Below are 57671 nucleotides of genomic sequence, written 5' to 3'. Positions count from 1 at the left end.
TATTCATCTTCAAAGTGTTCATCAAGCCAACGTTGCGAACTGTTAGTATGTTTTTTCTTTACTGGGGGTTTTGCCATATTTTTTTGCCATATTAAAAGTTTTTTCGACTATTAATAAAGATTATATCAAGTCTCATCAGTTATTTCCCCACCCAACGAAAATTAAAAAATTAGATTTGAACATAAATTGCAGGTAACTAATATTTCTATACTAGCTTAATGATAGTTAACCATAAGGTATTGAAATTGATTTCTAGTTATCAATTATCTGACTGTAAGAGAGGTACTTCATTAACAACTGAATTTTTTTATTCAATTAATTAATCATTCTCGCGCTAAATACAAGTAGCACATAGAATAATGATCGTTAACTAAACTTTTATTTGTTATAAGCTTACTAATGTTCTTTATCACTAGGAATAAATTGAATAGAATTGGTATTAAGTGTTAGATAAGGGTAAAATAGCGTTAATTCAAGTTAACGACTATCGAAATTTTTTAATGACTATAAATAAGAAACAAATACAATATTTAAGAGGTGTTGCACACCCACTAAAACCTGTTGTTTTACTTGGTAATAATGGCTTAACAGAAGCTGTTGTTGCTGAAATTGATTATGCGCTTAATCATCATGAATTAATTAAAGTGAAAATACCAACTGACGACAGAGATACAAAGGGCTTAATAGTTGACGCTATTTGTCGTGAAACTCAAGCGATAAAAGTACAAGTAATTGGTAAAACACTAATTATTTACCGTCAAAGTGACGAGAAAAAAATTCGCATACCTAAGCTTTAACTGCATATAAAATCAATAAACAAGTAAGTTTTTATTTGTTTATATAAAAAGACCGTAGGTTACAGGTAATTAACTTGTAACCTACGGTCTTTTTTTGTGTTCATTAAAACTTTATAACAATAACTTCAATAACTTACTGAGCTATCTTAGCCCATGTATCACGTAAGCCTACAGTACGGTTAAAAATAAGTTCATCTGTATTTTCAATCTTATTATCTAAACAAAAGTAACCTTGGCGCTCAAATTGAAAAGCTTGTTCAGGCTTCGCTAACTTTAATGAAGGCTCTACTTTAGCTTTTTCAACTTTAATCAATGATTCAGGGTTCATCACTTTATAAAAATCATCTTCAGCTGCAGGATTTGGAACAGTAAATAAACGGTCATATAAACGTACTGTCGCATCAAGTGATTTATCAGCGTCAACCCAATGAATAACACCTTTGGGCTTAGTACCATCAGTCGGATTTTTACCTAAAGTATCGTCAAGGTAATTACAGTAAACCGTCGTAACATTACCTGCTTCATCTTTATCACAACGTGTTGCCGTAACAACATAAGCACCACGTAAACGCACAGCTTTATCGAGTACTAAACGTTTATATTTTTTATTGGCCTCTTCTCTAAAGTCTTCTGCTTCAATATAGAGTTCACCACTAAATGGCACAATGCGTGTACCTTGGCTATCGTCACTTGGATGATTCTTTACGACAAGCTCTTCAGTTTTACCTTCAGGGTAGTTTTCTATCACTAATTTTATAGGATCAAGCACTGCCATAGCACGAGGAGCATTATCATTTAAATCTTCACGAATACATGCTTCTAAAACACTCATTTCAACTGTGTTTTCCATTTTAGTAACGCCAATTCGCTTAGCAAACTCTCTAAGTGAAGCAGGTGTATAACCTCGACGCCTAAAAGCAGCAATCGTTGGCATACGAGGATCATCCCAGCCATCAACAAGCTTTTCTTCCACTAAAGTATTTAACTTACGTTTACTCATTAATGTATATTCAAGGTTTAAGCGTGAAAATTCATATTGTTGAGGCTTTACTGGTACAGAAACATTATCAATAACCCAGTCATATAAACGTCGGTTATCTTGAAACTCTAACGTACATAAAGAGTGAGTCACACCTTCAATAGCATCGGATAAACAGTGTGTAAAATCATACATTGGATAAATACACCATTTATCACCAGTTTGATGATGATGAGCAAATCGTACACGATAAATAATAGGATCACGCATACACATAAAGCTTGATGTCATATCTATTTTAGCACGTAAAGAACACTCACCTTCTTTGAATTCACCGTTACGCATCTTGGCAAATAACGCTAAGTTTTCTTCAATAGACGTATCACGATACGGACTATTTTTACCTGGCTTGTTTAACGTACCACGATACTCACGCATTTCATCGCCATTTAAAAAACAAACAAACGCTAAGCCTTTGCTAATCAATTCAACCGCAAAATCATGTAATTGCTCAAAATAGTCTGATGAATAATGAACATCACCTGCCCATTCAAAACCTAACCATTGCACATCTTTTTGAATAGCGTGCACATAATCAATATCTTCTTTTTCCGGATTGGTGTCGTCGAAACGTAAGTTACACGCACCATTATAATCTTGAGCAATCCCAAAGCTTAAACAAATAGCTTTTGCATGACCAATATGCAAGAAACCATTTGGTTCTGGCGGAAAACGTGTTTGTATTGAACTATGTTTGCCACTAGCAAGATCAGCATCGATAATTTGACGAATAAAATTTGTTGGGCGGTTTTCAACTTCCGACATCCACAGAGCCTCTAAAGAAAATTAACGTAATTGATATTATTATATCAAGAGTTCTAATCAGCGAATAGCAAAAAGGCTCAACAGAGCCTTTAATTTATTTCACTGAAGTTATATATACTGATATTTATTTTTTCAAAATATCATCAACAGTACCTTGAGCTAAACCATGATAACCAGGGCGTGCTTTTTGATAAACCTTAAGCGCCCATGCTTTACCCTGTTCTGTTTGAGCTAATTCTTTATATAGTGGCACTATTAGCTTACGACGCCCGATAGCCACTAAATACTCAGACATTTCTGGATAAACAACATCGTAACCTGCTCTGATTGATAATAAAAACCAAGCATGTGCTATTTCAGCATTTTTACTCTGTGTTAAGTTAAAAGCTTTATCAATTGCAACCATACGTTCGATGTTAATATCTGTAGGCAAATTATTGATAAAGTGTAACCATTCATGCAATGTCCAATTTGTTGTAGGTAATTGGGTTAATGTTATACCTTCTGCTAGCCATTGTGATATTTGCTGATCAATCGTACTAAAAGCTGTTGAGGTAGGCTTAGGTACAAACGTAGGTAAACCTTGTCCATAAATCCATTCATTAACATCTTCATCGCTAACAATGTTTGGATATTTATGCGTTAAATTAGCTTTAAGATATTTAACAAAGTTATTCGTACCTAAGCTTTGAAATGCATGACTGTCAAAATATTCGAGTACGAAAGCATCAAAACGCTCACGACCAAACTTCTTCTCAAGATAAATTAAAAATAATTGTCCTTTAGTGTAAGGAACACCTGAAAAAGCATCATCAGGATCACGTCCCTTTAGATCGATATATAACTGAGTGTCACCAGCAGATAATTCAGCTATTTCATTATTCAAATTTTGAGCATCTAGCGATTGCTCCATAATAGCTCTGTTTTTACCAAACACAGCTTCCATAATGCGATTTTCAACATAACTGGTAAAACCTTCGTTTAACCATAAATCACGCCAGCTTTCATTGGTGACTAAATTACCAGACCATGAATGCGCTAGCTCATGTGCAATTAAGTTTACTAAACTTTTATCCCCTGCGATAACAGTTGGTGTGATAAAAGATAAACGTGGATTTTCCATACCACCAAAAGGAAAGCTTGGTGGTAATATTAATAAATCATAACGACCCCAACGATATTTTCCATACATTTTTTCAGCTTTATCAATCATCGCCTGAGTATCATCAAACTCAGCTACTGCCGCATCTAAAATATTAGATTCAGCATAAATACCAGTTTGATGGCTCATTGATTTAAAATGTAAATCACCGACACCAATGGCAATTAAATAAGCAGGAATTGCTTGTGGCATAGAAAAGAAGTAATCGCCATCTCGCTCAGTATCTGGTTCATTATTAGCACTCATTACTGCTAATAAATCTTTATCTGTTGTAATTCTAGCGGTGTAAGTAACACGAACACTTGGTGTATCTTGAATAGGAATCCAAGAGCGAGCATGAATTGCTTGATTCTGGCTAAATAAGAATGGTTGTTTCTTACCTGCAGTTTGCTCAGCAGATAACCATTGTAAACCAGACGCTTTTTCGGTTGAATTATAATAAACACGTAATTTTTTAGCTTTGAATTTTGTATCGATCGTCAGTTTTGAACCTAAAACAGAATCTCGTTCAGCAAGTGTATAATTTACCTTTTGCCATTCATCTTGAACATTTTGGGCAAGAACGTTATGAATAACCAGATCACGTGTATCTAAAATGATACTTTGTGGTGTATCACTAAGCCATTTTAATGATAGCTCAGCAAAGCCTGTTAATGCTTTTTCTTCGAAATTGACCGCTAGGTCTAAATAAAGGTGGGTTGTGATAACTTGATCATAATTTGAATAGGTATAAGCATCGTTTAATACTGGCTTATTATCCGCTGTTGCTAATTGCGATATAAATAATGTTGCTAACAACATAAACCGCTTAAAAATTTTCATTAAAATAATCCTAAAAAACTCACAAAAAAAATAGACTTGTAGATTACTTTGAATCAACAAGTCTATTCAACTATTTTGTATTATTAATATATTCAGCAAATTGAAAGAGTATAAAGAAATATTTACAATCGGCTTTTGTATAAATAGGTCGACTTTAAAGTTTTTGCATTTGAATGACTACACGACGGTTTTTACCACGTCCGAGTGTTGAGGCATTAGAAGATATATGACGTTTTTCACCATAACCTTTGGCCTCAATACGGCTTGCATCTATTCCATTTTTGACAAAATAATCACGTATTTTAAGCGCTCTACGTTCAGATAGTTTAAGGTTAGGCCAACGGGCACCATAACTATCTGAATACGCATCTACCAATACTAGTTCTAGTTTAGGATCTAAACTTAAATACTCTCTGATCATATCAACACGTCGTTGCGATGCTTTCGTAAATTGCTCACTATTTGATTGATAATTTAATACGGTAAAAGCGATGTCTTCAAAACTGTAATTTAATAAATTTCCGACACAAGCAACAAAATTTTTATATGCACCTTTAAAACGAGCGGTTGATAAGCCAACAGATATTTCATCGTCTTCACTATACCAATCATTATAATAAAAAGTTGGACTCATTCCTTGCTCTAACTCACTTAACATAGTCCAAGCAACCTTCTTAGGTAAACTAGGGTTGAATTGTTTCTGAAGCTTCATGTTCGCTAAAACTTTTCCGCCATAGCCAGGACGCCAGCTAGGTGACTCACTTCGTACTTGCGCAAGCGAATAGCTATCAGGTAGAAGCATCATATCAAGCTCAAATTCCATATTCAGTTTACGACTTGCTTTTGCTGAAAAACGTGCTTGTCCATAATTAGGAATTTGATGTGATAACGTACATTGTAAGCGAGAGTCATCAGCAAGTTGCCATTTTGAACTATTAAGATCAGCGCTGTATTGTCGAATATTAGCTTGCGCCTGTGTTACGAAAAACATGAAATACAAGGCGATAGAAGCTGTCATAAAAAATGATGAAGAGAAGAACAATTTATATGTATTTGGAGAGTATATTTTCATAATATTGATTACATAATTAATTAATGACATTAGTTATATCGTCTCAAACTAGAATTACTTTAACACTTTATCTCTATTTTTTCGTTATTTTAGTGTTTTATCACTAATTTATTATTTTTATACCTAATTAAATATTACTAAAAAACCAAACTAAATTCACATTTATATTATAAGCGACTCATAAATGTAATCAGGTAAGTATTACTATCGTGTTTACAATAATTTTCTGAGATAATTACTCATCCAAGTTTTCTCTTAAGCCAAATTTATAATATGTCAGATACTGTAGAAGTAAAAGAAGATAAAGAAATAAGTAAACCATTATTAGCACAACGATTTCGTGGTTATTTCCCTGTAGTTATTGATGTCGAAACAGGTGGCTTTAATGCCCAAACTGATGCCTTACTTGAAATTGCAGCCTCTGTATTATCATTAGATGAAGTTTCAGGTAAGTTATCAATTGATGAAACCATACAATTTAATGTTCATCCTTTTGAAGGGGCAAACCTAGAGCCTAAAGCACTTGAATTTACAGGGATTGATCCTACACACCCATTACGTGGTGCTGTTGACGAAGATGTGGCCTTAAAAACATTGTTTAAATTAGTCAGAAAAAAAATGAAGCTTGCAGGGTGCCAGCGCGCAATTATTGTGGCTCATAATGCAGCTTTTGATTTAGGGTTTTTAAATGCCGCAACAGCACGTTGTAACATTAAACGTAGTCCTTTCCATAGCTTTGTGAGTTTTGATACGACCACATTAGCCGGTCTAGCATTAGGTCAAACTGTACTAGCAAAAGCTTGTGAAGCTGCTGAAATTGATTTTAGCAATAGTGAGGCACATACCGCAATTTATGATACTGAGAAAACTGCCGAGCTATTTTGTCATATTGTTAATAAATGGCATGAATTAGGTGGCTGGCCTTTAGCTATACCAGCAGAGTAAATAGCAAATCATAAAAAAAGCTAGTGTCATAAACACTAGCTTTTTTATATGATTTTTAGTGACAATAATTAAAAAAAGTTGAAATAATTGTCAATTTAGTCGCTTAAAAACGATTAAAGTTTATCAGCGTTATCGGTAAGGTAAGCTGCAACACCATCTGGAGAAGCTGTCATACCTTTATCACCTTTATTCCAACCTGCAGGACATACTTCACCGTGCTCTTGGTGGAATTGTAATGCATCAACCATACGTAGCATTTCATCTACATCACGGCCAAGTGGCAAATCGTTGATTACTTGATGACGTACATTACCTTCTTCATCAATTAAGAATGAACCACGGAAAGCAACACCTGCTTCAGGATGTTCAACGTCATATGCTTTACAAATTTCATGTTTAGTATCTGCAACTAAAGTATATTGTACTGGACCAATACCACCTTCATTTACAGGTGTATTACGCCATGCATTATGAGAAAATTGTGAATCAATTGAAACACCAATAACTTCAACACCACGACTTTTGAATTCTTCCATACGGTGATCAAAAGCTAAAAGCTCTGACGGACATACAAAAGTAAAATCTAACGGGTAGAAAAACACAACAGCTTTTTTACCTTTAATTGCTTCACTTAACGTAAAAGTATCAACAATTTCACCACTACCTAACACTGCCGCTGCAGTAAAATCTGGTGCTGGACGACCAACTAATACACTCATTTTGTGCTCCTTTCTATTATTAATAATTAAGAATTTATATTGAAAATAATGAATAACAGCTCATTATCTTATCAATTTACTTCTTGATAAATTTATTCTGCGCTTGTTTCTTCAGAAGCATTTTTAGCTGATGCTTCCTTAATCAAAGTTTGCAACTCACCTTGTTGAAACATTTCCATAATAATATCACAACCGCCAACTAATTCACCTTCAACCCAAAGTTGTGGAAATGTAGGCCAGTCTGCATATTTTGGTAATTCAGCTCTGATATCAGGGTTTTGTAAAATATCAACATAGGCAAATTGTTCACCACATGAGATCAAGGCTTGAGATGCTTGTGAAGAAAAACCACAACTTGGAAGTTTTGGTGAGCCTTTCATATACAATAACACTGTATTCTCACTAATTTGTTCTTTAATACGTTCGATAGTTTCCATGATAACCCCTAAAATAATAACCTCTAAAAATAATACTCATTATACTGAGCTGAATTCTTAGTAAAACTGACACTAGAAATATAATGGAGACGAAGTTTCACTTTTCAATTCAATATAATAAATACTTGAAAATAAATTTATATACTTGAAAAATAGATAAAGAAACCTTATACACTCTATACACTAGTTATTCAAAATAGTATAAACTTAATACCTGAGTATTTTACTCAAGTTTTATTGGAAAATACACCCTTTATTCACGAATACACTGTAACTTTAAAACAAAGAACTTGGAGAGCACAATGGCTATTGAATTACCTGCATTACCTTACGAACAAGATGCCCTAGAACCACATATTTCTGCAGAAACTTTATCGTTTCATTATGGAAAACATCACAATACTTACGTAGTGAAATTAAATGGTTTAATTGAAGGCACTGAGTTTGCTAACAAATCATTAGAAGAAATAGTGAAAACTTCTTCAGCAGGCATTTTTAATAATGCAGCACAAATATGGAACCATACTTTTTACTGGAATAGTTTAAGCCCTAATGGCGGTGGTGAACCTACCGGTGCTTTAGCAGATGCTATTGTTGCTAGCTTTGGATCTTTTGCTGAATTTCAAGCAAAATTTACTGACAGTGCAATTAATAACTTCGGCTCAAGCTGGACATGGTTAGTTAAAAATGCAGATGGTAGCTTAGCGATTGTTAACACTTCTAATGCTGCAACACCATTAACAGACGAAGGTGTTACCCCATTACTTACTGTTGATTTATGGGAACATGCATACTATATCGATTACCGTAATCTTCGTCCTAAGTACATGGAAGGTTTTTACGCACTAGCTAATTGGGATTTTGCTAGCAAAAATTTCTCAGCGTAATAGCTATTAGCTGGAATTTTTAATAAAAAAACGAGCTAACTAAGCTCGTTTTTTTTAAACAACAGTACATTTAGACTATTAGGTTACAAGTAATTAAAAGGTTTTTAATACTTTCACTGATGCATCAACGCTCGCAGCATCAACATAACCAATAGCGCCGGCATTAGCAGCGATATGTTTTAATACCTCAGCATCTGACCCTAATTCTGTTGGTGGCTTACCTCGACCTGAGAAGATCAATTTAGACCAATAAGCCTTCATCTGACTTGAACTTTTATTTAATACTTTTTCTTCGAATTCACTGCGTACTGCACTACCTGAAACTGAATTAATCGGTTCAATGGATCCACCACTTGGAAATGCTTTCATTTTGCCCATAAAAATTCGCGCTATATCACTATCATCAATAATATCAGCGTTAGTTGAGTTAACAACAACCGCAACATCAGCTATAGAAGAGAAACTAAGAAAAAAAACAGATGTACATAATAAAAGTTTACTTTGAGTACTTTTTAAAAATTTCATTTTTCAACTCCTAAAATACAGTTACTAATGCTGTTCTAAACAAGCCTGAGTCACTATTACTATCGAGATCGTCGCTAAAAGAGGTATATTCAAATTTTAATGCCGCAGATTGGTGGAAATCCCAACGCAGACCTAATGTGATATAACTGGTGTCTTCATCTGTCGCGGTATCTAAACTTTCGGTACCATAAATCAAAGTTTGTAAGTCTACAGGTAAAGATTCAAATGCCGTGCCATCTGGTATACCTGGTATTTGATAGTTTAACGTAATAGGATCTTGGTCATCTTCATCAACCCCATAAGTTACATGTACCATCATATTATTAAATCGATAACCGGCCATCAAATAATAAGACTCTTGATCAGGTAAAGCTGTATCATCTAATGATAATGAAGAGTATTCACCTACTATAATAATTTGGTCAAAATCAAGTTGGAAACCAAGCTCAATAAACTCACTGGTATCTGATGCTATATCAATTTGACTAGCAATATGATTTTGGCCTAATCCATTCCAACCATCTACTAAAGGTTTAATAGCCAACAAATCAATATTCATTTCTGTTTGGAAATAAGCACCTCTAAGTGTTAGCCAATCACGTGTTAACGTTAACGAGGCACCTGCAAAATTTGTAAAATCAGCACTACTCTCATTATCGAACACTTCTATATCTGAATTATTACCACCATAAATAGCGTGTAGTGTTGTATCAAAATCACCAAGCTGCGTCGAATATATAGCGGCAATCCCATCGAAGGTATCAAAAGGTACGTCATAAACTCCTCTTGGCGGAGTAATCCAAGGGTAAGCATAAGACACATCTAAAAAATCAGAGTACATATAAAAAGGTATACGTTGACGACCAGCCAATATTTTCAAATTATCATTGACTTGATAACCAACATAAGCCCATTCAAATTTAGGATCCCAATCATCGGCACCTCGGGATAGTATTTGGGCGGTAATACTTAAACCTTCGCCTAAATCGCTTGATGCTTGTAAAGCAAATAGTGAATCAGGACTAAAATCGATTGAATCGTCATAGCCATATAAGCTTTCATCACTTGCTGTTGTAACACCAGCAACAATACTAGCAAAACCATTTAATGTGATTTCAGCATTGGCACTACCTGCTAATAAAATACCTGTTAGCGCAAGCGCTATTCTATTATGCTTCATTATAATATACCTATCATTATGTTGAGTTATGTTAAATCCGTTTACTGCTTTATTGAAACTACAGTTATTATTATTAAATATTACTTATTGTTCTTACTTTAAATAGCAATATAGCTAAAAATTAGACCTTAAATTGACGAGCTACAGACTCTAATGCTGAAGCCAAAATCGTTAGTTGCTCACTTACATCACCAATTTCACGTGATGCTTTAGAGGCTTCATCAGCACAAGATTGAATATCTTCAACATGACCAACCATCAATCCAGAAACTTGATGTTGCTCTTCTGTTGCAACAGCTATTGCTCCATTCATATCAGCGATAACATTAACTGTATCCGTTATAACAACTAAGCTATCACCGGCTTCAATAGCCGTTTTCACACTTTCTTCAACACTCGTGCGTGAGCTTTCCATCATAGTTACCGCTTTTTTAGCTGCACCTTGTAACTGCCCCAGCATTTGATTAATTTCTTCTGTAGATTCTTGTGTGCGTGATGCTAGATTTCTAACTTCATCTGCAACTACAGCAAAACCACGGCCTTGTTCACCTGCTCTTGCCGCTTCAATAGCAGCATTAAGTGCTAGCAAGTTGGTCTGGTCAGCAATACCACGTATGACTTCAAGCACAACATTTACCCTATCGGTATCTTCCTGTAATTGATTCACAGTTTCTGCTGCTTGCGTTACATTTTCGGCTAAAGTTCTAATACCTATTACCGTTTGCTCAACAACGTCCTTACCTTTTTCAGCTTCTATATTTGCATTTTTGGCTGCATCAGCTGCATCTGCTGCATTAGTCGTAATTTCAGCAACACTTTGGCTCATTTCTTCGACCGACTGTCTTGATTGAATAACACTGTCTGATTGGCGGTTAAACGAGCTGATGGTACTACTCGATAGTTGCGAAATTGTATTTGCGGTTTCAGCTAATGGTAAAGCGGTATCTACTACATTTTTAATAACACCTTGTAGTTTTTCAATAAAGCTATTGAACCATAGAACTAACTCACCTATTTCGTCTTTACTGTTAGTGGTAAGCCTAACAGTTAAATCTCCATTCTCTTGGGCAATACCTTTCATTGACTGAATAATATTTTGTAAACTTGAACTAATCGTTCTCGCAACAGGAATAGCAACAGCAAACAACGATAAGATAGTAATAGCGCCAACTATCATACCTGTGGTGGTATTTGACTCTGCCTTTTCATTAACAGACTCAAACGCTTGAGTAAAAGATTGATATCGCTCTGCGCGAAAGGTATTTAATTTATTTTGCAAATTAGTAAGCTTTTCGGACATTGCTTGACTTCGCTTCCCTAACGTAGAAAAGTCAGCAGAACCATCTACCATCTCACTTGAAAGTGCAAAAGCTAATTGATAATATTCATTAAAATCATTGAGTAACGAGCGTAAATAATTCGCATTCTCTGCATCTGACTGAATATTATTTTGAAGTTTATCACGAGTTTCTTGCGCATAAGTATTAGCAGCATCAAGTAAATCGGTTTCTCCCATAGTTGCAGCATTACCTAACGTTTCTTTCAACTTATCCAGCCTAACAAGGCTATATTCAGATGTTTGTAATAACTGATATTCGATACGATATGCCTTATCTAATTGTGTCACTATGTGAGACATAGCCATAAGTGTTATAGCTAAATACACACAGAACCCAATAGCCCCAACAAATGGAATTAAAAGTATTTTATAGCGAATCGATAATGTTTTAAATAAATCCATATTTGCCTTCTAGTTATTGTTAATCAACAATTTTTTTATACATAATAAAGTGAGTGTAGTAAAAAAATCATATTACGCAAATTTTAAAATCAAGAGTTTGAAGTAAACAACTCAAACGAATAATTAATGAGCAATCCATTGTTCTAATGCATGTTTATAGATAATAAAGACCTAATTTGAATAACTATATTAGTAATGGAAGGGGGGTGATTCTTTTATAATTTAAACTGTGTATTCATAATAAAAGCAAATAGTATAACTAAATTGTCTATTTGCTTAAATGTGTGTAAATAAAATGATTAATCTACAGTAAGCTCTTTAAGCACATCATCCTTTAATTCAGCCCAAAGTTTTCCAGATTCTATGCCGTACTTACGAACTTCAAAAATAGAATCATCAAAACGTCCTTCGTTCGCTAGTTCAATAAGCTTTTGGTAATAAGCCCTTGATATTTCACGTCCTGTTGGGTGCGCAAAATACAAACTACCAATGCGCGAATACAATCCTTTAAAACCATTTAATATTAGTAAATAAATAGAATTTTCTGAGGCTATTGCCAATTCTTTATTTAGTTGATAATCAAACTCAGCAAATGCTTCACCATTATCTTCAATATCAGTATAAGCACTCAACAATTCAATAGTCTTTTTAGGATTGTTTTTTATAGCACCACGAATATAAATAGCACTGATATTAGTACGAGCTGATAAGAGATTATCCACTAAATCAGGAACACCTTCTTGGTCAAGATGCGCTAGCGTTTCTAAAATATTTAAACTTGACGTGTCCCAAAAGTTATTCACTTTTGTTGGTTTTCCATGTTTAATAGTCAACCAACCATCTCTAGCCAAGCGCTGTAGTACTTCTCTAAGGGTTGTTCTAGTTACACCAATTAGCTCTGATAATTCACGCTCTGCTGGTAAAATTGAACCAGGAGGAAAACCACCATTCCAAATTGATTCAACAATATATTGCTCGGCAAATCCGGCAGGGCTTTGAGCTTTTATAACCATATTCGTAAACGACCTAAAAAAGATAAATTAATAAAACTGATTGTACCAGAAGATTGAATTGGTACAAGCGTAATAGAAAAGACTGGTCTAACCAAGCTCATGACATTATAAAAGATAAAGGTTAAGCAGCTAATTATTCTCTGTAATGTACCATTAAAGCACCAGAAACTTTACCAACAGTTAAATCTTTAATAAATTTATAATTTGCATCTTCAAAAAAAGTTCTAAACTTTCCTGATGTTGCATAAACTGCAACACCTTCACTATCACTATGCTCTTCAAGAACAGTATTTACTGCTGCCATTAGATAATGACCAAAGCCATGATGTTGATGCAAAGGGTGAATAGCAATAAAGGATAACATGTGAAATTTTTTTAATGGGATAGAGGCAAGGACAACTTTTTCTTTTTCTATCATCTGTTTAGTGCTTAAATATCCAGCACTTAGCAACATTTTTAAACGCCAATGCCAGAATCTTTCCGTACCTACACTATCATCTGGACTATTCAAACAAGCAACACCTACCATCGACTCGCCCAAATACAAACCTACCATGGGTTGCTTAGCTTGCCAGAAAGCGTTTAACTCTTCTCTGATTGATGCTCTTAATCTTTGCTCATAACCTTCTTTGTCACTGTTGAATATATCTAAAAAAACAGGGTCATCATGATAGGATTGAAAAAGGAGCGAAGCCGCTACTTTAAGGTTCTCTGCACTAAGGTAAGTTGCCTTTATATCAAGTTCACTATCTACCGAAACAGTCGCTGACATACAAGTTCTCCAATCCAACAATTATATTTATTTTTTTATCCTATATTCACCATACCAGTTTTTTTAATAATAGGTAAATAAAATTCAACTGTCATAATTATAGTGCAGGGTTATAAATATAAAATAACTTGGTATAACATCATGTCATACCAATATTATTTCATTTAATATACTGCTCGGTGTATTGCTATTTTTAATTATAGTAATTTTTTATATTCGTCACCGTTACCTGTTTGAGTTAATGTACCATCAACAAATTCTAAATAAGTACATTCATCCTTAGTCGTTAACCCATCTTTATGCTTGCGTTGACTTCTATAATATAAAACACGAATAGTTTTTTCATTGTAAGTGTAAGTTTCAGAAAAATCAGCAACACCTAACTTTTCTTGCATATCGACAACACTTGTACCGAGTTGAACTTGTGCTATAACTTTACGGTTTTTATAACTTCTGTCTTCACTATCCCCCATAATTGAATGATCTACTTGACCATCTTTTACTGAGATAACACAGCCAGTTAACGTTGTTGTTAACGGTAAAACAATAAGTAATGCCAACAATGATTTTTTCATATTTACTCCTAATAGAATTATACTTTCATGCGTAATAAAGCAAAAAACAAACCAACAACACAAAAAAACATAACCAACTGATTATATTAAATAAAATAGAACAACTAAAAATAACAACTGACATAAATAGTAACATTGGCTAAAATATAGTGAATATTACAAAGACAATTAATCAAAATGACAATAAATGATGAAATTTCAATCGTTGCTAATAAAATAGCAAATGAAGGCAATAAACCAAGCGTTGCACTAATTAAAACCAAGTTAAATAAAAAAGTTCCTTTACCTACCATAATATCAGTATTAAAAAATTGGCAGCATGAACCAAGCTTTATCTCGTTACCTGAAGAAAAGCATACTGATGTTGAATGTAAAACGGATAATCCACCAACAGAAAAAAGATCTTTTGAGAAAGACGTCCGTGATGAATTAACAAGTTTAAAAGAAGAAGTATTAGAATTAAAAGCCCTTATAAAACAACTACTTAAATAATTACTTAAGTGGTGAATTAATAACATGTGCTTTTAACCTTAATATTACTCATTATATTAAGGTCGCGCTATTACTATTGAGGCACTATAGGGGTCAGTGTGTTTATAAACTCAGCAAGTGAATCAGCTAGCTTTTTATGAGGCTTACATCCAACACGCTCAACCCACACTGTTCCAGTGTCATTTTCAACTGAGATGATCATATCTTCTTCATCCGTGACAGCAACAAAAACAGTTTCAGCTTGTTTCAACCTCTGCTTCATTAAAATATGGCCAATCAAGTTCTCTTGTAAGCGCTGAAAGTCATCCCGATTCCACGCAAATAACAAAGATAAATTACCTTCTTCACAGGTAGCATCAAGATTTTCACTGTATAAAGTCGTAAAGTATGTTTTGATATCTGGGTGCAAAGTCATTTCTAAAGCGGTTTCAACATTATCAAAGTTTAACTCTTGCACCTTTTCTATATTAACCGGTCGCCAATAGACTTCCCCCGAAGATAGCGCTTTGTATTCAGTGGACATGTCAGTGTATGCATCTTCACAAGGTGAAAGCCATTGCTCGTCTTGCTCTACTTTCGGAGGGTGAGAATAGGTGTTTTGATAATTTTTTACATACTGCTTAGAAAATTGTTGCAAAATGTCTACTAAATTGAGTTTAGTTTGATTTGATGATGTCATCTAATTCAGAGATCCTTTAAAATAGTCTATGAAGTTTCATATAAAATAAGAAAATTATGGCAACCTACCAAAATTCAAAAGAATTAAAAAATTTAACGCTTGGTAAAGCAACCGAATATTGTAGTGAATATAACCCAAATCTATTACAAGGTGTACCAAGAAGCTTAAATAGAGATGATTTATCACTTGTTTCAAATACATTACCTTTTATAGGTGAAGATGTTTGGTACGGATATGAATTATCTTGGTTAAATAATAAAGGCAAACCTATTGTCGCTGTCGCAGAATTTCGTTTTCCTTGCACAAGCCCGAATTTAGTCGAGTCAAAATCATTTAAATTATATTTGAATAGCTTTAACCAAAGTAAATTCTCTAGTTTTGACGAAGTTAAAAATATATTGATTAAAGATTTATCTGCAACCGCAGGTGCTCAAGCACTAGTAACTTTATTCCCAGTTGAGCAATGCCCTGCTCTGGCCATTAAAGTGAGTGATAAAGACGTTATTTGTATTGATGAAGCTGATATCACCGTAGATAATTATCAATATACAGCTGAGCTACTAAAATATGCGCAAACAGACATAACTTCAGAAGCCTCTTCTGCCAAAACAGAAAGCGAAAACCTTGTTAGCCATTTATTAAAGTCTAATTGTTTAATTACCAATCAACCTGATTGGGCAAGTGTTTATATTAGTTATGAAGGCGCTCCGATAGATCACAGTATTTTATTACAATACTTAATATCATTTCGTCAACATAATGAATTTCATGAACAATGTGTTGAACGAATATTTTGTGATTTACAAGAATATTGTCAATTATCAAAATTAACGGTATTTGCTCGTTATACTCGTCGTGGCGGATTAGATATAAACCCTTTTAGAAGCACACATATAGCTTGTGCTCCAACAGCAAGAACCTTAAGGCAGTAACACTCACAATATTAATTATCAGTGTTAAATTAAGTTTCTATTCCATGATCTGTTACATATTTTTATAAGGTTGCATATTGCCAGCTCCATTGAGGTAAATAAAAGGTAGCTTGATTGGTATTAAATCTGTCAAAATTAATATCAAAATTAACATAGCTATATTACGTTTGGCTAACCATTATATCGATCGCTACCTCATTAGCCTTTACCAATACTGTATAAAACGTAAGCTTGTTATCGATACTTTAAAAAGGTAATAATCAATAATAAAACCGTTCAAAATAACAGGGATATTTTAATAATTTTCAACTAAACTTCTTATAAAGTAGAAAGTAGTAAATAATATTATTGTAATTTAACGGCTTAATTTACGTTAAGCAAACGTGAATCTGATTAAGTCAGTATAGTCATGTGTTTACACATAATTTATAATAAATCTATTGATAATGTTGTTGTTACTGTAAATTATTAATAATTAAGGGCATAATCAAATTGCTTAGTAAAAAAAGATAAAATAGAAGGATTAACTAAGGATATGAATACTAAAACTGTTGCTGTTAATGAATCAAAAGTGTTACAAAAAAAACTTAATGCAGCAATAGCATCTAGAGCTTCACTTGAAGAAGACTTTAAAGCGCAATCTAGTATGCTAATAGAATTTATTAATAAACTATCTCAAGTATCCAAAGGCGTCGATATAAAATTAGATAATCGACTCGCTCAACTTCGAATATTGTTGACAAAATCAGCGCCAGTATCTGATATTGAATTAAAAATTAATGAAATATCAACGTTATTACAACAACAAACGACAACCAATAAAAAAAATATTTCTCAATTGCATACTCAGTTTAATAGCGCTGGACAGAGTTTACAAAAAGTACAGGGATTACCGAGTGACTTGCGGAGAAAATTACGAACCTTGTTACAAGAAAGTCAGTCAACCAAAGAAAGTATCACTCAATATGCTCCTCTTGTAAGTAAGCTTTTAGCTTTTTATAGTATTGCTCTACAATCAAAATCAAGTGTTTCATCATCAAATACCGCCAAAGAATTAACACAAGATATTAGCACTACAACAAACGCAACATCGGCTATTAATAGCGTGCTTATTGGTAAAATATCCAGTTGCTTAAGTAAATTACAGCTCTCTACTCAGTACAGTAAAGAATTATTGGAAATTAATAAAAATTTGCTAAAAGACACAACTCATGATGATGTGTTATTACGATTTATTGAAATATTTGATGTAATATTTGCCGATTTACAGCATGAACGAAATAGTGCAAAACACTTTTTAAATACCTTAAGTGAAACATTAACGACAGTACAGCATGCGGTAAAAGAAACACTTTCGACATGTAAGACCGCACAAGACACTAACCTTAAAATTAATCAAAAATTGCAAGGTCAATTATTAGATATGGCTGGCTCGGTCAAAACAGCACTTTCGTTAGAACAAGTTAAAGTTGATATCAATGGTAAGATAATTAGTATAGCAAAAACATTAGAGAAAAAAACAAAGCTAGAGCTACAAAACCAGGAAGAACTGGCTAGCCAATTAAGTAAAATGGTTAAAAAAGTAGAAGCTTTTGAAGAAAAAAGTAAAGAATATGAAAGTAAATTAGCCGAACAAAAGCGTAAAAGTATGCAAGATGCTTTAACCAAATTAAGTAATCGTGCCGCTTTTGATGAATATTTTACTCAAGCGATGGTTGCTTTCCATCATAAACCTTTTAATTTAGCACTTGCTGTTATCGATATAGATGACTTTAAAAGTATCAATGATAATTATGGCCACACAGCTGGTGATAAAACCTTGCAGGTTATCGCCAATACGATACAAAAGAAGGCTGATAAAGATGCCTTTATTGCACGTTATGGTGGAGAAGAGTTTGTATTGATTTATAAAAATCATAAAGAAGATGAATTAGTTAAAGAATTAAACTTTTTAAATAAGAATGTTTCCATTTTACCTTTCAAATTTAAAGATAATAAAGTAAGCATCACCTTATCTATAGGGGCTACCCATATATCTCAAGAGGATAATATACATACCGCATTTGAGCGCGCCGATGAAGCCATGTACAAAGCTAAAACCCAAGGTAAAAACCAAGTTATTTACGCTTAATTAAAAGCACAACTCATACAGTCTTGGTCGTTCCAAAGCCGAAGAGAAACAAAGGAATTTTACATGCATACTCAGCTTAACCCTGTCGGAAACATGAATATACTGTCGCAAGCAGAAGTGGATCAACTTCAACAGTCTTCAACTAGCGAACTTTACAATCTTTATCGAAGTTGCTCACTCGCAGTACTTAATGCGGGGAGTCATACCGATGATGCAGAAGTGATTTATCAGCAACATAAAGATTTTACGATAGAAGTACTCAGGCGTGAGCGAGGTGTTAAAATTGACCTTAAAAACCCACCTGCAAATGCCTTTGTTGATGGTAAAATAATTAGAGGTATTCGCGAACATTTATCTGCTGTTCTCCGTGATATTTTATATATACACAATCCTTACCAAAATATGCATTGTGCACCTGACTCTCTAACTGACGCGACTTTTGGTATATTGAGAAACGCCAATACTATTTTACCTGAGACCGAAGCTCGTTTAATTACTTGTTGGGGTGGTCATTCAATTAAAAATGATGAGTATAGATATACTAAATCTGTCGGCTATCAGCTAGGGTTGCGTGACTTTAATATTTGTACTGGTTGTGGGCCAGGTGCCATGAAAGGTCCAATGAAAGGTGCAACAATTGGCCATGCTAAGCAACGAAATAAAGCTGGTCGATATATTGGTTTAACAGAGCCAAGCATTATCGCAGCAGAGCCACCTAATGCTATCGTAAATGAACTTGTCATTATGCCAGATATAGAAAAACGTTTAGAAGCATTTGTACGAATGTCACATGGTCTCATTATTTTTCCAGGTGGCGCAGGAACCGCTGAAGAGCTCCTTTACATATTAGGTATTTTGTTAAATGAAGAAAATAAAAATCAAATATTACCTATTATCTTAACTGGCCCAGAAAGTGCCCGTGAATATTTTAAAGAAATTGATGAGTTCATCGGCGCTACATTAGGTAAAAAAGCACAAAACCTTTATCAAATAATTATTGATGATGCAGAAAAAGTAGCACAAGTTATGTCAATCAAATTAAAAGAAGTGCTTGCCTATCGCACAAAAACAGGAGATGCTTTTCACTTCAATTGGTCTTTAGTTATCGAGCATGATTTTCAACAACCATTTGAAGCAAATCATAAAAACATGTCTGAGTTGAATATTAGTCATGACTTACCTACTGCTGAGCTTGCTGCAAATTTACGTCGTGTATTTTCTGGTATTGTAGCCGGAAATGTAAAATCGGATGGTATAAAAGCGATTAGAGAGCATGGGCCTTTTCAAATATCAGGAGACAAAAAAATTATGACATTAATGGATAAATTGCTCTCTTCATTTGTTGACCAAGAACGAATGAAATTACCCGGCAGTAAATATATACCTTGTTATAAAGTATTAGAGGGGTAAACGTGTCAGCTCATTTAGTATTAATTGATGCCCTTAACTTAATCCGACGAATTTATGCCGTTCAAGAGCGCCCATTTGTCCAAAGTAAAAATCAACTTGATGGTGAATTAGCAGAAAAAACACAGCAACAAGTATTATTTAACACCCAACAAGCCTGTAACAAAGCATTGGAAAACATCTTGAGCTCTCATCAAGCTAGTCACGCGCTAGCGGTATTTGATAGTCAAAACCCTTGTTGGCGTTACAAGCTATACCCTGACTATAAAAAAGGCAGGAAGAAAATGTCTCGCCACTTAGCTGATGAGCTTCCCAATATCCAGGATGCCTTCCTTAACTTAGGTGTTGATTCATTACTGTCTGAAGAAGATGAAGCAGATGATCTGATCGCAACATTGGCAACTAAAATGGCATTACATGGACAAAATGCCACGATTGTTTCTACCGATAAAGGCTTTCTCCCATTATTAAGTCCGAACATTAATATTTATGATTATTTCAATCGTCGTTACTTAGACGAAACCTATGTTAAAGAAAAGTTTGATATAAAACCAACACAGTTAGTTGATCTTTGGACATTAACAGGTGATAACACAAATAAGATCCCTGGCGTTGCAGGTATTGGTCAAATTACCGCGGCTAACTTACTCAATGAATATAGCTCCCTTAATGCCATTCTGACCAGTAATGATCTTAAACCCTCTATCAAAGAGAAACTCGATGCAAGTGAAGAACAAATTACATTAAGTAGAAAGTTACTCACACTTAAACGAAGTATTCCCCTAGGCTTTAACCTTAAAGATATTAGGTTAAAAAAAACTAACCCCGAATATGGCAATAAACTAAATAAACAAGAAGCACTTTAAACTAAATCAATAACTAGTTATCATTTCAATAACAATTTATAAAAAAATAATAAGACAAGAGGCACAATGAATAAAAAGGTTATTACTCGTATATTTCTTGCATTAGCCGCATACGGAATTTTCGTTTTACTCGTTGTTTCATTTTATGATGATAGTCCTGATAAAATGCAATGGGAAGACAGGGAAGCTTATAACAAACAATTTATAGCAAAATTACAACTTGAACAGTTCACTTTTGAGCAAGCAATAGAACAACTTGGTAGCCCAGATATTACCGAAGCTAAAAAAGTTGCAGCAGATAAATTTCAAGTAATGTTTTATCGTACACAGCATGTAAAGTCTGATGGCATTACCACGCAAGATGAGTGTACTTTCTTATTATTTGTCAACGGCGCCCTTAAAGAAATTGGTTTAGGAGATAATTATCCTAAAAACTGGGGAATTATTGAAAGTTATCAATAGTTTTTATCGTTTTTTTGAAATATTAACACTGTGTTTAATTAAATTTTTTAATAAAAACATAATCTAATATATTCATCCAATATGCTATAATAAATCGTTAAATGTAGACTAACGTAAACTTGATACACTCTGGATTACCTTTTAGAGTCGTTTTATTTAGCTCTATATATGACCACTTTACTGGTCATTCATCGCATGAATATTGCAAATAGAAATATCGAATACGTATCACAAATACTTACATGATATAAAGCACACCATAGACGTATTAATTAGATAATTATCTCTAGTTAATACGTTATGAACAATAAATAACATTATTTATTAAATACTTAAAGCTTAGTATCTCCCTTTTATCACAAGGCAAAAAAAATGACCAAACGAACTATTACAGTAATCCCTGGCGACGGGATTGGCCCAAGCATTATAGAAGCAACAATTAAAGTTTTAGATAAAGCTGGTTGTGACTTTACCTATGAATTTGCCGATGCGGGCCTAACTGCATTAGAAAACCATGGCGAATTGGTGCCACAAGAAACCATGGATCTTATCGAAAAAAACAAAATAACATTAAAGGGTCCATTAACTACACCAGTTGGTGAAGGATTTACTTCAATTAATGTTACTTTACGTAAACAATTTAAGCTTTACGCAAACTTACGTCCAGTTTTGTCTTTTAAAGGCACAAAAGCACGTTATGAAAACATTGATATTTTAACTGTACGTGAAAATACTCAAGGTATGTATTCTGGTGCAGGTCAAACGGTTTCTGAAGATGGAACACAAGCAGAAGCTATGAGTATCGTTACTCGTGACGGTGCTGAAAAAATCTTAACCTTCGCTTATGAAACAGCTCGCAAAGAAGGTCGTAAAAAAGTAACAGCGGTACATAAAGCTAACATTTTAAAGTCAACATCAGGACTATTTTTAAAAGTAGCTCGTGAAGTAGCAGCACGCTACCCTGACATTGAATCAACTGAAATGATAGTTGATAACTGTTGTATGCAGTTAGTAATGAATCCAGAACAATTTGACGTTATTGTTACTACTAACCTGTTCGGTGATATATTATCTGATCTATGTGCTGGTTTAGTTGGTGGTTTAGGTATGGCTCCTGGTGCAAACATTGGTGAAGATTGTGCAATCTTTGAAGCTGTTCATGGTAGTGCTCCGGATATTGCAGGTAAAAACCTAGCTAACCCAACGTCTGTTATTTTAGCTGCATTACAAATGCTTGAATATTTAGAAATGAGCGATAAAGCAGAAAAAATCAGAAACGCGTTAACTGATGTTATTGCTACTGGCGATCGTACTACACGTGATTTAGGTGGTACGCATGGTACAACTGATTTCACTGAAGCTTTATTAGAAAGACTATAGATAAAAGCTTAAAGTAAAAATAAGTTGCGAGTATATATTACTCGCAACTTTCAACTAGATTACTAGATTAGTCTTGCATGCACCGTGACTTCTTCACGATCATAATACAAATGTTTTGCATATAATTCATACTTCACTTGATGCTTAGCAAACGCATCTTTAATTGTTTGTAAATCTTCATTTACTTGCTGGTAACGACCTTTCATAGGTAACTTCAAATTAAACATAACTTCTTTACAATGACCATCTAATAGCCATTCACTCATTAATTTAGCAACCTTTTGTGGTTTCTCAATCATATCACAAACAAGCCAATAAACATTTTTCTTCATTGGAAGGTATTTAAAACCATCCATCATTTTATGCTTTACTTGCCCTGTTTCCATTAATGATTCAGCCATAGGACCATTATCAATAGCAGTAACCATCATGCCTCGACGCACAAGTTGGTAGGTCCATCCTCCAGGCGCAGAGCCTAAATCAACAGCATTCATTCCTGAAGTTAAACGAGTATCCCATTCTTCTCGCGGAATGAAGTATAGAAAGGCCTCATCAAGTTTTAAGGTCGAGCGACTAGGGGCTTGGCTTGGAAATTTAAGACGCGGAATTCCCATAACATGCGGCGAACTATTATCTGCCAATGAAAACCCTAAAATAACTTCTTGGCCAGATAAAAACAAAGCATGTAATACCGCACCGCCTTCCTCTGCTTTAAAGTCAGTTTTTTTATTCGTTAATATCTTTGCTTTACGAAGTCCTTGTCGTAATGGTACCGCCAATTTCCGACAAAATTTACTTAATTCTTTACCATCATTCGTGTCTGGCATTTCCATGCGCAGATCATCATACTGCCATTCATTTCCTAATGACTCAACAATAGCTTCAACGCGATTATAATCCGGTAAGTCAATCTTTTCAGTTAAGGTCACAAACCATTGACGTGTAAAAATAAGACGTTTAAGTGGCAATTTTTTTAATAAAGCTTCACCATGCTCTGATACTTGTAGATGAAAAAAGACTAAGCCTTGATTCTTTTTTAACTCTAAATAGCCATACATTTCATTCCATGCGGCTTTTTCTTGAATTTCAGCGCCACACTCTTTTTCAAAGCCTGGTCGACAATATAATACGATAGAAGTCATAAGTTGTTTTTACCTTCAATTGACAAGAGTAACCAAGCAACTGCCAATGATATTCCGCCAAATGGCGTTAGTTTACCAATAATGGGAAAACTGAAAAATGTTTTAATATAAATGCCACCGCTAAAAAACATAATACCAATCACAAAACCGGCACAAGCAGCTAACAATATATTAGAGGGTTTTCTAATGGGTAAGTTAGTTATAGCCCAAATTAATGCTGCTAAAAGAGCTAAAGTGTGAAATAACTGATATTGTAATGCTGTTTTTAATGTTGATTGCACGTTAACAGATAACGCCTGTCCTGCGTGAGCAAGCCAAGCGCCGAATAGTACAGAAAAGCAGCCACTAACGCCAACAAAAATCATTAAATATTTTATTATACTCGTCTTATGATGTCCTATTTGCGCCTCTTTATTCATTTTGGGTATTTTCCTGAATAAACTGTTTGATAATGTTAACTGAACTTTGCATATGTTGAGCGTGGGTAAATCCTGATTTCACTCTTGGTTTTAAACTATGATCGCCGTCGTTTAAGAAAACGCACTGACACAAGTTAGATAACTCATAATTCATAATTTCATCTTCAGAGCCTAAGGCATCACGTTCACCTTGTACTATTAGCACTTTTTTTTGTGTCTCTTTTAATGGCTCCAATCGCAATTTTTCAGTATTTTTAGCTGGATGAAACGGATAGCCTAAACAAAAGACACCTTGTATTTTATGTAAAATATCATCATCACTTGCTAAGGTTGCTGCAACACGAGAACCCATTGATTTACCGCCAATAAATAAAGGTAACGGTTTAACGCTCTTAGTTGTAGTGACTAAGTCATTAATAACGTCTTTATAACACTCAATTAGCTTTGGCATTCTATCAGGCGGATAACGCTTTCCAAGCGCAATACGTTTATCCATAAAAGGAAAATTGAATCTTAATACATTAATGTTAACCTGATTAAATAAATCAGTTATTTGCTGCATAAAATCATGATGCATATCTGCGCCAGCACCATGAGCAAATATAATTTGTGCGATAGGATTATCAACATTATTTTCTAGCTTACTTATCATTGTCGCCTGTTACTCCGGTGGATAAAATTTTTCACTAAGTAAAATTGAGTTGAATACCTTACGTAATTTGACCATTTTTAACTTGCTCTTGCTCTGATTCAACCATATCAAGTAACCAATCCCTAAACGCTTCTATTTTACCTATATCTTTTTGAGATTCACGACAGACAACAAAATATGAATTTTTACTAACTAATACATCATTAAAGGGACAAATTAAGCGCCCAGAATCAATATCCGGTTTCGCTAATACACTATAGGCTAATGCTACACCTTGACCATATAAAGCAGCTTGAACTACCATAGCAGAGTGACTAAAAATAGGACCATGATTCACATTAGTTCCCTTAACACCTACTTGCTTAAACCAACGCTTCCAATCTCTACGCGACGTATCATGCAATAAGGTATGATGTTGTAAGTCATCTAACGATAATAATGGCGGTTTACCACTCGCCGCCCCTTCTTGCAGTAGTAAAGGAGAACAAACAGGAATTAAATACTCAGTATGTAATTTATCGGCATGAATATTCGGCCAACGACCGCGACCATAATAAATAGCGACATCAACATCTTCAGTGAGTGAGTTTTCAGCTTGATCTACCGCTTTTATTCGCACATCAATATCGGGGTGTAAGGCGTTAAAAGCACTAAGACGTGGCACAAGCCATTGTATGGCAAAACTTGCTTGTGAACTAACCGTAATAGCCCCTTTAGCACCACGAGCAAGTAACCTTTCAGTTGCATCATAGAGTGAATTAAAAATATCTTTTATATCTAAATAATATGACTGCCCTTCTTCCGTCAATAATAAAGAACGATTTTTTCGCATAAACAATTTAATACCTAAATGCTCTTCCAGTGCTTTGATCTGGTGGCTTACAGCTGCTTGAGTAACAAACAACTCCTCTGCTGCTCGCGTGAAACTTAACTGCCTAGCCGATGCTTCAAATGCACGCAATGCGTTTAATGGTGGTAATCTACTAGCCAAGTTACACCTGATTCCATATTAATATAAAAGTGAATTTACACATAAATTATTTAGAACACAGCATACCAACTATTCATTAGTTTTTCTAATGAATAACATGATTATTTGTCGTTTTAAATTCTATGCTTTTTTAAGTATTATAGCGCCAATAGATGAAGGACATCATCTCAAGGTTCTAACAAAAAGTGTGAGCAGTGCTATTTTATCTCTGCTTGCATATTGCGAAAAAGAGCAAGCGCGAGGAAAGTCCTAATAAATCTATCAGCCGAAAAGATGGCACCAACGAAAAATTTATTATTAGGTCAAATAGGAATAAGACATGAAAAGTATTAACATATATAAACTAGCTATTGTAGCTACATCAGCCGTAATGGTTTATTTTGCTTCTGGATTAGCATCAATTGCCCAAGCCTCTGACTTAATTAAAGCAGAGCCGATTAAACAAGAAAGCTTGATTAACCAAGCACAAGCTAACTTAGCCGTAACATTTTCAACTATTACTATCACCCCTAGCACTATACAAGATAATGCTAGTGAGATGATAGCGAAAGAAAGAGTTGTTGCGAATCAAAGCGAAGTAATAACGCTAAGCAAAAACAATATTATGAGTGAGTAAGTACGACTTACTGATAAAATAACCGATAAATGCTCGCACATTTAAATAAAAAAGGGCGTAATACGCATTGTATTACGCCCTTTCTTTATCTGCTAACTTATTGAGTAGGTTAATACCAATCTCGCTAACGATATGATCATTGCTACTTGTTAAAGTCAGCAACATGTAGGAGTCAGTCGCTCAAAGTGTTGGTAGGACACAATGAAGTATTAACAGATTACTGTGAGCACAAAGGTTTGAAGCGACGAACCAATATTAATTACTGTAATAAGCTTTTGGCGTAGCAACTTCTAAAAACTAAATCCTGAACACTTACAGTGCATTAGTCGACGAAAGTGTTCTCTGTTGGGGCAAAGCCTACCTTTTTCTTTTGTGATTGCAGCTCTAAAAATGTCTCTTGTATAACTCTGGCATCCCAGCTTGCACGGTGTCGACCTGCGCCAATTTTCTCACGAACCATTGCTTTGGTTTTGTCCCAACTCAAGAAGTCTTCCTCTTTTAGTACCATTTCCAATGCACTTACTCTGAAAGTAATATCTTCTCGACCAGCTTGAAATAAAGTACGTATCCAGGGGTAGTCGACAGTCCAACCGTCAGAGTAAAGTGTTTCCCCTTTTAGTAGCGCGTTCAAGCTCTGGCACACTTCTTTGGGGCTTTTTCCATTTGTAATTAGTTTGTCTCTACTCAGGCCGTGAAGAGCTTCAGCTTCAGGATCCCAATGTAGCCATGTAGGATCTGGGGCTATCAGTGAACAGTATCGCTCACCATTAGGTAAGGCTATGCCTATTTCGACGGGATAACTTAAAGAACCGAATCCAGAGGCTTCAACATCAACAATAATTGGTACGTATGGTTTCATCTGTCTGATTCCTGTTTGATATAGCATAAAAATAAAAAAGCTAAAATCGTGCCATTATTGGATTTAATGGTTTTAGGTTATCAATTTCATTATAACTTTAATTTTTTAACCTAAATTTAAGGGAAGTCGTTTAGCCAATTTACAATAATAAGACTTTCTCGTAATGAAAAAATAATTTAACCTAAGCATATAAATTACTAGTAAATTTTTTATCTTATGAGCCTTTTTTTATCTCTTGCGTTATCAACCCTTCCCCCTTTATCTGAACCCGTTACCAATAATGCTGTTGCCAAAGTTACCTCACAAAACCACACCTATTTTTTAAGCTTTATGGGATTAAGTAAAAATAAACAATATAACGATGTACACAATAAAGTATGGGCACTAAGAATAGGTGATGAACAATGGCAAGCAAAAGCTAACGTGCCTTCAAGTTTAACAATAAAAGGACGTTTAGCGAGCACTGCTGTTGGGTTAGGAGAATATGCCTACATATTTGGTGGCTATACCGTAGCGAGCGATCACAATGAAGTTTCAAGCCCTGATGTTTATAAATACGACGTAATAAAAAACACATATACACAGCTAGCAAGTATGCCTGTTCCAGTAGATGATAGCGTAGCACTAAGCTATAAAGCTCGTTACATATATTTAATTAGTGGCTGGCATAATGATGGGAACGTAAATTTAGTACAAATTTATGATATTCAAACCAATACATGGCAACAAGCTTCGCCATTTTTAGGTGAACCTGTATTTGGGCAGGCAGCTGCCATTAGTGGCAATACTATTGTTGTTTGTGATGGTGTAAAAACTCAAGCAAATCCTGATTCTCGGCGTTCATTTAAAGGTTTAGCACAGTGTTTAAAAGGTACAATTGACCCCGTTAATCCCCAAAAAATAGACTGGCGCACCTTGCCGCACCCAACTGGCAGCGCACATTACCGTATGGCTGCAACTAATTACAACAATGACATTTACATGCTAGCCGGCTCTAATACGCCTTATAACTATAATGGCATTGGTTATAATGGTAAACCTGCCCCCGCAAGCAATCATGTATGGCGTTTTAATATAGAAAAAAATGAATGGAAAACATTATCACCTACTAAGATACCCAGTATGGATCACCGTGGATTGCTTGAACACAACGGTATTTTATATCGTATTGGTGGTATGAATGACAAACAACAAGTAACAGCTGACGTACTAGGTTATGAGGTAGAAAAGTGAATACACTATACATTACAGGTGCAGGAGTAAGTGCAGCGAGTGGAATTCCCACTTTTAGAGGCGAAGATGGCTATTGGACTATAGGTAGTAAAAATTATACTCCGATGGAAATGGCGACTAGAGCAATGTATGAAAATTCACCAAAAGAGTTTTTAGCTTGGTATTATCATCGCTTTGCAACTTACCGCAATCATGGCCCAAATGATGTTCACCATTGGCTAAGTGATAAAAACGTAATAACACAAAATATTGATGGGCTTGACGGTAAAGCTGGTAATAAAAACTACATTGCTATTCATGGCAGACTCGACCAAATGACGCTATTTCATGAGCAAAGCGAAGATGTAACACCACTCAATGCACCATGGGAAAGTGTTGATGAAAGCCGTTTACATGCCTCTTTATTTGACATATTTAATATTCAAGAAAAAGCGCCTGTACTTAATCAATCTTATAAGCCCTTTGTACTTTTATTTGATGAATACTACACCGAACTTTACAGAATAAGTGAAGCGCAAAAACGAATGAGAGACGCCGATAAAATAGTATTTATGGGGACATCATTTAGTGTGAATATTACGCAAATGGCTTTAGATATTGCGCGTAATTACAATATAGCCGTTGAAGTTGTTGATCCAAACCCTGTTCATATTTTGCACTCAAATGTTAGTTATAAAAAAATGAGTGCACTTGAGTATATTCAAAACTCTTAACTTACTTATTTACTTAAACCACTTATCAGAAAATATTTTACAGAGTATAAATTCAACAAGTGGTTTTAGTTAACCTAATTATGAGCACTTTTTATGCTGAAACTTAAATTCATCGTTTTAGATTTGCAAGTCTATAAATAAGTAATGCTGTTTTTTTTATGTTTTTGTCAAGGCTGGTTAAGTCGGCTTTTTCGTTTTTAGTATGTGCGCCACTTCCCATTAACCCTAAACCGTCGAGTGCCATATCAACATGGTTGGCAGCAAACGAAATATCGGCTGCGCCAGCATTTCTAGGGTTAGCTGCGACCACCTTGTTGTAGCCTAAATTTTGACTAGCTTCGCTGTATAATGCTAATAGTTTTTTATTCCCTTCAGTCAACGCCATTGGCGGATAACCGTCTTCAAAAACCAGTTCAGCTTTACTACCATTTAAATTTTTAGCCACAATTTGCTGCATTACTTTTTTTGTTTTTTCGACTTGCTCAGGTGAAAGCGCGCGTAAATCGCCAGCGACATGTACCGTTTGAGCTATCACATTACTTTTACCGAATGCTGTCGCTGATGAATTAACGCTATCGTAGTCAGCGTTAGTGCCACCTACAATTAACCCTGGATTAAAGGTTAAATTAGGTTGTGTTGCAAGTTGCTCTCTAAAGCTATTTAAAATGCGTGATGCTTCGTAAATAGCACCATACCCGACATTTTCACTAAAAATTTGTGATGAATGTGCCGCAGCTGCACTTATATTTAGTCTCCAGCCAACATAACCTCGTCGAGCAGCCATTACGGTTTTAATATTATTATCGCCATTTTCATAACCAAGCGCTACATCGGCCCACTCAGCCGCGTCAACAATTGCTTTTTTAGATAAATTTAATGGGCGACCACTACTTTCTTCATCACCCGTCAGTAATACTTTTATGCTAACGTTCTCAAGTAAATTAAGGGCTTGTAAACTTTTAAGCGCGGTAATTATTATGGTATTACCGCCTTTCATATCAGCAACGCCTGGACCGCTAGCTTGATTAGCTCCAAGTTGTTTATAAGTAGTAAAATCATCATGTTTTGCAAAAACTGTATCAAGATGGCCGATCATCAGTATTTTTATTGCGCTGGGATTTCTACTTTCATGTGTTGCAAGTACATGCCCTGCTCGCTTGAATGCACTGCCATCAAGCCATTCTACTTTAAATCCAATTGCAGCTAACTGTTCGCTTGCAAGCTTACCTACTTTTTTAACACCTTCAATATTCAGTGAACCACTATTAATATTTACAGCTTGTTCTATTTGTTGGATCGCTTGGGGAACATTGATTTCAACCTGCTTGACTATTTGTTTTTCGTTTTCATCAAGTTCAGCGTAACTTGTCAGTGGTAACGTACATGCAAGCGTAATAATGAGTCTGTGGCTAAATTTTAAAAATGACATAACAGCATAATATAGAAGTAAAAAGTGTATTAAATATGAAGCAAAAGTACATAGTATTCAATAGAAATTATGCATCGGTGATACAACAGTAAAACATAAAATAGTTTAACAAAACACATTGACATAATATGTCATAAGAGCTATTTTGACATATTATGTCGCACTAGTGAGTTATTAAAATGGATATTTGGAATATATTTATAGCGTTTATTGTACAGTCTATCGAGTTTGTTACTTATGAAGCAGGTATTAGTGAGGCGATAGCAATCATTTGTGTGACGCTTATAGGCCGCTTAATATTAATGCCTGTTAATATTTTCGCTATGGCAAATATGTATAAAAACAAGAAAGCCATGGCGGCGATAAAACCTGAATTAGAAAAAATAAAAGCGACACATAAAGATAGCCCGAATGAAATAGCTAAACGTACCATGGCATTATATAAAAAACACAATATTAAATTTTTAGATAAAAATAGTGTGATGAATATAGCAAGCCAAGGTGTATTTGGATTAGGTATGTTTCAAGCTCTTCAACAAGTAATCTTTAATAGTAAGTTTGCTTGGATTGTTAATATTGCAAAACCTGACGTAGCATTGGCATTACTTGTTGGCGTTATTACTTATTTTTCTATGGTTGTGATGCCCGGTAGCGCAGAACAAACTAGCACCTTGTTATTTGTTATTCCCGCAATTATTTGTATTATTACCTTAATCAATTTTCCATCTGCTATCGGTTTATATTGGGCAACCTCAAGCGTTACCAGTTTACTGCAATCATTGGCACTTAATCGCTACTTTCATCAACAGGAAGCAGGCAACACTATTTAACATTTATAAGCTCATTGTTAGGCTAAGCTAACAATGTCACTTTAATACGGTCGATCATTAAATAGGATAAATAAACATGAATAACGATATAATTAATTTTAAGGATAAGTTCACGAAGTTTACCGAACATTGGTCACCACGTGTTGTTGCCGAAATGAATGATTATCAATTTAAGTTAGTAAAAGTTGAAGGCAGTTTTGTTTGGCATGATCATCCTGACACTGATGAAGTATTTATTGTTATAGAAGGTACACTTAACATCGAATTTCGCGACGGTAATGTCACATTAAATTCAGGAGAAATGTTTGTGATCCCTAAAGGTGTTGAACATAAACCGATTGCCAACAATGAATGTAAAATTATGATTGTTGAACCCAAAGGTGTTGTAAATACAGGCGACTCTGACAGTACACTTACTGCCCAAAATGATGTTTGGATATAATGATTACGTAGCAGAAAAATAGATGGTAAACGGTTAATTAACCCCGACCTTATGACGCGACTAAGTCAATCTTTAAATACTAAAGCGCATATCTCGGGTTTATAATTGGCCATGATATTTTGCTATCAGTGAATAATATCTATTAGATCACAGCGAGAAACTTGCTTTAAGCTTAAAAAACAAACAATTGAAGAAATATAAAAAAGACGTAAATCCGTCTTTTTGAAGAAATTCTACAGCCTCAACGCCCCGCACATGCGCGCGAACTCGTGAGCGTCGCAGGGGCCGAAGACCCGAATGACAAGGATTGTTAGGCTAGACTACTGCGGTTGCGCCCTAATAACTCGAAAAACTAATGGCTTTATACATACATGAGAAAACCATGAAATCCCCGCTATTACCAATATACCTATGAGCGGAATTATTGCGCCAGTAAAAACTATTGAGCCAAATACATAACCAAAAATACACTCCGCTCTATATATAGGCAGGAATAAACCAACTACTACCAAACCTAAAGACAAGTAAATTGCAACGCTCTCGTAGCCGACACTAAAGCTGAATGACTGCACAAAACTTAAAATCAGCATGCCGAAAAAACCAATAAGTATTCCTCTTGAAATTTTTTCTTTTACTGGTGAATCACCAGATTGAAAAATTGTACGTTTTTCTATGCGCGCTATAGAAAGCCACGCTAAGAATGGGAGAATTAATAGCCCCCACCAGTTTGATATTGCAGGATAATCAGAATGGTGTATTAAGTGATGGCTCAATATTCCACCATTTAAATGCTCCCACCACAGGTGTCCAGCTACGAATAATACGGTAATTGCAATCACGTAATATTTCAATTTTTTTAACTGATTTTCAGTCATGTTTATCCTCGGAGTACGATGGTCGAAATATATAGCCTAACAGGCTAATGGTGGTTGACTATAATCCAAAGCACAGCGTAGGAGCTAACCACCATCTGTCCTTGTTGAAGTGCTTGTTATGTTTACAATACAAAAAAGCTATCCAATACAACAAATAAAAACAACAGAATAATTGCAATATTAATTGCCAAAAAGCTTAGCCCCTTAATCGAAAACAATAATATTTTGTGTGAATTTACAAATATAAACTTGTTTTTGATAACCAAGCACAATGGGTAAAGGGATACCAACAACAAAGTTAAACCAAGTAACTGATAAACCCCTTTTGGCTTCAAGACGCCCAAATACATTAAACCAACAGAACTTAAAAATATTATCGTGACAACAATATTTATTTTTAACTCTGATTTTAAAAATTTAGATAATAGTTTTTTCATTTGTATAGATATTTACGCCAAACTCAAAAGTAAACATAGACACAATGACTCCCCACGAGGTGCTAGCCTCTGAACGTGGGCTAGTTTTACAAACCAGAGCCATACTAACTGTGTCAACAATATAAAACAGAGGCTAGCATGTCAAAACATAACATACTTTTCATTGGCTTAGATACACATAAAACATTTACCGAAGTGGCTTATATAGAAGACCAACGTGGGGCGAAACCAACCCACCTAGGCAGAATTCTCAGTAATAAAGCCGCGTTTAAGAAACTCGCTAAACAACTTCAGTCTAAATATCCTGATGCAACACTACATTTTGTATATGAAGCAGGGCCTTGTGGGTATTGGATTTATCGTTTACTGACCAGTCTTCATCACTGCTGTTATGTTATTGCACCTTCGCTTATCCCCAAAAAGCCTGGTGAACGCATTAAGACTGATAAACGTGATGCATTGAAATTAGCAAAACTACTCAAAACAGAAGAATTAACACCTATTTATGTACCTGAGCCAGAAGATGAAGCAGTAAGAGACCTATCTCGCTCACGAGAAACCGCGATGAAAGATTTAAAAGATGCTAAATATCAACTAAAAGCACTACTACTGCGTAATAATATCACCAGCAAAGTGAATGATAACTGGTCTTTACAACATCTACGTTGGCTCGCTGAATTAGTTGTACCTCATCCATGCCAGCAAATTGTTTTACAAGAAGCTGTATCGACTATTACCGAGCGACTTAAACGCTTAAAACGGTTGGATAATGAGCTAACACATCAAGTAAAAAACTGGCGCTATTATCCCGTAGTAAAAGCGGTACAAGCGATGCGAGGAGTGAGATTGTTAGTGGCTACAGGTGTTATTGCCGAGCTAGGCGATTTAACACGTTTCGACCACCCTAGAAAATTAATGAGTTACCTTGGCTTTGTGCCGAGTGAACATTCAAGTGGCGGTAAACGTCACTTAGGTGCTATTACCAAATGTGGTAACAGCCGTGCAAGACGACTACTGGTCGAAGGTGCACATTCGTATAAACACAACGCCAATATTTCTAAAGAAATGCAATTAAGACAAGAAGGATTAACTAAAGAGGTCATCGATATGGCATGGCAAGCGCAATTAAGGCTATGTCGCAGGTATAACCGGTTAATGCACAAAGGTAAGCATCGTAATGTGGTTGTTACGGCTATCGCCAGAGAAATGATAGCCTATATTTGGGCAATATCACGAGAAGTTGTCTTACCTGTCATTGATGTGAAGTTACGTTTAGCAAGGATGCCTGCATGAATATTTTAATAGAGAAGAGTTTTGAGTTAGCGCATGGGATCAAGCATCGGGTGTGGCACAACCACCGACGGCGTTAGGATGGCAATAGCTTAACGGCTATTGAACCACGAACATACGATGTATAAGGATATACAAGTATCGCGTTAGGCAGGATGCCGTTAGCGATAATGAAGACAGGTGTCACGACGAAATGAGTAAGGTAGGCGCTGTTAACCAATAGGTTAATAATCCACGAATATCAGCATGATAACCGACGAAATTACTTGCTTCATTCTATGCGTTAACTCACTTAATCATAGAAGTGAATAAGGATCAGTGTATTTAACTTGACGTGGGGAGTCATACCAATGCCTCACTAAGAGGCAAATGATAGTTGGTTAAAATAAGCGACGCAGGAGCAAAAACCAACTGTTATTTGTCCTTTTAAGTGACTTGTTATATTTTTTAAACTACAATGTACGACAATACCGTACATAATATTGGAGCTTACTATGGACAGCATAAGTGTAAATCAGTTTAGAGACAACTTAAAAACATACGTTGAACAGACAGTTAGCAAGCATGAACCTATTAAAGTAACCAGGCGTGCTGGCGATGCTTTTATTGTAATGAGTGCTGATGACTGGGAAAGAGAACAAGAAACATTACACGTATTACAAAGTAATAGCTTGATGCAACAAATAGCTGAATCAATGAATACACATAAGAGTAATAAAGGCCACAAACCAACACAAGAGCAATTAGATGAGATCATTAATCTTTGAAGGTAAAACGTGGCTCACTTATGAGCAGTTAAGAGAAAAAGATAAAAAATTACATAAAGCGCTATGTAAAATATTAAAAGAAATGCTTCGCTCAGATCCAAGTAGTGGATTAGGAAAACCCGAGCCACTAAAACATAACCTGTCTGGTTTATGGTCGAAGCGAATTTCTCAAAAAGACAGACTCATTTACAAGTTCGATGAAGAGTATGTTTATATATTCGCTATTGGTGGACATTACGCCGACCATTAGAAAAACATAACGAGCTTGTAGAATAACTCGTTTTTATATTATTTATTAATCAAAATACTCTAACCGGATTGTTTTCTTTTAACAATCAAAAACGTTTACGTTTTTGACGATTTTATTTTTACATCGTTAACTTAACGAAATAGTGGATTAACGTCTGATAATTCAGTGTTATAACGATTTGTATGATGTGGAGTTGGGCTTTTAACCCTTAATGCAGGTTGTTTCTTAACTTTTCAATATTATGAACAAGGCAATACATTTGCCATTGGGTGTTTACCTTTTCCTTCCCGCGTAAGGTCAATCTATTCATGCCTTTGTTGACGGTAATATTGCCAAACACTGGCTCGATAGCACCTAATCGCTTAGTGTATTGTCGTCGGCCGATTGGGCTGTCTATTTTAACCTTCATTTTGTCAATGTAGCTTAGCTGTTTACACGATTCATCATTTTTAAACTGAGCTTGCCGTCCTGTTTTTATTGGAAAATTTAAGTGACTGTCTTTTTTAATTTTTTAATTCTTCTTTTTAATTCTTTTTACTTTTACTGTTGAATTGCTTGTAATATTTACAATTTAACCAAACCGTCTTGTTCGCCTTGATATAGATAAACAGGAATAATTTCACTATTTCCGTTCTTTTCTCTAAGTTGAAAATAATTCTCAGTACATTCATAAGAATACGGATTATTTTCTCGAGGGATAAGTTTTCGTTTATCTTCTCCTCTATATGTCCTTTTTACTTTTCTGAAATAACGGCATAGGTCGAATATATGTCATTACCATCGATATACAGCAAGCTAGTGGCGAATCGATAACATGATATACATGAGAATTAACACAGAAAAGCGTTACAATTAACCTTTACAAACTAACTCCCCTTGATTTCAGGGGAGCGTCCATATAAGGCCTTGTTATTGTTACACGTTATTTTTAAAACGAGCGTTCCTGGGGAATTAACTTAAAATTGCTTTTACATTTTTTAAGTTATCCCATAAATGGTGTTGACCAAAGTACATCTCAGGTGGTTTTATTGATGGGTCTATTAAGTTGTTAATGGCTAATATAGCACCACGAACACTATATTCGGTTGTGAAAACTATCCCATCTGGTATTTCAACAAATTGTCCTAACAGTGCAAAGTTTTGCGAGCCTTTAGGGACAACAGGAGGTCTGTCACCTTCAGTTCTAGGTAAAAACTGAGAGATCCCGTAAGGTAATCTACAAGGTATACAGTAAGATGTTTCAAGAAGTTCTGTTTTTTCGTTTTCGTCTAGATCTACCCATAAATGCCCTAAAAGCTCTTCTAAAATTTCTTTTCCAGTACATTCATACATCGGTTTTTTTACAAATTGACCAATATTATCTTCACCTAATGCTGAAACCCAAATTACACAGGTATCAGCCGCTTGACCTGGGAAAAAAGGCTGGCGATAGGTGTGTAAATGCATTATCCACGGAGATTGTGTTAAAGGTAACGGGCTTTGTACTCCCATTTGTCGTTCAACTAACCATTGGAATTTTCTTTCAAAAAGGTTTCCTCTAAAAGTTACGGTAAAGTGCATCATTCTAGAAAGTGAAACGTCACGTAAAAAACGGTCTGGCCTACCTAGGTCTGTTTGTTTTGATACTATGTTTTGCCATAATTGATAAGCTTCGCCTGGTTTTTCTACCGGTGTTGTAGATACAGGCTCATTATGAGAACCATAAGAATGATTAGAAACAATTGACCCGATTGTCAAAAATGCTTTATCTTGTGGTTTAACCTCTATTGAGTCTAAGGTTTCATCTTCTGCATTTTTTAAATGTAAGCGTTCCACCCAGCGTTTATCATCACTTTCTTTAAAATCAACATCCGTAATACAAGTATTATAATGTATTTGAACGCCTTTTTTTGTTATGAGTTTAATAGCAGGAAGAATGAACGAGTGGTAGTTTGTGTAACGTGTACGTTCTAAAGAGGTCATTTTATCCATATCAGACATACGGTGATAAAATAGTTTCATGTAACGCTTCATCTCTATCGCAGAGTGCCATGGCTGAAATGCAAAAAGAGCACGCCACATGTACCAGTAATTACTCTTGAAAAAAGCGTCACTAAAATAATCTGTGATTTTAGCATCCGCTGGTATTTTAGATTCTGGTATTTCTATTAATCGAGCCATTTGAAGAGCTTCAGTAGCACCTAATCCAAGATCGTGCCCAGTATCTTTCTCTCCGTTTGCATGTAATAGACGAACCACAGTGTCCATATTGCATTCTTTAGCATTAGCTTCATAGTCGTCTAGGCAAGACCTAAGTTCGTCATAAGGTATTAATGACCAAAATTCTTTGGTGCAGCAATATACTTTATCTTCGTACATACGGCTGCCTCGCATTATATAAACAGGCTTGCCATCAATCATTTTAAAAGATGCATCCATTGATCCACCGACTAAATCCGTTTCAGTGTTTTTTTCAAAAATGTGAATATTTTCTGGGTTGAAGCCAACTTTCTGCACTAAGTAAACCGCAGCTGATAAGGAACCTAATCCTAATCCGTTTAAATAAATTTTAGAATTGCTCATAGTATGTACTTCGTTAAAAAAATGATTTAAGAATAAGTAAAAATATACTCTTCGACTTTTTTCAGTCAAATGTTTGTTTTAACGAATTAAAGTTTAAATGATATAAAACAACTTTAGTCAGTTTTTAGGGAAAACTGTTTGCATAGCTTAGCTTTTTGTAGTCCAGTTGTTCATTTAAGTAGATGCTCAAAAAGAACAACAATCAATGGGATCTGAGCGCCTGATTTTGCTCTGAATGTTAAATAACATTACAAATAACATTGTCACCCACTTTAAATTTTGCTCCAAATGTGAATATTTTGAAATACCAACGCTAAGCTAAGCGGAAAAATACAATTAGGCTAAACTGCGCGAAGCGCTAGCCAACTGTAATTTTTCCGTTTGAGCGCTTTGTTAGCTGATTAATTACTTAGCAGACTTAACCACTCTTTTGGATTAGACAAAATAAATTGATACTTGCTGCCATCAACAAGCGTAATTTGAATCGCGTCTGATGTTACACGAAAGATACCTCCTCCCTTGCCCAAACACTTTTCTACCTTTGAAACTTCTCTTCGCTTCAGCTCATATGGACCAAGCCCTAATTCCTTATTATAGGGGGCAAAATTAATATTTTTTTCAGTTACATAAAGCTTTCCGTCAGCTCGTGCAACACCATTTTGAATTGTCGTAACCGAAGATTTTATGATATTTTCTGGATTCATATTTGAAACTTATACCGATCTAAGTTAGCTGCCGCTTACACTAATAGTGATAGCGACAGGAAATTATAGTTAAATATGAATCCGATACTGCATAAACTAAACGATTAGTTTCATCTATTCGTCTAGACCAAAAACAAGATAAATTCTCTTTTAATGGCTCAGGTTTACCAATACCCTCGAATGGAGAACGCTTGGAGTCATTAACTAGTTTATTTATACGTTTTAAAGTCTTTTTATCTTGCCTTTGCCAGTAGACATAATCACTCCTAGCTTCATCAGTCCATGCAAGTTGTCTAACCATCTATTAAGTCTCTAGACTTTACTTGACCTGAATTATACTGCTCAATTGATTTAGATAAATGAGCAGCATTAGCTGGAGATTTAAGTAAAATAAGCGAGGCACGAGCAAAAACCAACTATTTTTTGTCCTGCTTTAATGACTTATAGTTCGACCAAACCACTTAATCTAATAAAGTAACTTATTATTAGATTAGGTGGAACATGCTTCTGTTGGTTACGCTATAGCCTCTAGGCCTTTTTTTTCAGCCAGTGATAACATCTTTAGTGCAGCTCCCCTTGGAGAGCTATCTCCTTGTTCCCACTTTTTCACGAGTTTATCGCTAACATTAAAGTACTGTGCAAATACTGGCTGAGAAAGGTTGTTTTTTAACCTTAGGCTTCGAACTTGAGCAGGAGTGAACTCATGGACACTGGTTAAACATAATGCGTCAAATTTACGCATTGTAGTTTTATCAATTACACCAGACTTTTTAAGTCCTTTAGCCGTTCTATGAACTGATTTTAAAATATCACTCATTTTATTCACCTACTACTATTAGCTCTCCAGATTGGACAAGCTCGTCTAATTCATCTTGATCAAAATCAAGAAACTCTTTAGCTAATTCTTTTAACGCTAATTTTTCTTTAGCATTAATATTAGCTCTGGCACTTTTAGCGAAAGCGTAGAAGAAAAAGTACTTACTTCCAATGACGGCACCAATGATTGTACGATAACCACCGCTTTTTCCTTTATTACCTGATGCAATTCGTTTTTTATATACATTTCCACCTAAATCGGCATCATAAAGACCATTATTCATTTCTCTACAAGCGATAATAAGATCATCATCAGTTAAACTTTCTTTTTTAGTCAAAGAACTAAATTCTTTAGTCTTATAAATCAAAGTATACTCCATCAGGGTATACTTTCAACATTTAAAATTAGACTCCAATTTTGATTAAAAAGCTAACGAGTTTGTAGAATAACTCGTTTATTATAAATTTCACCATAAAATAGGGGGACTAAATGCATTACCTATATCGCGTTAACACTCTACAGCCTGATACAGGAGCTAAAAAAACTCGTCGTTTTGACTGAGTTAGTTATTCTACAGCCTCAACGCCTCGTTAAGAGGCAAAAAATTGTTGGCTAAAATAAGCGACGAAGGAGCAAAAGCCAACTGTTTTTTGTCCTTTTAAACGACTTGTTATAACGATTTTTCTCTATACTTTTCTAGAGTTAAAATAAACTCATTCGGTGAATCAACACCTAAATAAATAAACTTACCTGAGTTAAGCTTGATCTCTACATTTGGATTGCCTGCTAAATTAAACCTATTAACATTACCTGACCTACGTATAAATTTTGAATTAGGTTGTACATGTTTAATTTTATTTAAAGGAATGTTTAAAGGGTTCCATAGCCCATACCTGACAATAATGCTTTCTGGCACAATTGAAATTTTCCTGATTGCAATAGCCTTATACTCGGCGATAAAAAAAGTTAATCCTAGAAACGTTAAAACCGTTGTTACATTAGCAGCATAAGGAGACCATAAAAAATGTAGCAGCATATGCATAACGGGTAATTCAAACAAAATAATGAGAATAAAACCTAATTGATTACTTTGTGTGCCGTCTTTCTTATGACAGCTAAAGTGAACATCACCAGTAAAATATTGCTGCCTTATTTTTTTTGAAAATAATGCGTATGTCCAAACTCTAGCCTCAAAAGATAGCAATGCACTAATAGCACCTTTACCTATAATATTCTCAATTGGCTGTGATATAGCTATATCAGGATCTTCTTCTTTGGTTAGCGAAGCTTTGACCGCAAAAAACACAGTAAGGATAGTTATAACTTCGAAAACGATGAATGCAACAATAGCGAGGTAGCGTAATGATTCAAGGTAAGGCCATGCAATCTTTGAGCTTTCAGGAATAATAAAGCTACCAAGTAATATAATTAGACAACCATATGCTACAGCTTTAATGGCGGCTTCTTTCTTATCTTTAACACACAAAAAGCATAAAATAGGTAAAACAATTAAACCGTCAATTAATAACAGCCATTCTGGTTTTTCTACGCCATATTCATTCAGAGTATTCGAACTTTGGTAGAAATAAGCCCAAAAAGCAGAAATAACTGCAAGAAAGATAAATGGGATATTCTTTTTAGTTAAAGTTGGCACCGATACTCCTTATCGTTATAACGCTTTGCTAAGCGGCAATAAAATAGCTGGCTAAAATTAGCGAGGAACGAGCAAAAGCCAGCTGTTTTTTGCCCGTTTGAGTAACTTGTTAGAGTTTTATTAGCTCAATGTTTTCATTGCTAATGAAAAACGAATCACTCACAAGCTTTACTATGTCATCGATAGATTGAAACATTTGGTTTTTAATTGATAATTCTTCAACTTTACCATACAAGATACTTTCAACCCTCTTGATAGAATAATCACCATCACTTTCTTCAAAGTAGACTGTACACTTTTGGTTTACCAATTTCTCCAATATTGAACGAGTATTAATACTAGCTGAATCCAATTTTTCCTTCATACCTAATAACTCTGTAGATGAATACGACTCTATTCCATGCACAAGTCTATTCCTGAAGATTCTAATTTCATGGATATCTTCGAATAGTGCATTAGGCATTAGTTTAAACTTGGGTAAGTAACGGAGTAAATGTGTTGGAGGGAGTTTCCTACCAGGGATACGAGAAGAGGCGTTTGCTACCTTTTTAAATCTATCAAAATTTCCCAAGAAATTATAAAGATCAGCAAGGAACTGCTCTAATAAGTTCCATTCAAATATAAAACCCGCAAAAGTATCATTGATATTAGATACTACATTTTCAGCTACAATATCTTGTTCGTCTTCAGGAACATCTACCTTATCGAGCCTATCAACAGCAGTTTGTAATATTTTTTCAACTTCCTCGATTAACTCCACTATTCGAGTAAAAGTAGCTTTATTCACGATTGCATTATGCGCGATCATGCACCTTAACTCATACAGTTCTTTCCAGCGCTTGGCTAAGAAAGTATCTTCACAGTCAACCTCGGAATAAAAGTATCGCTGCCAGTTAGAACGAGGAACAAACTCATTAAGTACGTCTAAGTTTAAATCCTCTATAGCAGTAGCTTTACGAATCATCTGATGTAAATCACTATCCTTTTTTCTAGTATAAGGCTTAAATAAGAAATCAGATAAATGTTTGAAATCAACTTGATACATAGCATTCATATAGCCATTACTTTTTCTTTTACTGTTATCAATAGCTACTTTGAATTCACTAGGGGATGCCTCTTGAACATAACTGCTACCGATTTTCCTAATCATGAAATTAGTAATCAGTTTTCTAAGTAAATTCTCAATTCTGTGTATAAAGGGGTATGCTTTATTTGCATAGTAAGTTGAAACGTCATCAATCAAGGTTTCAGGTGCGCCGCCTGCTTTAGATATAAGGCTTCTAATTTCTCGTTGAAGTTCGACAAATAAATCCAACGAATCTTCTCCCGAGGACATAACCAAAGACACCTGAAAGAATCGTTGCTCTTTACCTTCAACATCATCACATATTAAAGCATAAGAAACTTCCAGTTCTTTCTTATACTTAAGAAGGTCTTTTGTAATTACAATATCTGAATTTGACTGAAGTAGCTTATTAAAAGATTTAGTATTGTTACAAAACCCCCCGTCCTTTTTCAGGACTATCAACTGCTCTACTTTAAACTCTTCCACATGCTTCCCTTTCATAAATACTCGATATTGACCAAAACTCTAACAGTATATTATCCATAATTCACGATAGTAACGGATTATGAAATAAAAGAATAACAAAACAATAATAATTAAATTATTACTTGTCAAAGCTTTATAGTTAAACAGGTGGTTTTATTTTAAACATTAAGTTTGTAGAAACTAAGCACTGCGTCATACTCAGCTATTTTGTGCTGAGTATGACGCAGTGCTTAAAAAATTAAATACTAAAAATCAATAAATTAAAATTTTACCTATGTAGAAAGTGAGCATATTAATGCTCACTTTCTACATAAAAAATTGCGTTTTTAGGGAAAACACATTATAACTGTATATATATACAGCTTAGTGAGGTGTTTTTTTATGATCATAAAATCTCCTTTTTTACAGTCTCTTCGAGATGTAATTCGAGCTAAACGCTATAGCTTACAAACAGAAAAAAGTTATTTATATTGGGTTAAAATTTTCATTATGTTTAATGACAAACGTCACCCCAAAGAGTTGGGTGCAGCAGAAATAAACCACTTTTTAACTCATTTAGCGGTCAATCGCCGTGTTAGTGCAGCTACACAAAATCAAGCTTTATGCGCGTTAGTTTTCATGTATAAGCACATGTTAGATCAACAATTTGATGGTTTAATTTTTTCATACGCTAAGCGACCTAAAAATATTCCAACGGTGCTTTCTGCAAATGAAGTAGCTGCTATTATTGCTAACTTAAAAATGCCCTATCAATTAATCATTTCTATTTTGTATGGTTCGGGTTTACGGTTGAATGAAGTATTGAGGTTACGAATAAAAGATATCGATTTTTCAAATCAAACTATATTTATTTTTAGAGGAAAAGGCCAAAAAGATAGATTAACAATATTACCTAAAGCGCTTAATGAAATAATTACAGATCAAATAAATCATGTTGAAGTTATACACAAACAAGATTTGCTTGATGGATTTGGTTTAACATCAGTACCAGCTTCACTACATAGAAAATATAAAACAGCAATGAAAAATTTTGCATGGCAATATATTTTCCCTTCCTCCACTCGTTGTGAACATCCTATCGATGGATATATTTGTCGCCACCATCTTCATCCATCAACGCTAACTCGACATTTACGACAAGCTGTTATAAAAGCAAAGATTCCTAAGAAAGTATCAGCACACACATTTCGTCATAGCTTTGCAACGGCTTTATTACTTAATGGAACGGACATAAGAACAGTGCAAACACTACTTGGGCATTCTGACTTAAGAACAACTGAGATCTACACGCACGTCATTGGTGAAAGGCATGCTGGAACGATTAGTCCATTTGACAACATTCATCATAAATTTTAACTGTAAGTAATCACAACTAAATCAACGAGGTCAGTGACATGGATTTTAAAAAAATTACAAAGGACAGCCACTCAAATTTGAACAACACTGACATTACTATCAAATACTTTATAAGTATTTGATAGTAATGGAAAAGACATAACAATTAAAAGTGATGATTTTCTAGCGATTGTTATGCAACATGAAATAAACCTCTTGAAAGGCAAACTATTTATTGACTACCTTTCCCCTATTAAAAAGAAGTTGTATTTAAAAAAGTAAAGAAATTCATCAGTTAACCAAATTAAACATCAAAACTGAACTGCTTAAAAAACAAAAAAGACCAGAAGCAAAAGCTACTGGCCTTTGATTAAAACCGTCAACCTATTTCAGGACGAAACCCCTTCACTGTCTTTATAGCTGACAATCAATATATTAGTAACAAAATTAATCGGTGATTAATGGGGCAAACCCTTTTACTAAATCGTCAATCGCTTTCATTTGCGCTAAGTAAGGTTCAAGTTTATCAAGTGGTAATGCACAAGGGCCATCACATTTAGCAGCTGATGGATCTGGATGCGCTTCTATAAACAAACCTGCAATACCAATTGCCATACCGCTACGTGTTAATTGAGCCGCTTGTGCACGACGTCCGTCAGCACTATCACTTCTACCACCTGGTTTTTGTAATGAATGCGTTGCATCAAAAATAACAGGGGCATAGCTTCGCATTTCATCCATTGCTAACATATCAACAACAAGGTTGTTATAGCCGTAACAACTACCGCGCTCGCAAAGTAAAATATTTTCGTTACCAGCTTCGCCAAACTTAGTAATAATATGCTTCATTTCATGAGCAGCTAGAAATTGTGGTTTCTTCACATTAATTACAGCACCCGTTTTAGCCATAGCAACAACCAAATCTGTTTGTCGGGCAAGAAAAGCTGGTAGTTGAATAACATCAACAACTTCACTTACCGGTTGTGCTTGGTAAGGCTCATGAACATCAGTGATGATCGGCACATTAAACGTTGATTTGATTTCTTCAAATATCTTCAAACCTTCATCTAAGCCTGGTCCTCTATATGAGTTAACCGAAGAACGATTAGCTTTGTCAAAAGATGCTTTAAATACATATGGAATATTTAATTTCTGCGTTACTTCAACATAATGCTCCGCAATTTTCATGGCTAAGTCACGAGATTCAAGTACGTTCATACCACCAAATAGTACAAATGGTTTATCATTGGCTACATCAATACCACTTACTTTAACTGACTTTATTGTCATTATACTTCCTAATAAAGAATCTAATAAAAAATCGATTTAAAAATGTTATCTATAAAATAAAAATACAAAATAAAATTTTACACGTTAACTGCCAATAATACGTAGCAATTGTCCACACATCCACGCCATATAGGTACCTAAAACATAACCTAATACCGCTAATAACACCCCAACAGGTGCTAATGAAGGATGAAATGCCGAAGCAATAACAGGAGCAGAAGCAGCTCCACCAACATTCGCTTGGCTACCTACGGCTAAATAGAATATAGGCGCTTTGATCATTCGACCAACAATTAACAATAAAATGACATGTATTGCCATCCAGATTAGGCCGATAACAACATATTTTGGTGCTTCAACCACTTGTGTAACATCCATATGTAAACCAATAGTCGCAACTAGTATATAAAGAAAGCTACTACCTATTTTTGACGCGCCAGCCGCTTCAAGTTGTCTGGCTTTAGTAAAAGATAATGTTAAGCCAATGGCCGTTACTAAAACAATAACCCAGAACAATTTACTGTGTAAGCTGAATTTTTCTAATTCCGGGTAATTCGTTGTGAAAAAAGGTACTAATATGTCTGCAGCAAAATGAGCGACACCGGTAGCACCAAAGCCAATAGCAATAATAAGCATCAGATCTTTTAACTCAAATCGTCTGGCATTATTGCGTTCAAAATGTTCAACTTTATCAATGAGTCTATCAATGCCCGAGGTATCAGCACCACTTTTCGCATCAATACGCTTATGGTTAGCAGCAAAATAAAGCAAACAAGCCGTCCATAGATTAGCAACAACAATATCAACGGTTACCATGATGGTAAATATTTTACCGTCAGCACCATAAATTTCTTTCATAGCAAGCATATTTGCACCGCCACCAATCCAACTACCAGCTAATGAAGCCATACCACGCCATACTGCATCAGGGCCAGTTACACCTATTAATTCAGGCCAAACGGCAGACACTGCTAATAAGGCTATCGGTCCACCAATAACAATACCAACAGTACCTGTAAGAAACATAATAATTGCTTTATTACCGAGCGCTGCAATCGCTTTAATATCAATACTTAGTGTTAATAAAACTAAGCAAGCAGGTAATAAATAATATTTTGCAATATCATCAACGCTACTGACTTGGGCGCTAACAATACCAAAAGTATTCAATAATGAAGGAAGTAAATAACAAAGCAATAATGCGGGTACATATTGATAAAACTTCTTCCAAACAGGATGTTGACTATTGGAAGTATAAAAAATAAAACCTAAAATCAGCGAAAGTAAACCTAATACAACGGCATCATTTGTTATTAGTGGCATAGCCAAAGAGGTAGACATTTATTTTCCTATTTTTTTAACTGTATAAATAGCTATTTATAAATAAAAGGGATTAATGAAAAGTAGTTTCACTTAATGTAATGTTATCAAGTTGCGCTTTTAATAATTGTGCCGCGGGATCTTTTGGACACTTCTCAACAAAATAACGATAATCATCAACCGCTACTTTAAAGCAATCTAACTGGTGAAGCAAAAAGCCACGATCACGGCGTTGAAGTGGATCGTCAGGATTTAATGACAGTAATAAATCAACACATGATAATGCTTGTTCAAAAGCCTTATCACGAATTAAAGCATTCTTTAATGCACTTAAATGCTCTGCCAAAATGGCTTCTCTATTCATGCTAGAAAATTCATGTTGACTAGGGTCCCCCTCAAGCTCTTCAAGACGTAAATCAAGTTCGTGCCAATCTAAAGATTCTCCTGTAACAGGATCAAAAATAATAGCATATTGCTCATCACAACAAAGACGAACCATAACTTTATTTGGTACAAAAACTATATCAGCACTAAAATCGCAAGCATTGATAATTTCGCAAAGAAGAACTGCTTTAACAATAGGCGACATTGAACGTTGATTTAAACTAGCTGCCACTTTAAAAGCGCTTATCGGCCAATGTTTTTTATGATTATCAATAAATAGGTGTTGATAGAAAAGTTCATTCATTAACACTTCACTTTTATCTAAAGGCGATACAATTTCGGCAATAACAGCTTGGCATTGTTCAATAATAGTTTCTAAAGTATCAAGTGACGGATCAAAACTACTTATAAACTGTTCAGCTGAGTTAACCTTAAAAATATAATCTTCAAGTAACACCAGTGTTTCTAATAAATCTTTTTCTTGAGATTGAATTTCGGAAAGCAACAATGTATTCATAATGTTTAATTAGTAGTGTTATTAGTATTATTATAAGAAAAAAATTGCTTCGCGTGTCATGGCTAGTTTCATTATTAACATAAACCATCCAACAGCACCAAAGTAACCTAAAATTCGCATAAATTTATTTCTAGCAAGCTTCAGCGCATAATAACCCGTGAATATATAGGCAACTATTGCTAATAATTTTTCTCCTAACCATAACTGCTCAAACGGGTTAATTGAATATTGAACAGCCATAATTACGCCAAGCGTTAGCAATAATGTATCAATAATATGGGGGGTGATTTTTACCCACTTAGCTTGCAATTTAGGTGAATTAGCTAGTAACCATATAAAGCGTAAAGTTAAAAAACTTATACTCACTACTGCTAAGGTCATATGTATATGTTTAAACATAATTAACTCCTGTTATTATTTTATTTATTTAAAAAAGTAGCCCATGTAATACGATCATGGCCATTTAAATCCTGTTCTGTTTTCGGATTATCAAAGCCTAATCCAGTTAATATATTTCTAACGTCCTCTCCTTGAGCAAAACCATGTTCAAAAAATAATTGTCCTTTCACCGTTAAAAAGCTACGTGCTAGTGTCGCAATATGCTTTATATCAGCCAAACCATTCTCCTTAGCAATAAGTGCAGAGTCCGGTTCAAAGCGAACATCACCTTGTGTTAAATTATGATCATCGCCATCAATATAAGGTGGATTTGAAACAATTAAATCAAATTTTTTATTTGCCTCTACATTAGAGAACCAATCACTTTGAAAGAAAGTGACCTGTGGTAATTGACAGTTCTTTGCATTAAGTTGTGCTAGCGTTACCGCTTCCATATTAAAATCAAGGCCACTGACATTCCATGTTGGGTTTTCACTTGCTAAAGCTAATGCAATAGCCCCAGTGCCTGTACCTAGATCAAGGCAACGAATGTTTTCTTTATTCTGAAATTGCTCAAGCACTGATTCAACCAAGGTTTCAGTATCGGGTCGAGGAATAAGTGTTGCTTTAGATACAGATAAAGGTAATGACCAAAACTCTTTCATACCTGTAATGTACGCTATTGGCTCGCCTTGAATACGACGAACGAGTATCTGTAGAAATGAATGTAATTGCTCATCACTTAGTAATTTATCAGGCCAAGTAAGTAAATAACTACGGTCTTTATTAAGGACAAAAGATAATAAAATTTCGACATCAAGCTTGGCACTATCAGAAGTTTCTTCTAACAGTGCATAGCCTTGCTTAATTAAATTAGCAATCGTGTTATCACCAATTAATCGTACTTGGTAGGACGCCGATGATAATAAATTAGCCACAGATTAATGTTGCTCAGCAAGCTCAGCCAATAAATCAGCTTGATTTTCTTGCATAATAGGCTCCATAATCAACTGTAGACTACCTTCCATAATTTCATTTAAACGGTATAGAGTTAAATTAATACGGTGATCACTCATGCGGCCTTGAGGAAAGTTATACGTTCTAATACGCTCAGAACGGTCACCACTTGCTACTAAGTTACGACGAGAAGACTCTTCTTCACTACGACGCTTCTCATCTTCAGCTTGTTGTAACCTTGCTTGTAATACAGACATAGCTTGAGCACGGTTTTTATGTTGCGAGCGCTGATCTTGACATTCAACCACAACACCAGAAGGAATATGCGTAATACGAATTGCTGAATCAGTTTTGTTAACATGCTGACCACCCGCTCCTGACGCTCTAAAAGTATCAACTTTTAAATCAGCTTTATTAATTTCTATGGCTTGCGACTCAGGAATTTCCGGCATAACAACTACGGTACATGCTGACGTGTGGACTCGACCTTGAGATTCAGTTTCAGGAACACGTTGAACACGGTGACCACCGGATTCAAATTTCATGTGTCCATAAACACCTTCACCATTAATTTTCATAATTAATTCTTTATAACCGCCCTGCTCACTTTCGTTGGTATTCATTACTTCAATTTTCCAACCTTGCTTTTCAGCATAACGACTGTACATACGAAATAAATCACCCGCAAAAATAGCCGCTTCATCACCACCGGCACCAGCGCGAATCTCAACAAAACAGTTATTATCATCATTAGGATCACGTGGTAGTAAGAGAATTTGTAATTCTTCAGCTAGATCGGTAACAGCCTTTTTAGCTTCTTTAAATTCTTCTTGCGCCATTTCACGCATATCAGGATCATCATCTTTAAGCATTAATTCTGCAGTGGCAAAATCATCTTCTGCAGTTTGGTATTGATGAAATACGGAGGTTACTTCATCCAAACGTTTGAATTCTTGTGATAAAGCACGAAATTTTTCTTGATCACTAATAGTTTCAGGATCGGATAATAAGGCTTGAACTTCTTCAAAGCGCTCAGCTAAAGCTTCAAGTTTTTGATAAACGGACGATTTCATTAAAATAATCTTTCTTATAAAAGGGGGTTTACACTAGGTTTTAAACTAAGGAAAACTAAACTGAGGTTATTCTAGCACAGACATTATTTTTCTACAGCAGCTAGTTTATTGTCAGAGAGGATTAGTTTTACTATCAGATGTACCTTACAACTTATGACGTTGAAACCTACTCTGAATTGTCGATATTAAATATGTCGCGAAGATAAATTAACTTATCTAATTCACCGCCTTGTGCAGCCGATTGTAGGGCACTCGTCGGCGCATGCATAAATTTATTCGTTAATTTAGTCGCTAATTCACCGATAACGGCTTCTGAATTTTTACCACTTTTTAATTGTATCAATGCTTTTTCAAGTAGTTGATCACGCTCACGTAAACACTGTTGTCTAAAATTAATCACGGTATCTTGAGTATTTAACCCTCGAAGCCACGACATAAAGACATCAGATTGATTATCAACAATACTTTCTGCTTCCACGGCAGCTTTACGACGATTCTCTAAATTTTGCGCAATAATGCTTTGCAAGTCATCAACGGTATATAAAAACACATCATCTAAATCACCTACTTGCTCTTCTATGTCTCGAGGTACCGCTAAATCAACCATAAAAATAGGTTGATGACGCCTTTTCGCAATGGCTTGTTCAACCATACCTTTACCAATAATTGGCAAAGTAGAGCCTGTTGAGCTAATAACAATATCTGCTCGACACATGTGTTCAGGAATTTGTGCTAGCGTAATAACTTCAGCACCAATTTTCTTCGCCATTACTTCAGCGCGTTCAATAGTACGATTAGCAACCGTAATTTTTCCTACGTTATTTTCATATAAATGTTTAGCAACTAACTCTATTGTTTCACCTGCACCAACAAGTAAAACTTTGGTTTTACTTAAGCTGGCAAAAATATGTTTAGCTAAATTAACACTGGCAAAGGCAACAGAAACAGCACTTGCACCAATCTCTGTATCTGTACGGACTTGTTTCGCCACACCAAAAGTACGTTGAAATAGTCTGTCCATTACTAAGGCCATAGAGCCAGCAGCCTTAGCTTGGCTATAGGCTTGTTTCATTTGCCCTAGAATTTGAGGCTCACCTAATACTAAAGAATCTAAGCCACATGCGACTCGCATCATATGATTAACAGCATGTTTATCCTGATGCCAATAGAGACTAGGTAAAATAATAGAAGCAGGAACATTGTGATAACTTTCTAGCCATTCAACTAAGCGTGCTTGAGTTACTTTAAAGTCCCCCTCTTGCACAATATATAGCTCAGTTCGATTGCAAGTCGATAAAATAGCGACTTCACGGCACCCTACTGCTGATAACATTTCTTGTAAGGCAGCAGAAAGCCTATCTGGGTTGAAAGATATTTTCTCTCTTACCGCAACAGGGGCAGTTTTGTGATTAATTCCAACAGCAACTATGGACAATGTAATAAACCTATTGATATTTTACTTAGTAACGACGTAAGTATAATGCAAACGTCACTTTTAAAATATGATCTGTGATAAATATCACAATAATAATGAATATTTTACAAAATAACCGCGCTAATTAAAAGGAATTGCACAGAGTAAAAAAAGTTATCTTGTTGAATTGCATAAATTGCTGTGTTCAAATACTTATCTATTTTTAGTGGCGCTATAAAAAATGTTAAGATTATCTCCTTCATTATTCAGAATACTATTGCTTATCAGTTTCCTCGTCTCCGGCTGTGCCACTAAGCCTATTACACCATCACAAAATCACCATGAAATAATGACAGAACAGCAAAGAACAGCCCAACTATTGAGCAAAAGTGCATGGCAATTAAACGGGAAAATAGCCTTTATTCAACAGCTACAAAACAAAAGTAAACGTGAAAGCGCCTCATTAATTTGGCAAGTAAATGAAAAACAACGCACACAAGAATTGAATTTAACGAGTTACTTAGGCATTAATGTTCTTCATCTAAAATCTAATAAAAATCAACATTTAATTAAAGTCGACGGTAAAGAGTATCGAGGTACAAATTTATCAAACTTAATATATTCTCTAACCGGCCTAACTTTACCGACACAAGCATTAAACTTTTGGTTAAAAGGCTTACCATATCAAGCAGATGACAAGCTTCAAATTAATGAAATTACACGTTTACCTGTAAGTATATCAAGTTATTACAATAACGAATTATGGCAAATAACATACGCTAACTATGAATATTTTAATAACATAAACATGGCCACTCAATTTACGATAGAAAAAGATAACTTATTAATAAAAATAGCCGTTAAAAACTGGCGTTTTATTGATTAATTATCCTATTTAACTTCCTTTAGCTTCTAAATCTAAGTCAATATCAATGAACAATAGTATTAATAAATGCTCAAATAAATTCTTGGCCTTTCCATCACCTGCAAAACTTAACTTATTTTTACATGTCGTAGGGCAACGTAGCGATGGTTATCATGAACTAGAAACATTATTTCAATTTCTGGATTATAGCGACACAATAGAAATATCAGTTACTGATGACGCAACGATTGATCTATTAACACCTATTGATGGTGTGAAAAATGAAGATAATTTAATTGTAAAAGCAGCATTGTTACTTAAAAAAGAAGTAATTAATCAAGCTGAGTCCGAACAACAGGCCATTATATTAAAGTCGTTGGGTGCAAAAATACGTATTGATAAAAAACTACCTATGGGTGGTGGTTTAGGCGGCGGCTCATCAAATGCTGCAACTATTTTAGTGGCATTAAATGACCTTTGGAATTGTAATTTATCAACCGATAAATTGGCAAAATTAGGTGTTACTTTAGGTGCTGATGTACCAATTTTTATACACGGATTTTCTGCCTTCGCTCAAGGGATTGGGGAAAAGCTAACCCCTGTAGCACCTGAAGAATGTTGGTATTTAGTCAGCAAACCCAACATCAGTATTTCAACTGTCAGTGTTTTTAGCTCACCCGACTTACCAAGAAAAACAACTAAATTAACAGCTAACAATTTTGACTCAATCTATTGTGATAAAGATTTATTTAACGATGATAAGTATCATAACGATTGTCAAATTATGGTAATTAAACATTACGATGAGGTTGCCAAGCTACTAGCTTGGTTGATAGAATACGCACCGTCTAGAATGACAGGAACAGGTGCTTGTGTTTTCTCACGTTTTTCTAGTGAGAAAGAAGCCATTGAATTACAAAAAAAACTTCCTTTAGGGATAGAATCTTTTGTTGCCCAAGGCCTTAATAAATCACCCTTTACTTCTGTTTTCGAGAGTTTAGAAAAATAACGAATCAAATAATTTGTTAGAATGAACGCTCTCAATACGCGTGAATTTTAGCTACTACGATTAATGTCAAAAGTTTCTGAGGAACTGACTGTGCCTGACATGAAGATTTTTGCGGGTAATGCCACCCCTGAACTGGCCAAGCAAATAGCAAATCGCTTATATATTACTTTAGGCGACGCCAAAATTGGTAGTTTTAGCGATGGTGAAATAAGTTTTGAAATAAATGAAAATGTTCGCGGTAGCGATGTTTTTATCATTCAATCTACCTGTGCACCTACTAATAATAACCTAATGGAATTAATTGTGATGATCGATGCATTTCGTCGTGCATCAGCTGGCAGAATTACTGCCGTTATTCCTTATTTTGGTTATGCTCGCCAAGACAGACGTGTACGTAGTGCTCGTGTGCCAATTACAGCAAAAGTAGTTGCTGATTTCTTATCAAGCGTTGGTGTTGACCGTGTATTAACGGTTGATTTACACGCAGAACAAATTCAAGGCTTCTTCGACGTACCTGTTGATAATGCTTTTGGTACCCCTATTTTATTAGAAGATATGAAAAACCGTGAGTTAGATAACCCGGTTGTTGTTTCTCCTGATATTGGTGGTGTTGTTCGTGCTCGTGCTGTTGCCAAATTACTTGATGATGCTGACCTAGCGATTATCGATAAACGTCGTCCGAAAGCTAACGTTGCACAAGTAATGCATATTATTGGTGATGTAGAAGGCCGTGATTGTATTATTGTTGATGATATGATTGATACCGGCGGTACATTAGCTAAAGCAGCAGAAGCATTAAAAGAACATGGCGCAAAACGTGTTATTGCTTATGCTACTCATCCTGTTTTATCAGGAAATGCTGCTGAAAATCTTAGAAATTCTGTTATTGATGAAGTTGTTGTAACTGATTCAATTCCATTATCAGAAGAGATTAAAAAGCTTAAAATGGTTCGTCAATTAACATTAAGCGGTATGTTAAGTGAAGCCATTCGTCGTGTATGTAACGAAGAATCGATTTCAGCGATGTTTGATCACTAAAAGTTAGTGCTCCATTGAATATAAAAAGCAGATATTATTTTTTTAATATCTGCTTTTTTATTATCAATTAACAACAGAGTTAATAATTGATAGCTTTACACTAAGGCTAGTGTTATCATGCCGCGCCTTTTTATCTAGATAATCGTCTTTATTAACGATTAAACGAGTTAAAAAGCAAACATCCTTGTTTTTGGTCGCAAAAAACAAGATTAAATTTTTTATACAATATAAGAGTATATATCATGACTGATTTATTTACTTTGGATGCAGAAGTACGTACAGACTTAGGGAAAGGTGCGAGCCGCCGCCTACGTCACGCGAATAAAGTTCCTGCTATCCTTTACGGTGAAGGCAAAGAATCTATTTCTTTGACTTTAGAACACAAAAATGTTTTACGTGCTCAATTAGAAGAAGCTTTCTATTCTCACGTATTAACATTAAATGTTGACGGCAAGCCTGTTGAATGTCTAATTAAAGATATGCAACGTCACCCGTACAAAAACATTATTATGCATTTAGATTTTATTCGTATTGATGCAAAACATGCTATCCATACGAACGCTCCGATTCACTTCCTTAATGAAGAGAACGTTGTTAAGCTTGGTGCAACTGTAGCTCATCATGTTACAGAAATTGCTATTTCTTGTTTACCAAAAGATTTACCTGAGTTTGTTGAAGTTGACCTAGCTGATTTAGAAGTTGGTCAAACACTACATTTATCTGACATTAAATTACCTAAAGGTGTAACATCAGATGAATTAGCAAAAGGCGAAGCTCACGATCAAGCTGTTGTTACTGCTAACGCTGCTAAAGCGCAAAGTAGTGATGACGAAGATGAAGCCGCTTCTGAAGATGCAGCTACTGAATAATCAATATTTATTCAGTTAGCTATTTAACATAAAGATGAATAGTTAATATGACTATTAAGTTGATTGCGGGGCTAGGTAATCCTGGCCCCGAATATACAAAAACACGTCACAATGCCGGTGTTTGGTTTGTAGAAGAACTAGCACAGCGCAACAATATTACCCTCCGCCCTGAAAAAAAATACTCCGGCATTTATGGTAAAGGATTAATTGGTGGTGAACTAGTTCACTTAATCATTCCAACTACCTTTATGAACCGAAGTGGCCAATCTGTTGCTCCTTTAGCAAATTTTTTTCGTATCCCTGTAGATAATATGCTTATTGCACATGATGAATTAGATATGTCTCCTGGTTGTATTAAAATAAAGCAAGGTGGTAGTCATGGTGGTCATAATGGCTTAAAAGATATTATTGCGCGTATGGCAAATAATAAAGATTTCTATCGTTTACGTATTGGTATCGGTCACCCTGGTCATCGAGATAAAGTTACCGGTCATGTACTCGGTAAAGCACCAAGTAGCGAGCAAATCCTTATTGATAATGCTATTGATGAAGCAAGTCGTTGCTTTGATATTTGGCAGACTGAAGGCTTACATAAAGCCCAACAACGCTTACATGCCTTTAAAGGGGTGTAATCCAAACTTATTTTGACAATAATTTACTAAATACATAAATTATTGTCGTACCAATCAAATATACACCAACCAAAACAGGTAAAAATTATGGGATTTAAATGTGGTATCGTTGGCTTACCCAACGTTGGAAAATCAACTTTATTTAATGCACTGACCAAAGCAGGTATTGAAGCTGCTAACTTCCCTTTTTGTACTATTGAACCAAATACTGGTGTAGTACCCGTACCTGATCCTCGCCTTGATCAACTTAGCGCTATTGTAAAACCAGAACGCGTACTTCCAACCACTATGGAATTCGTTGATATTGCTGGTTTGGTAGCTGGTGCATCTAAAGGTGAAGGTTTAGGAAACAAATTTCTAGCAAACATCCGTGAAACTGATGCTATTGGCCATGTAGTACGTTGTTTTGAAAATGACAATATTATTCATGTTGCTAATAAAGTCAGTCCTATTGATGATATAGATGTTATTAATACTGAATTAGCATTATCAGATATGGACACAGCAGAGCGTGCTATTTTTCGTTTAGCTAAAAAAGCGAAAGGTGGAGACAAAGATGCCAAGTTTGAAATACCAGTATTAGAAAAAGTATTAAAACACGTTGAAGAAGGTAATATGCTTCGTTCTTTAGAATTATCTAAAGAGGAAAAGGCTGCAATTGAATATTTAAACTTTTTAACAATTAAGCCTACTATGTATATCGCTAATGTTAATGATGACGGTTTTGAAAATAATCCTTACCTTGAACAAGTTCAAAAGATTGCCGATGCAGAAGGCGCTATTGTAGTTGCTGTATGCGCTGAGATTGAAAGCGAATTATCTGGAATGGAAGATGAAGACCGGATTGAGTTTATGGCTGATCTGGGTTTAGAAGAACCAGGATTAAATCGTGTTATTAATGCCGGGTATTCATTATTACACTTGCAAACTTACTTTACTGCTGGTGTAAAAGAAGTTCGTGCATGGACTGTTAAACAGAATGCTACTGCCCCACAAGCTGCTGGCGTTATTCATACCGACTTTGAAAAAGGTTTTATTCGTGCAGAAGTTATCGCATTTGAGCATTTTATTGAGTTCAATGGCGAATCTGGTGCGAAAGAAGCAGGAAAGTGGCGACTTGAAGGTAAAGATTACTTAGTTAAAGATGGTGATGTGGTTCATTTCCGTTTTAACGTGTAAATAAAGTAAGTACAATTTTTGCGGCTTATCCGTTATATATACATTTTTCTGTGTAGTTAACGATCAAATTGCGCATCCATTAGCCAAACAAACAAAAAACTGTGTTTTTTTTAAAAAAACGGTTGACGGATGCCAATCAGATTAGCATAATACGCGCCACTTGCTGAGAGGCAAGATGGAATGGCTACATAGCTCAGTTGGTTAGAGCACATCACTCATAATGATGGGGTCCCAGGTTCGAGTCCCGGTGTAGCCACCATTTCACTTTACTTCGGTTTTGTGAAGTATAGAAAATATTGTGCGGGTTTGGCGGAATTGGTAGACGCGCTGGATTTAGGTTCCAGTATCGCAAGATGTGAGAGTTCAAGTCTCTTGAC

Annotated in this window: 60 protein-coding genes, 1 tRNA gene and 1 pseudogene (1 of these 62 running past the window's edge); 27 read left to right on the top strand and 35 right to left on the bottom strand. The window is 35.2% G+C overall.

The features are described 5' to 3' along the window. A protein-coding gene (gene rlmE / locus Q4496_RS12560) for a 23S rRNA (uridine(2552)-2'-O)-methyltransferase RlmE (RefSeq protein ID WP_215972733.1) crosses the window boundary here: on the bottom strand, positions 1-77 show its start. The gene continues 565 nt to the left of window position 1, outside the view; 77 of the gene's 642 nt are visible here — the first part of the coding sequence; the start codon lies at positions 75-77; its stop codon lies off the left edge, out of view. Positions 78-500: 423 nt separating this feature from the next. Between rlmE and yhbY the strand changes: the two genes are divergently transcribed. Further along, positions 501-797: a ribosome assembly RNA-binding protein YhbY gene (gene yhbY, locus Q4496_RS12555; RefSeq protein ID WP_215972764.1), complete on the top strand. Its 297-nt coding sequence runs from the start codon at positions 501-503 to the stop codon at positions 795-797. A gap of 133 nt (positions 798-930) precedes the next feature. Here the strand turns inward: yhbY and glnS are convergent, their stop codons facing one another. The 3 genes from glnS to Q4496_RS12540 all read right to left on the bottom strand — a co-directional run bounded on the left by glnS (position 931) and on the right by Q4496_RS12540 (position 5603). Next, a complete protein-coding gene (gene glnS / locus Q4496_RS12550; protein ID WP_215972734.1) occupies positions 931-2601 on the bottom strand; it encodes a glutamine--tRNA ligase in 1671 nt (556 codons plus the stop codon). Positions 2602-2725: 124 nt separating this feature from the next. Continuing rightward, entirely contained in the window at positions 2726-4585 is a 1860-nt protein-coding gene (locus tag Q4496_RS12545) for a M1 family metallopeptidase (protein ID WP_303610547.1), read from the bottom strand. A 154-nt stretch (positions 4586-4739) separates the two neighbouring features. Further along, entirely contained in the window at positions 4740-5603 is an 864-nt protein-coding gene (locus Q4496_RS12540; protein ID WP_215972765.1) for an OmpA family protein, read from the bottom strand. 327 nt (positions 5604-5930) lie between these two features. Between Q4496_RS12540 and rnt the strand changes: the two genes are divergently transcribed. Then, complete coding sequence (gene rnt, locus Q4496_RS12535; protein ID WP_215972736.1) at positions 5931-6602, top strand: ribonuclease T; 672 nt, start codon at positions 5931-5933, stop codon at positions 6600-6602. A gap of 113 nt (positions 6603-6715) precedes the next feature. On the opposite strand, the gene Q4496_RS12530 is transcribed toward rnt, so the two are convergent. Together Q4496_RS12530 and Q4496_RS12525 are read right to left on the bottom strand one after the other, a co-directional pair. Beyond that, positions 6716-7321: a peroxiredoxin gene (locus Q4496_RS12530; RefSeq protein ID WP_215972737.1), complete on the bottom strand. Its 606-nt coding sequence runs from the start codon at positions 7319-7321 to the stop codon at positions 6716-6718. 92 nt (positions 7322-7413) lie between these two features. Then, entirely contained in the window at positions 7414-7758 is a 345-nt protein-coding gene (locus Q4496_RS12525) for a Grx4 family monothiol glutaredoxin (protein ID WP_252727445.1), read from the bottom strand. Between the two features lie 302 nt (positions 7759-8060). On the opposite strand from Q4496_RS12525, the gene sodB reads away from it, so the two are divergent. Next, complete coding sequence (sodB, locus tag Q4496_RS12520; RefSeq protein ID WP_303602547.1) at positions 8061-8645, top strand: superoxide dismutase [Fe]; 585 nt, start codon at positions 8061-8063, stop codon at positions 8643-8645. A 93-nt stretch (positions 8646-8738) separates the two neighbouring features. On the opposite strand, the gene Q4496_RS12515 is transcribed toward sodB, so the two are convergent. The 6 genes from Q4496_RS12515 to Q4496_RS12490 all read right to left on the bottom strand — a co-directional run bounded on the left by Q4496_RS12515 (position 8739) and on the right by Q4496_RS12490 (position 14451). Beyond that, positions 8739-9170, bottom strand: a complete 432-nt coding sequence (locus tag Q4496_RS12515) for a phosphate ABC transporter substrate-binding protein (RefSeq protein ID WP_252727446.1) — start codon at positions 9168-9170, stop codon at positions 8739-8741. Between the two features lie 10 nt (positions 9171-9180). After that, positions 9181-10350, bottom strand: a complete 1170-nt coding sequence (locus tag Q4496_RS12510) for a porin (protein ID WP_215972739.1) — start codon at positions 10348-10350, stop codon at positions 9181-9183. A 121-nt stretch (positions 10351-10471) separates the two neighbouring features. Further along, positions 10472-12091 (bottom strand): methyl-accepting chemotaxis protein, encoded by a 1620-nt coding sequence (locus tag Q4496_RS12505; RefSeq protein WP_215972740.1) that lies wholly within the window; start codon positions 12089-12091, stop codon positions 10472-10474. 299 nt (positions 12092-12390) lie between these two features. Continuing rightward, complete coding sequence (fadR, locus tag Q4496_RS12500; protein ID WP_215972741.1) at positions 12391-13104, bottom strand: fatty acid metabolism transcriptional regulator FadR; 714 nt, start codon at positions 13102-13104, stop codon at positions 12391-12393. Positions 13105-13237: 133 nt separating this feature from the next. Then, entirely contained in the window at positions 13238-13876 is a 639-nt protein-coding gene (locus Q4496_RS12495) for a GNAT family N-acetyltransferase (RefSeq protein WP_215972742.1), read from the bottom strand. 197 nt (positions 13877-14073) lie between these two features. Beyond that, positions 14074-14451, bottom strand: coding sequence for a DUF3192 domain-containing protein (locus Q4496_RS12490; protein ID WP_215972743.1), 378 nt, complete (start codon positions 14449-14451; stop codon positions 14074-14076). A 177-nt stretch (positions 14452-14628) separates the two neighbouring features. On the opposite strand from Q4496_RS12490, the gene Q4496_RS12485 reads away from it, so the two are divergent. Next, positions 14629-14943, top strand: coding sequence for a hypothetical protein (locus tag Q4496_RS12485; protein WP_303610546.1), 315 nt, complete (start codon positions 14629-14631; stop codon positions 14941-14943). A 73-nt stretch (positions 14944-15016) separates the two neighbouring features. On the opposite strand, the gene syd is transcribed toward Q4496_RS12485, so the two are convergent. Beyond that, entirely contained in the window at positions 15017-15622 is a 606-nt protein-coding gene (gene syd / locus Q4496_RS12480) for a SecY-interacting protein (protein WP_215972745.1), read from the bottom strand. A 56-nt stretch (positions 15623-15678) separates the two neighbouring features. On the opposite strand from syd, the gene queF reads away from it, so the two are divergent. From queF to Q4496_RS12450, 6 genes are all read left to right on the top strand, one after another. Next, complete coding sequence (queF, locus tag Q4496_RS12475; RefSeq protein WP_215972746.1) at positions 15679-16554, top strand: NADPH-dependent 7-cyano-7-deazaguanine reductase QueF; 876 nt, start codon at positions 15679-15681, stop codon at positions 16552-16554. A gap of 535 nt (positions 16555-17089) precedes the next feature. Next, positions 17090-18685 carry a GGDEF domain-containing protein gene (locus tag Q4496_RS12470; protein ID WP_303610545.1) on the top strand — a complete coding sequence of 532 codons (1596 nt, stop codon included), beginning with the start codon at positions 17090-17092 and terminating at the stop codon, positions 18683-18685. A 63-nt stretch (positions 18686-18748) separates the two neighbouring features. Continuing rightward, a complete protein-coding gene (ppnN, locus tag Q4496_RS12465) occupies positions 18749-20095 on the top strand; it encodes a nucleotide 5'-monophosphate nucleosidase PpnN (RefSeq protein WP_215972748.1) in 1347 nt (448 codons plus the stop codon). A gap of 2 nt (positions 20096-20097) precedes the next feature. Further along, entirely contained in the window at positions 20098-20958 is an 861-nt protein-coding gene (gene xni / locus Q4496_RS12460) for a flap endonuclease Xni (RefSeq protein ID WP_215972749.1), read from the top strand. A 66-nt stretch (positions 20959-21024) separates the two neighbouring features. Beyond that, positions 21025-21420 carry a DUF3192 domain-containing protein gene (locus Q4496_RS12455; RefSeq protein ID WP_215972750.1) on the top strand — a complete coding sequence of 132 codons (396 nt, stop codon included), beginning with the start codon at positions 21025-21027 and terminating at the stop codon, positions 21418-21420. 372 nt (positions 21421-21792) lie between these two features. Continuing rightward, a complete protein-coding gene (locus tag Q4496_RS12450) occupies positions 21793-22800 on the top strand; it encodes an isocitrate dehydrogenase (protein ID WP_215972751.1) in 1008 nt (335 codons plus the stop codon). Between the two features lie 62 nt (positions 22801-22862). Here the strand turns inward: Q4496_RS12450 and rlmM are convergent, their stop codons facing one another. Genes rlmM through Q4496_RS12430 form a run of 4 tightly spaced genes read right to left on the bottom strand, consistent with a single transcriptional unit; the run spans position 22863 to position 26004 of the window. Beyond that, the gene (rlmM, locus tag Q4496_RS12445) at positions 22863-23942 is read right to left on the bottom strand and encodes a 23S rRNA (cytidine(2498)-2'-O)-methyltransferase RlmM (RefSeq protein ID WP_303610544.1); all 1080 of its coding nucleotides are present in this window, start codon (positions 23940-23942) and stop codon (positions 22863-22865) included. After that, on the bottom strand, positions 23939-24361 hold the full coding sequence (locus Q4496_RS12440; protein ID WP_215972753.1) for a DUF423 domain-containing protein: 423 nt from the start codon (positions 24359-24361) through the stop codon (positions 23939-23941). Before Q4496_RS12440 ends, rlmM begins: the two co-directional genes overlap by 4 nt. After that, positions 24354-25013: an alpha/beta family hydrolase gene (locus tag Q4496_RS12435; RefSeq protein ID WP_303610543.1), complete on the bottom strand. Its 660-nt coding sequence runs from the start codon at positions 25011-25013 to the stop codon at positions 24354-24356. Before Q4496_RS12435 ends, Q4496_RS12440 begins: the two co-directional genes overlap by 8 nt. A 58-nt stretch (positions 25014-25071) precedes the next feature. Then, positions 25072-26004: a transcriptional regulator GcvA gene (locus Q4496_RS12430; protein WP_159819514.1), complete on the bottom strand. Its 933-nt coding sequence runs from the start codon at positions 26002-26004 to the stop codon at positions 25072-25074. 319 nt (positions 26005-26323) lie between these two features. Here Q4496_RS12430 and Q4496_RS12425 point away from each other — a divergent pair, with 319 nt between their 5' ends. Continuing rightward, complete coding sequence (locus Q4496_RS12425; RefSeq protein WP_303602539.1) at positions 26324-26620, top strand: hypothetical protein; 297 nt, start codon at positions 26324-26326, stop codon at positions 26618-26620. 322 nt (positions 26621-26942) lie between these two features. On the opposite strand, the gene Q4496_RS12420 is transcribed toward Q4496_RS12425, so the two are convergent. Further along, positions 26943-27251 (bottom strand): hypothetical protein, encoded by a 309-nt coding sequence (locus Q4496_RS12420; protein ID WP_252727447.1) that lies wholly within the window; start codon positions 27249-27251, stop codon positions 26943-26945. A gap of 444 nt (positions 27252-27695) precedes the next feature. On the opposite strand from Q4496_RS12420, the gene Q4496_RS12415 reads away from it, so the two are divergent. Together Q4496_RS12415 and Q4496_RS12410 are read left to right on the top strand one after the other, a co-directional pair. After that, entirely contained in the window at positions 27696-28712 is a 1017-nt protein-coding gene (locus tag Q4496_RS12415; RefSeq protein ID WP_303610542.1) for a kelch repeat-containing protein, read from the top strand. Further along, positions 28709-29425: a Sir2 family NAD-dependent protein deacetylase gene (locus Q4496_RS12410; RefSeq protein WP_303610541.1), complete on the top strand. Its 717-nt coding sequence runs from the start codon at positions 28709-28711 to the stop codon at positions 29423-29425. Before Q4496_RS12415 ends, Q4496_RS12410 begins: the two co-directional genes overlap by 4 nt. 109 nt (positions 29426-29534) lie before the next feature. On the opposite strand, the gene Q4496_RS12405 is transcribed toward Q4496_RS12410, so the two are convergent. Then, a complete protein-coding gene (locus Q4496_RS12405) occupies positions 29535-30854 on the bottom strand; it encodes a M20/M25/M40 family metallo-hydrolase (RefSeq protein WP_303610540.1) in 1320 nt (439 codons plus the stop codon). A 179-nt stretch (positions 30855-31033) separates the two neighbouring features. Here Q4496_RS12405 and Q4496_RS12400 point away from each other — a divergent pair, with 179 nt between their 5' ends. Together Q4496_RS12400 and Q4496_RS12395 are read left to right on the top strand one after the other, a co-directional pair. Then, positions 31034-31684 carry a YidC/Oxa1 family membrane protein insertase gene (locus tag Q4496_RS12400; RefSeq protein ID WP_303610539.1) on the top strand — a complete coding sequence of 217 codons (651 nt, stop codon included), beginning with the start codon at positions 31034-31036 and terminating at the stop codon, positions 31682-31684. A 76-nt stretch (positions 31685-31760) separates the two neighbouring features. Further along, on the top strand, positions 31761-32126 hold the full coding sequence (locus Q4496_RS12395; protein ID WP_303610538.1) for a cupin domain-containing protein: 366 nt from the start codon (positions 31761-31763) through the stop codon (positions 32124-32126). Between the two features lie 320 nt (positions 32127-32446). Here Q4496_RS12395 and Q4496_RS12390 read toward each other — a convergent pair whose 3' ends face one another. Next, positions 32447-33001, bottom strand: a complete 555-nt coding sequence (locus tag Q4496_RS12390) for a hypothetical protein (RefSeq protein ID WP_303610537.1) — start codon at positions 32999-33001, stop codon at positions 32447-32449. A gap of 575 nt (positions 33002-33576) precedes the next feature. Between Q4496_RS12390 and Q4496_RS12385 the strand changes: the two genes are divergently transcribed. The 3 genes from Q4496_RS12385 (at position 33577) to Q4496_RS12375 (ending at position 35745) form a co-directional block, all read left to right on the top strand. After that, positions 33577-34731: an IS110 family transposase gene (locus Q4496_RS12385; RefSeq protein WP_303610536.1), complete on the top strand. Its 1155-nt coding sequence runs from the start codon at positions 33577-33579 to the stop codon at positions 34729-34731. A gap of 491 nt (positions 34732-35222) precedes the next feature. Beyond that, entirely contained in the window at positions 35223-35495 is a 273-nt protein-coding gene (locus tag Q4496_RS12380; RefSeq protein WP_303610535.1) for a type II toxin-antitoxin system Phd/YefM family antitoxin, read from the top strand. After that, positions 35476-35745 carry a Txe/YoeB family addiction module toxin gene (locus Q4496_RS12375; protein WP_189377028.1) on the top strand — a complete coding sequence of 90 codons (270 nt, stop codon included), beginning with the start codon at positions 35476-35478 and terminating at the stop codon, positions 35743-35745. The genes Q4496_RS12380 and Q4496_RS12375 overlap by 20 nt, the downstream gene beginning before the upstream one ends. 208 nt (positions 35746-35953) lie before the next feature. Here Q4496_RS12375 and Q4496_RS12370 read toward each other — a convergent pair whose 3' ends face one another. From Q4496_RS12370 to Q4496_RS12335, 8 genes are all read right to left on the bottom strand, one after another. Continuing rightward, complete coding sequence (locus tag Q4496_RS12370; RefSeq protein ID WP_303610558.1) at positions 35954-36163, bottom strand: transposase; 210 nt, start codon at positions 36161-36163, stop codon at positions 35954-35956. A gap of 533 nt (positions 36164-36696) precedes the next feature. Next, positions 36697-38307 (bottom strand): oleate hydratase, encoded by a 1611-nt coding sequence (locus Q4496_RS12365; RefSeq protein WP_303610534.1) that lies wholly within the window; start codon positions 38305-38307, stop codon positions 36697-36699. A 401-nt stretch (positions 38308-38708) separates the two neighbouring features. Then, complete coding sequence (locus Q4496_RS12360; protein ID WP_303610533.1) at positions 38709-39011, bottom strand: hypothetical protein; 303 nt, start codon at positions 39009-39011, stop codon at positions 38709-38711. Between the two features lie 40 nt (positions 39012-39051). After that, positions 39052-39312 (bottom strand): Txe/YoeB family addiction module toxin, encoded by a 261-nt coding sequence (locus tag Q4496_RS12355; RefSeq protein WP_303610532.1) that lies wholly within the window; start codon positions 39310-39312, stop codon positions 39052-39054. Positions 39313-39525: 213 nt separating this feature from the next. Continuing rightward, positions 39526-39828 (bottom strand): DNA-binding transcriptional regulator, encoded by a 303-nt coding sequence (locus Q4496_RS12350; RefSeq protein ID WP_303610531.1) that lies wholly within the window; start codon positions 39826-39828, stop codon positions 39526-39528. 1 nt (position 39829) lies between these two features. Beyond that, positions 39830-40207 carry a type II toxin-antitoxin system RelE/ParE family toxin gene (locus Q4496_RS12345; protein WP_303610530.1) on the bottom strand — a complete coding sequence of 126 codons (378 nt, stop codon included), beginning with the start codon at positions 40205-40207 and terminating at the stop codon, positions 39830-39832. Positions 40208-40498: 291 nt separating this feature from the next. Then, on the bottom strand, positions 40499-41482 hold the full coding sequence (locus Q4496_RS12340) for a hypothetical protein (protein ID WP_303610529.1): 984 nt from the start codon (positions 41480-41482) through the stop codon (positions 40499-40501). Between the two features lie 109 nt (positions 41483-41591). Beyond that, positions 41592-43034: a HEPN domain-containing protein gene (locus tag Q4496_RS12335; RefSeq protein WP_303610528.1), complete on the bottom strand. Its 1443-nt coding sequence runs from the start codon at positions 43032-43034 to the stop codon at positions 41592-41594. A gap of 381 nt (positions 43035-43415) precedes the next feature. On the opposite strand from Q4496_RS12335, the gene Q4496_RS12330 reads away from it, so the two are divergent. Together Q4496_RS12330 and Q4496_RS12325 are read left to right on the top strand one after the other, a co-directional pair. Further along, entirely contained in the window at positions 43416-44390 is a 975-nt protein-coding gene (locus tag Q4496_RS12330; RefSeq protein WP_368411056.1) for an integron integrase, read from the top strand. A 129-nt stretch (positions 44391-44519) separates the two neighbouring features. Beyond that, a pseudogene (locus tag Q4496_RS12325) lies at positions 44520-44651 on the top strand (peptide deformylase); the annotation flags it as partial. Positions 44652-44816: 165 nt separating this feature from the next. Here Q4496_RS12325 and kdsA read toward each other — a convergent pair. From kdsA to hemA, 7 genes are all read right to left on the bottom strand, one after another. Then, on the bottom strand, positions 44817-45659 hold the full coding sequence (gene kdsA / locus Q4496_RS12320; protein ID WP_303610527.1) for a 3-deoxy-8-phosphooctulonate synthase: 843 nt from the start codon (positions 45657-45659) through the stop codon (positions 44817-44819). Between the two features lie 84 nt (positions 45660-45743). Then, positions 45744-47000 carry a DUF819 domain-containing protein gene (locus Q4496_RS12315; protein WP_215974470.1) on the bottom strand — a complete coding sequence of 419 codons (1257 nt, stop codon included), beginning with the start codon at positions 46998-47000 and terminating at the stop codon, positions 45744-45746. Between the two features lie 52 nt (positions 47001-47052). Next, positions 47053-47880 (bottom strand): tetratricopeptide repeat protein, encoded by an 828-nt coding sequence (locus Q4496_RS12310; protein WP_215974471.1) that lies wholly within the window; start codon positions 47878-47880, stop codon positions 47053-47055. A 30-nt stretch (positions 47881-47910) separates the two neighbouring features. After that, entirely contained in the window at positions 47911-48279 is a 369-nt protein-coding gene (locus tag Q4496_RS12305; RefSeq protein WP_215974472.1) for a SirB2 family protein, read from the bottom strand. 20 nt (positions 48280-48299) lie between these two features. Next, on the bottom strand, positions 48300-49139 hold the full coding sequence (gene prmC / locus Q4496_RS12300; RefSeq protein ID WP_215974481.1) for a peptide chain release factor N(5)-glutamine methyltransferase: 840 nt from the start codon (positions 49137-49139) through the stop codon (positions 48300-48302). A gap of 60 nt (positions 49140-49199) precedes the next feature. Beyond that, complete coding sequence (gene prfA / locus Q4496_RS12295; protein WP_215974473.1) at positions 49200-50288, bottom strand: peptide chain release factor 1; 1089 nt, start codon at positions 50286-50288, stop codon at positions 49200-49202. A gap of 166 nt (positions 50289-50454) precedes the next feature. Further along, positions 50455-51723, bottom strand: coding sequence for a glutamyl-tRNA reductase (hemA, locus tag Q4496_RS12290; RefSeq protein ID WP_215974474.1), 1269 nt, complete (start codon positions 51721-51723; stop codon positions 50455-50457). Between the two features lie 220 nt (positions 51724-51943). Here hemA and lolB point away from each other — a divergent pair, with 220 nt between their 5' ends. From lolB to Q4496_RS12255, 7 genes are all read left to right on the top strand, one after another. Further along, positions 51944-52588 (top strand): lipoprotein insertase outer membrane protein LolB, encoded by a 645-nt coding sequence (lolB, locus tag Q4496_RS12285; RefSeq protein WP_303610526.1) that lies wholly within the window; start codon positions 51944-51946, stop codon positions 52586-52588. Between the two features lie 46 nt (positions 52589-52634). Continuing rightward, a complete protein-coding gene (gene ispE / locus Q4496_RS12280; protein ID WP_215974476.1) occupies positions 52635-53576 on the top strand; it encodes a 4-(cytidine 5'-diphospho)-2-C-methyl-D-erythritol kinase in 942 nt (313 codons plus the stop codon). Between the two features lie 90 nt (positions 53577-53666). Beyond that, positions 53667-54614, top strand: a complete 948-nt coding sequence (locus Q4496_RS12275) for a ribose-phosphate pyrophosphokinase (RefSeq protein WP_215974477.1) — start codon at positions 53667-53669, stop codon at positions 54612-54614. 239 nt (positions 54615-54853) lie between these two features. Continuing rightward, on the top strand, positions 54854-55483 hold the full coding sequence (locus Q4496_RS12270) for a 50S ribosomal protein L25/general stress protein Ctc (protein ID WP_215974482.1): 630 nt from the start codon (positions 54854-54856) through the stop codon (positions 55481-55483). A gap of 47 nt (positions 55484-55530) precedes the next feature. Continuing rightward, on the top strand, positions 55531-56115 hold the full coding sequence (gene pth, locus Q4496_RS12265) for an aminoacyl-tRNA hydrolase (protein ID WP_303602520.1): 585 nt from the start codon (positions 55531-55533) through the stop codon (positions 56113-56115). 87 nt (positions 56116-56202) lie between these two features. After that, a complete protein-coding gene (gene ychF / locus Q4496_RS12260) occupies positions 56203-57294 on the top strand; it encodes a redox-regulated ATPase YchF (protein WP_215974479.1) in 1092 nt (363 codons plus the stop codon). Between the two features lie 182 nt (positions 57295-57476). Continuing rightward, positions 57477-57553, top strand: a tRNA-Met gene (locus Q4496_RS12255). Positions 57554-57671: the final 118 nt, after the last annotated feature.

The organism is Colwellia sp. 5_MG-2023, from assembly GCF_030547795.1.
Classification (GTDB): Bacteria; Pseudomonadota; Gammaproteobacteria; order Enterobacterales; family Alteromonadaceae; genus Colwellia.
This window is presented reverse-complemented; position numbering and strand designations above follow the sequence as displayed.

Coding starts and splice junctions, on each gene's coding strand:
- yhbY (WP_215972764.1), top strand. CDS start 501: ATGACTATAAATAAGAAACAAATACAATATTTAAGAGGTGTTGCACAC.
- glnS (WP_215972734.1), bottom strand. CDS start 2,601: ATGTCGGAAGTTGAAAACCGCCCAACAAATTTTATTCGTCAAATTATC.
- Q4496_RS12545 (WP_303610547.1), bottom strand. CDS start 4,585: ATGAAAATTTTTAAGCGGTTTATGTTGTTAGCAACATTATTTATATCG.
- Q4496_RS12540 (WP_215972765.1), bottom strand. CDS start 5,603: ATGACAGCTTCTATCGCCTTGTATTTCATGTTTTTCGTAACACAGGCG.
- rnt (WP_215972736.1), top strand. CDS start 5,931: ATGTCAGATACTGTAGAAGTAAAAGAAGATAAAGAAATAAGTAAACCA.
- Q4496_RS12530 (WP_215972737.1), bottom strand. CDS start 7,321: ATGAGTGTATTAGTTGGTCGTCCAGCACCAGATTTTACTGCAGCGGCA.
- Q4496_RS12525 (WP_252727445.1), bottom strand. CDS start 7,758: ATGGAAACTATCGAACGTATTAAAGAACAAATTAGTGAGAATACAGTG.
- sodB (WP_303602547.1), top strand. CDS start 8,061: ATGGCTATTGAATTACCTGCATTACCTTACGAACAAGATGCCCTAGAA.
- Q4496_RS12515 (WP_252727446.1), bottom strand. CDS start 9,170: ATGAAATTTTTAAAAAGTACTCAAAGTAAACTTTTATTATGTACATCT.
- Q4496_RS12510 (WP_215972739.1), bottom strand. CDS start 10,350: ATGAAGCATAATAGAATAGCGCTTGCGCTAACAGGTATTTTATTAGCA.
- Q4496_RS12505 (WP_215972740.1), bottom strand. CDS start 12,091: ATGGATTTATTTAAAACATTATCGATTCGCTATAAAATACTTTTAATT.
- fadR (WP_215972741.1), bottom strand. CDS start 13,104: ATGGTTATAAAAGCTCAAAGCCCTGCCGGATTTGCCGAGCAATATATT.
- Q4496_RS12495 (WP_215972742.1), bottom strand. CDS start 13,876: ATGTCAGCGACTGTTTCGGTAGATAGTGAACTTGATATAAAGGCAACT.
- Q4496_RS12490 (WP_215972743.1), bottom strand. CDS start 14,451: ATGAAAAAATCATTGTTGGCATTACTTATTGTTTTACCGTTAACAACA.
- Q4496_RS12485 (WP_303610546.1), top strand. CDS start 14,629: ATGACAATAAATGATGAAATTTCAATCGTTGCTAATAAAATAGCAAAT.
- syd (WP_215972745.1), bottom strand. CDS start 15,622: ATGACATCATCAAATCAAACTAAACTCAATTTAGTAGACATTTTGCAA.
- queF (WP_215972746.1), top strand. CDS start 15,679: ATGGCAACCTACCAAAATTCAAAAGAATTAAAAAATTTAACGCTTGGT.
- Q4496_RS12470 (WP_303610545.1), top strand. CDS start 17,090: ATGAATACTAAAACTGTTGCTGTTAATGAATCAAAAGTGTTACAAAAA.
- ppnN (WP_215972748.1), top strand. CDS start 18,749: ATGCATACTCAGCTTAACCCTGTCGGAAACATGAATATACTGTCGCAA.
- Q4496_RS12455 (WP_215972750.1), top strand. CDS start 21,025: ATGAATAAAAAGGTTATTACTCGTATATTTCTTGCATTAGCCGCATAC.
- Q4496_RS12450 (WP_215972751.1), top strand. CDS start 21,793: ATGACCAAACGAACTATTACAGTAATCCCTGGCGACGGGATTGGCCCA.
- rlmM (WP_303610544.1), bottom strand. CDS start 23,942: ATGACTTCTATCGTATTATATTGTCGACCAGGCTTTGAAAAAGAGTGT.
- Q4496_RS12440 (WP_215972753.1), bottom strand. CDS start 24,361: ATGAATAAAGAGGCGCAAATAGGACATCATAAGACGAGTATAATAAAA.
- Q4496_RS12435 (WP_303610543.1), bottom strand. CDS start 25,013: ATGATAAGTAAGCTAGAAAATAATGTTGATAATCCTATCGCACAAATT.
- Q4496_RS12425 (WP_303602539.1), top strand. CDS start 26,324: ATGAAAAGTATTAACATATATAAACTAGCTATTGTAGCTACATCAGCC.
- Q4496_RS12415 (WP_303610542.1), top strand. CDS start 27,696: ATGAGCCTTTTTTTATCTCTTGCGTTATCAACCCTTCCCCCTTTATCT.
- Q4496_RS12405 (WP_303610540.1), bottom strand. CDS start 30,854: ATGTCATTTTTAAAATTTAGCCACAGACTCATTATTACGCTTGCATGT.
- Q4496_RS12400 (WP_303610539.1), top strand. CDS start 31,034: ATGGATATTTGGAATATATTTATAGCGTTTATTGTACAGTCTATCGAG.
- Q4496_RS12395 (WP_303610538.1), top strand. CDS start 31,761: ATGAATAACGATATAATTAATTTTAAGGATAAGTTCACGAAGTTTACC.
- Q4496_RS12390 (WP_303610537.1), bottom strand. CDS start 33,001: ATGACTGAAAATCAGTTAAAAAAATTGAAATATTACGTGATTGCAATT.
- Q4496_RS12385 (WP_303610536.1), top strand. CDS start 33,577: ATGTCAAAACATAACATACTTTTCATTGGCTTAGATACACATAAAACA.
- Q4496_RS12380 (WP_303610535.1), top strand. CDS start 35,223: ATGGACAGCATAAGTGTAAATCAGTTTAGAGACAACTTAAAAACATAC.
- Q4496_RS12375 (WP_189377028.1), top strand. CDS start 35,476: ATGAGATCATTAATCTTTGAAGGTAAAACGTGGCTCACTTATGAGCAG.
- Q4496_RS12365 (WP_303610534.1), bottom strand. CDS start 38,307: ATGAGCAATTCTAAAATTTATTTAAACGGATTAGGATTAGGTTCCTTA.
- Q4496_RS12360 (WP_303610533.1), bottom strand. CDS start 39,011: ATGAATCCAGAAAATATCATAAAATCTTCGGTTACGACAATTCAAAAT.
- Q4496_RS12355 (WP_303610532.1), bottom strand. CDS start 39,312: ATGGTTAGACAACTTGCATGGACTGATGAAGCTAGGAGTGATTATGTC.
- Q4496_RS12350 (WP_303610531.1), bottom strand. CDS start 39,828: ATGAGTGATATTTTAAAATCAGTTCATAGAACGGCTAAAGGACTTAAA.
- Q4496_RS12345 (WP_303610530.1), bottom strand. CDS start 40,207: ATGGAGTATACTTTGATTTATAAGACTAAAGAATTTAGTTCTTTGACT.
- Q4496_RS12330 (WP_368411056.1), top strand. CDS start 43,416: ATGATCATAAAATCTCCTTTTTTACAGTCTCTTCGAGATGTAATTCGA.
- kdsA (WP_303610527.1), bottom strand. CDS start 45,659: ATGACAATAAAGTCAGTTAAAGTAAGTGGTATTGATGTAGCCAATGAT.
- Q4496_RS12315 (WP_215974470.1), bottom strand. CDS start 47,000: ATGTCTACCTCTTTGGCTATGCCACTAATAACAAATGATGCCGTTGTA.
- Q4496_RS12310 (WP_215974471.1), bottom strand. CDS start 47,880: ATGAATACATTGTTGCTTTCCGAAATTCAATCTCAAGAAAAAGATTTA.
- Q4496_RS12305 (WP_215974472.1), bottom strand. CDS start 48,279: ATGTTTAAACATATACATATGACCTTAGCAGTAGTGAGTATAAGTTTT.
- prfA (WP_215974473.1), bottom strand. CDS start 50,288: ATGAAATCGTCCGTTTATCAAAAACTTGAAGCTTTAGCTGAGCGCTTT.
- lolB (WP_303610526.1), top strand. CDS start 51,944: ATGTTAAGATTATCTCCTTCATTATTCAGAATACTATTGCTTATCAGT.
- ispE (WP_215974476.1), top strand. CDS start 52,635: ATGAACAATAGTATTAATAAATGCTCAAATAAATTCTTGGCCTTTCCA.
- pth (WP_303602520.1), top strand. CDS start 55,531: ATGACTATTAAGTTGATTGCGGGGCTAGGTAATCCTGGCCCCGAATAT.
- ychF (WP_215974479.1), top strand. CDS start 56,203: ATGGGATTTAAATGTGGTATCGTTGGCTTACCCAACGTTGGAAAATCA.